This is a genomic window from Rhodococcus sp. 05-340-2, assembly GCF_002258915.1.
In the GTDB taxonomy this organism is placed as follows: domain Bacteria; phylum Actinomycetota; class Actinomycetes; order Mycobacteriales; family Mycobacteriaceae; genus Rhodococcoides.
Window position 1 is genome coordinate 111,659 of record NZ_NOYU01000032.1, and the last position, 57,671, is coordinate 169,329.

Sequence of the window (57,671 nt, forward strand, 5' to 3'; positions counted from 1 at the left end):
CGGCGCGACCTGATCATGTTGTGCTGCAAACGTTTACGCTCATTCGAGTCGATCTACGCTAGGACGAAGCTCGCTGTACGAATTCGACGATGTACCCGTCGGGATCTCGGACCGTCGATAGCACCAAACCGCCGAGGTGTTCGAGGGCACGGGGAGCCATCACCACTGTGCCGCCGCATTCGACGGATGCTGTGGTCGTGCCCTCCACATCGTCGACCGACATCACGAGTTTCGCGAATCCGGAGCCAGGTTCGATCGCGGCGGCGGGATCACGTTCACGAATCAGTTCGACGCCGCCGCCTGCACCATTGCGCTGACCGACGATGATGGCATCGAACGTGTCCGTGGAAATATCGTGCACGCGGAACAGTCCACACCCGTCGACATAGAACGCCACGGACCTGGCGAGATCGAACACTCGAAGTGCCGTCAATGCGATTTCAGGTGCCCGAAGTGCGGGTGACCGGCTGTCGTCGGGCGACGCGCTCATCGGGTGTGGGTCCCGCCGTTGAAATCGATGGTCTGCCCAGTCAAACCACCGGATTCATGAGATGCGAGATAGACGCATGCCGCACCAACTTCCTCCGCATCGCCCAGACGACCGATGGGAATGGTGGCGACTATCCGCTCGATCATGTCGGCAGGCATGACATCGGCCAAGTTGCTCTGCTGGCCGAGCGCGAGCACGTTCGCGGTGACACCGTACTGGCCGCATTCTGCCGCCAGATGACGGACGAACCCCTCGATCCCGCTCTTGCCCGTCGCGTACATCGAAACGTTGATGTTCTGTCCGGTTCTGGCCGAACCTGACGAAATCTGAACCACGCGACCCCACCCGTTGTCGCACATACCGTCGATGACTGCTTTCGTGCAGTTCAACGATCCGTAGATGTTGAGATCGATTGGCAACCGCCACAATTCAGGGGTGAGTTCGCGAAACGGGAGGTTCCATTTGCCTTCGGCAACACCCGCGTTGTTGACGAGGATGTCGACGTGCCCGCCCAGTTCGGCTTCGGCGGACCGGACGTGATCGACGGTCGACTGGTAGTCGGTGACGTCCCACGCCGACGCAACGGCGGTGTGCCCTTCCGCAGCGATAGCTGCTGCAACCCTCTCGGCCCTGTCGGGGTGTAGGTCGTTGACGATCACCGACGCGCCTTGACGCGCGAGGACTGTGGCTATTCCCGCTCCCACGCTCTGTCCTGCACCCGTGACCAGTGCGATATGACCTTGTAAGTCGAACACTTGACTCCTCCTGCTCTCGTTTGGGATCACCGAGCGGATCCCGTTTCCCCGTCAGTGGACTTGAACGATGACCGTGTTGTCAACATTTTGCATAATTTCCTGGATCCAATAGTTAGACTCAATGCATGGAACCCACAACTACAGTCACAGCGGCTGCGCGAACGCGCTTTGCCTCAGGCACTGCCGTCATCACCGGTGCTGGAGCCGGAATCGGCGAAGGGCTGGCCCGTCACCTGGCGACCCTCGGAATGCACGTCGTCGTCGCCGATATCGATACCGCGGCCGCCGAACGCGTCGCCGACGACATCGTAGGCGCAGGAGGCTCCGCAACGGCGCACACGGTCGACGTCACCGATGCAGCCGGCGTCGACGCTCTCGCTGCGGAAATCTACAGCCGATTCGGCAGCGTGGAACTTCTGATCAACAACGCAGGTCTCGAGAACGCCGGCCTGCTCTGGGAGGTCGATCCCGTGCGGTGGCGAAAAGTCATGTCGGTCAACGTCGATGGCGTCTTTCACGGCATCCGCGCATTCGTGCCGAGAATGATCGCAGCAGGAAAGCCCTCCGTGATTGCGAACCTGTCCTCAGTGGCCGCATTCTCCGTCACCCCCGTACAGGCTCCGTACACCGTGAGCAAACACGCCGTCCTCTCGCTCACCGAATGTCTGCATCAGGAGATCGCTTTGGTCGAGGCACCGATCCAGGTCTCCGCGGTACTTCCCTATTCGATCAAGAGTTCCATCTTCAACGCCGCACGCACACAAGCACCTACATCGAATGCAGTCGCCAACGCGGTCTTCGATGTCATGCAATCGGCAAATGTTGCTGCCGGTTTGGATGCCGTCGCCGCCGCCGAGCACATGGTGGAGGCGATCGCACGTGGTGACTTCTGGATCTTCTCAGACGACGCAGTGTGTTCCGCCATGGCAGCTGCCCGAGGTCACCACCTCACTGAACTCACGAATCCGCAAGACCCACGAGAGCAACTGACACTGATGGGAGTCGAGATTTCCGCATGAGCACCGAATACGACCAGAGAAGCAACGCTGTTCCAGCAACCGACCCGAGGATCACCGCGGCCCTGGAGGAATCTCGTCGACGCGGGGAAACAGGGATCCAAGTCGCGGCCTACCTCAACGGTGAGCTAATTGTCAACGCCGCCGCCGGCAACGCCGCCGCCGGAACAGCGACAACGATCGACACTCTCTTCCCCGTTTTCTCCGTCACCAAGGCCATCACCTCCGTCGCTCTGCATTTGCAAGCGGAGAAGGGCCTGATCGACTACAATGCGCCCGTCGCTCAGTACTGGCCGGAGTTCGGAAAACAGGGCAAAGAGACGATGACCGTCCGTCAGCTTCTCAGTCACCGCGGCGGTATTCCTTGGATGCCCGACGGTGTCACCCCGGCCAAACAAGCCGATTGGTCATGGATGATCGATCGGATCGAAAATGCAAAGCCCGCTTTCGAGCCCGGCACCACCAATTGCTACCACGCATTGGTGTGGGGCTGGGTCGTTGCGGAAATCGTCCTGCGGACTGATGGCGGCGGGCGCGATTTCGCGCAGTTTCTGCAACAAGAAATCTTCACGCCAATGCGGATCGATGGTGTCCATCTCGGAGTGCCAGCGGCACTCGACGACCGAGTCGCCGTACTGAACGGTGGCGACGTACCAGAAGGGGTCGGAGAGCAGTATCTTCTCGGAATGCCCGAAGCGGTCTTTCCGGGCTCGAGGGTATACAACACCGAACTGTCGCGCCGCACTGTCAACCCCGGTGCCGGTGTCATCGCCACGGCTGAAGGAATAGCAAGATTCTTCGCCCTCCTCGCCGGCCTCGGCGAGTTGGACGGAGTTCGTTTGTTGTCGGAGGACCGTGTCCGGGCGTTCACGGAGACCCGCGACCACGTCGAAGACACGGACCTGTACATGGGCAAGCCGGCTCAGGTCAGCGCACACGGGTTTTGGCTCGGTGGCCCTCAACCGGCGGGGTATCCGGTGCTGGGTGACAACCCGAACGTTGTGCACCATCCTGGGGCGGGCGGCGCGCTCGGATGGGCCGAGCTAGACACCGGCCTGGCTGTGTCGATCAACCACAACGCAATGCATGACCAGGCGCTACCCACCGAGCTTCATCCCTTCACACCGATCGCAGAGGCTGTACGCGAAGTTGCGGCCGAACGGGCTGGAGTCACATCGTGATCACTTCGCATGATTGCGGCACTGTTTGCGACGAGCACGCATTGACAAAGCTAATGATGGAATTCGCTGCCGCGGCAGATGATGCCGCCAGCGTGGACGAGGTAGTCGCGTTGTTCGTCGACGACGCAGTGTTCGACATGGGGGGAGAACTCCACCAGGGCACATCCGCGATTGCTCGTTACCTGCAGGGTGCACGCGACGCCGGGTTTGCCGGGCCCGCAGCCGGCACTCGTCACATCGTCACCAATTGCCTCGTCACCGTCGAATCGAACGAGACGGCGAGTGGGCAGAGCGAGTGGATGCTGATCCGTTCAGCAGCAGACGAGGCATTCCCCATCGTGCTCTCCGCCGGTCGGTACCGCGATCGATATCGGCGCGTGGACGGTGTGTGGCGCATTGCGCACCGTGCGGTCGAGTACTGATGATCCCTAGGTAGGGAACCCGAAAGTGGGAAGGAGCCCCAGGGGACCCCTTCCCACTTTCGGCGCAGCGTGTGCGTTCACATCACCTCACGGTGAACGAAGCGGCGTCGGGTGCCCGCAGCATGGTCCAGAAGTCCACCATCCTCCACGGGCTCGGCAACGTAACCCGACCTGCCTTGTTGCGGTAGTACGTGTTCGCGCCGGTCTGGGTCGTCCATACCGAATTTTCCAGCTGATCGGTAACGCGCTGGTTGTAGGCTTCGGTGGCTTCGGTGGTCACCTCGATAGCCGAAGCATCGTTCTCCACCATCAACTGCAAGCACTCGAAAATGTAGTGCAGCACCGCCTCCACTGTGAAGTTGTGTCCGCCTCCGTGGCCGGGACTGGTGTTGGGACCGGAGGTGACGAACAGATTCGGGAACCCGGGGACCGTACCGCCCAGGTAGGCAAACGGGTCATCGCCCTTCCACACTTCGTTCAACGTCCGTCCCTCGCGCCCGACGATATCGATAGGTGCCAAATAGTCGAGCGTGAAACCGGTAGCGTGAACGATCACGTCGAGCTCGTGCGTGCGCCCATCGGCGGTGACGATACCCTCCGGGACGATGCGCTCAATGCGCTCGGTCACCACTTCGACATTCGGCTTCTTCAATGTCGAATAGAAGTTGCCGGGATCTCGTACCAAACGCTTGCCCGCCGGGGCATAGTCCGGCGTCATTGCTTTCACGAGATCGGGTCGATCAGCAAATGATTTCGCAATGTGGTTCAGGCAGTACTGCATGACCGCGTCGTTTGCTGGGGAGATGGACAGGTGATCCTTCATCCACTCCGGCTCCGCGCGGACTACGTCGTACATGTTGTCACTGGCACCCCAGTACGTCTTGAGGCGGAACCACTGATTGTAGAAGGGTAAGTGAGCGAGCAACCAGCGCTCCCCTTCTGGTACGTCCGGCGAACCTGCATTCTTCGGCATTACCCAATGTGGTTGTCGCTGAAAGAAACTCATTTCCTGGACCTGGCCGCCGATAGCTCCGACGACCTGGACGGACGTCGCTCCGGCTCCGATCACCGCGACTCGCTTGCCCGTGACATCGAGATCCTCGGGCCAGTCGGCCGTATGAACGGTGGTACCGCCGAACGATTCTCGGCCGGGAACGTCCGCAAATTTCGGACGATTGAGATACCCGAATGCCGTGATCACGGCGGAGAATCTGGACTTGATTTGCGTACCTCCAGAGTCGGTGCTGGTAACCTCCCATTCCTGATCCACCTCGATCCACTGCAGGCCCGTGACTTCAGTTTCGAATCGAATGTGCGACTTGATATCGAATGCGTCGACAACGCGCCGTAGGTACTCCTGGTATTCGGTTCCGATCGGGAAATACCGGCTCCATTGCGCGTTCAGATCGAATGAATACGAGTAGTACAGGCTAGGGGTGTCCACGGCGACACCAGGGTAGGTATTGGTCCGCCATGTGCCGCCGATGTCGTTGCTGCGCTCGAAGATCTCGTAATCGAAACCGTTCTGATCGGCGTAGACGCCGGCTGCGATACCAGCCATTCCAGCACCCAATACGGCAATCCGGTGGGCGGGAGACGGCCGCCGGGTACGAGGCACGACTGGCTGAGTGGGGACAAAACCGCTCTGCTCCAACAGAAGTGAGGCGAATTCCCCTGCGACGGGTTCACCCACGGCGAGAGACGCCATGGCCAAAAACGCCTGTTGGTCGTCCACCACGAGGTGTGGAGTCACCGGCTTCGTGCACAAGGCATCGGCCAGCACCTCCTTCAGCTCTGATCGAAGGTGGTCGTCCATTGTCACCACGGGCAGTGTGGCGGCAGGGCCCGACGGAATGGACCGGTGAATTGCCCCGCCGAATCGATCCAACAGGCTGGAGTCACCGGTGGCGTGAACGGCGCACAGCACCATGATCGCCGGGTCCGCTTCGCCGAGGTTCGCCAGCAGCTGCCCGCGATCGAGTTGAATGGGCTCGCGCTCGAACCGTCTGGTGATCGGCACGTCGAAGGAATCTGTCATGGGGTCTCCGCATTCATATTCTAAAGTGGCTGCATAATTGGATCCAAACCGAGGATAGCCGAGGTAGCGTCCGCTGGATACCGCTTTCGCCGACGTCGCTCCAGGTCAGGTTGCGAGGTGGACGCCGCCAGCGCGAAGCATCACGCTGGTGCCGGACTCCCCTCCTTTGCGATGCTCGACCATCAGTGTCACCAGTTGCTCGTTGTCGTGCTCACATAGGGCGTCGATCATCGCCTCGTGCTCCGCAAGAATTCGGACACGAGCTTCGGGGTCGTACAGGTGTACTGCGTGGTACGGCATGGCCAGAGTCCACAGCCGTCGCAGTTCGTGGACAACCAGCTTCATCGGTGATCGGTCGAACATAGCGAAATGGAAAGCTTGGTTGGACAGTCGCATGGACAGTATATCCACCCGCTTCGATGCTGCGGCCACCTCGTCCGCACGTTCGCGCACTTCGGCGAGAGCCTTGTCGTCGAGCGGTGGGAGAACTTTGAGGACTTCATTCTCCAGTGCCGCGCGCATGAGATAGATCTGGTCGAACTCGAACTGTTCGAGCCGTGATACGGCATATCCGACGTTGTGCTCGTGCCGGACCAATCCGTCGGCGGTGAGTTGGCGAAGGCCCTCGCGGACCGGTAGTCGGCTTACTCCGAGTCGTTCGGCCATCAATTCCTGCCGCACCTGCTGACCTGGTAGCAGCTCGCCACTGATAATCATGCGCTGTATCTCGTCCACGACACGCGATGCAGCTCGATCGGAGGCTGTTGTGGGTGCGGGTTGCTTGGTGTCAGTCACCGCTGTCGACTTCCTTGGCATCGGACACCTCCTGATACTCGTCGAGTGGTCACTGCGTCTAACGACAACTTTCTTCAACAATGGATACACTATTGTCATCTCTCAGCGTCGCACGGGATCAGTCGATACCGCTGGATTTGTTCATCCGAGCGTTGTCCGTGACGGAGAAGCCCATTGCCGACAACGAGTTTCTGTATATGAGGACCTGGTGCGACGGGTTCGTATCGCCGAGCGGCTGAACTCGATAGGTGCCAAAGTCTGCGGCAGTTTCGGTCTCGACAAGCTCGCGGCACAATGCACTGACACCGTGGACATTGAACCGTGGCCCACCCCTGGGTCTCTCCAAGTCGGGTCCTTCGACCTCCAGAACGTCGGCACCGTGGTCCGAAAGCATCTGAGAGGTGCACGGACCGGCCAGAACTCTGCTCAGGTCGAGGACTCGGGTCCGGAACAACGCACCACCCGAATGGGTCTTCGGCCATGCAGCGCAGCCGTGGATCCAAATTCGGTCGTCGGTCCCGTCATCGGAGCCTTCAGACGTGGCAACCATCGACGTCGTCAACGGGGCACGCTTGAGACGTGACCGGTACCGTCAGACACGACGTCCCAGACATCAACGTCATCGTCGAGCACGATCGACGCCAACGTTCGGGCCCATTCGTCGTCGCTGCCCCACCTGTTTCGCCAGCTCTGCATGGACCCCGTGTGTCTGCCGAGTGAATGTTCGCTGGTGAATCCGATGGCACCGTGAAGCTGGTGACCGCCCGCTGCAATAGCGGCGACCGCCCCCGACACGATCACTTTTGCTGAGGCAACGGACACTTCAGCGTCGGGAAGACCGGCGGCAACCGCGTCGGTCGCCGCCTCCACCGCACGTTCCATTGCCACCGCCGTCATCGCGAGCTGGGCGATGCGTTGCTGAACGGCTTGAAATTTAGATAGCGGTCGCCCGAACTGGCTGCGGTCGGAGGTATGCAGGACCGTTGCATCGACGACCGCTCGTGCGGCGGCCGTCATCGCCGCCGCGTACAGAAGTGCGCCGCGCTGGCGGACGTGGTCGATCGAGGTCTCGTTGTGGCCGACGTTCTGTGAGAGGGCATTGGCCAGCACGACATCACAGAGGGGGGCACCTACGATGTCCGATCCGTCTTGGACGTCAACCGCATCGTCGCGAAGGTTCACCGTCGCCACCTCGACCAGCGAACTGGAGGTTGGCGGCAAAATAATAGTCAGCCAGTCGGCTGCGGAGGCCCAGGGGACGGCATCGAGTCTGCCCGACAAGCGGACCTCGCCGTCGGATCGCTCGACGGCGAGGGACGTACCGAGCGCAATGGTTCCCGTACCCGCGAGCCTCTCGGCTCCGGTTTCACTGGCTAGCCAGCCTGCGAGCATGTGTTCGATCAAGGGTGTGCACACTCCCCGCCGTACAACCGTCGACACCACGTCGACGACGTCGGCTACTTCACCACCCGCCCCACCCTGATCTTCTGGCACTCCGAGGTCCGCGAATCCTGACTCCCGAAGATTCGACCAGGCTTGGGAGTCCCACGATGTGATCGGAGCACCCGCGGATGGGTCAGACGCTGCAACAATTTGTTCTACAGCGAGACGGATGTCGCTTCTGTGGCTGTTCATCGCAATCCCATTCCGCGGCCGATGATGGACCGCAAGATCTCGTTCGTACCGCCCCGTAGGGTGAAGGCGGGCATATGCAGGACGCTCTGTGCCAGCAGCTCCGCAAAAGGGTCGGCACCGATCCTGGGTTCGGTGCGGCTCGAGCGGCGCACCCCTTCGACCAGGTCCCCCTCGAAAGTGGATCCGAGGTCTTTGACCATGGCCGCGAGGCTGTCCGGCCTGCGCCCGGCGGCAAGTTCGTGTGCAACCTGGTGCGACATCTGACGCAGGGTCCACGCCCTTGCGGTCAGCGTTCCCAAAGTCTGTCGTTGTTCGGCGGTGGAACCGTTTATGCGAAGTATCTCGCCCCATGCCCTCAGCAGAGGCATGGTGGACAGGTACCGTTCCGGGCCGGAGCGCTCGTACGCGAGCTCGCTCATGACCTGACTCCATCCCGCGCCCCGTTCGCCCAGCAGCGCCGAAGATGAGAGTGCTGCATCGTGAAAAACAACTTCGTTGAAATGGGCCTGGCCGTCGATGCTGTGTATTGGTCGAATTTCGACATTCGGGTGCGGCAGATCCACGACGAACTGAGACAGACCCTTCTGCCGATCGTGTACGTCGCCGTCGGTCCGGGCCAGCACCACCATGGCGTGTGCGAGGTGGGCACCGGTAGTCCACAGTTTCGTTCCGGTCAAACGCCAGCCGTTTCCGTCCTTGATCGCGCGTGTACGCACGGCGGCCAAATCGGATCCTGCCTCCGGTTCGCTCATCCCGATCGCGAAAAATGTTCGCCCGAGCGCTATGCCCGGGAGGTACATTTCCTTTTGTTCGGGTGTTCCGAAATTGAGCAGGCTCGGGGCCATCTGCCGATCGGCTATCCAATGAGCCGCGACCGGAGCACCGTTGGCAAGCAGCTCCTCGGCGATCGTAACGCGCTCAAGCTGACCTCCACCGTGGCCGCCGTATGAAACAGGAATCGTGATGCCCAGCCATCCGCGGTCTCCGAGCTTGGCGCTGAACTCGGGCTCGAATCCTGACATCCAGCTGTCGCAGGTCGGAATGAACCCACCCGCCGCAATCTCGGACCGCAAGAATCCTCGTACCTCGCTGCGGAGCGTACGAAGGGAGTCGTTCTCACGCGCACTTGGTTTCGGACTGTCAACGATAGTTGTAGACACAGGGTCCCCTTTCCGAAGTCCTGCTAGCATCGAATCATCCGATTCAAAATTGGATACTATTTCATCATACAGTTTGGGTGCACTCCGAAGGGGCTGTATCCGAGTAGTGGAGGTCCAACGGACGTGCAACCGCAATCAAGCAACTCGGCGTCGTACACATACGACTCAGACGTCCAGGCCTTGCTCGACGCCATGCGCAACCACAACGTGCCACCCATGCATCGAATGGGCGTCGAGGCGGCACGGTCGATGATGGAATCGATAGCTCGCCCGCCCGGCCCGGACATGCGTTCCGTCACCGCGGTCGACATCAACGGCCCGCACGGTTCGATTCCGGTGCGGGTGTACAGGCCGCATTCCGCTTCATCCGGTGCTGCATCTGCACTTGTGTGGTTTCACGGAGGAGGAATGATGATGGGGTCACTCGACTCCTTCGACAGCCTTGCCCGTGAACTGGCGGATGGCACCGGTTCTGTGGTCGTCAATGTCGGCTACCGATTGGCGCCGGAGTATCGCTTCCCGATTGCCAACGATGAGGCTTACGCTGCCACGCAATGGATGGTTCGGAACGCTGACCAGTGGGGAGTTTCACCGCTGGCCGTCGGTGTAGGTGGCGACAGTGCGGGCGGAGGACTCGCCGCCGCAACGGCGTTGCGGGCGCGCAATGAGTCAGGCCCGCAGCTCATACAGCAAGTGCTCATATATCCGGGTCTGGAAAGGCGACGCGACCGGCCGTCGATGCGGGAATTCGGCGATAGCCCACTGCTGCTCGCGGAAGACATCGATTGGATGAAAAACACATACCTAGGTGACGACCCCATCGCCGACAACGAGTATGCGACACCTGCCATTGCCCGCGACCTGACGGGCCTGCCTCCCGCGATCGTTGTCTCCGCGCATGGTGACCCCCTCCGCGACGGGGTAGAAGAGTACGGACGCCGACTTCAGGATGCGCAGGTACCCACGGCAATAATCCGATACCCCGGGGTTGCTCACGGTTTCTTCATGCAGACTGCGACCATCGCCCGCGCCCGCGCGGCCATGGCGGACGTATGCGCGCTTGCGGCAGCACGTTTTGCTATGGCAACGTCCGGCCGTCGGTTGTGACCTGGTCCGCAACGTCGGGGATTGCGTACGAGGGGTATTTGCATCGGTAACGTCTTGATGGTGACGGATCGACCACCTCAACGCAGCACGACTCTCGGCGAAGCATTGATCGAGTTGGTCGATCTCATTGCCTTCTCCGCCAACTCGAACGCGGCGCGCCGGAGATTCGAGTCAGCGACGCGCATCTCGCTCGGTCGTATGGCGTTGGCCTTGCTCGACAGCTTGACCGTGGGACCAGCGACGGTCAGCGATCTCGCTGCCGCACTTGAGGTCGACATGACGCGTGCAAGCAGGCAGATAGCGGCGATGGTCCGGATCGGACTAGTGGTCAAGACCAGGGAATCGTTTCCAGGCGATCGACGACAGGTGCGGATCGCGCTTACCGACCGCGGAATCGATGCCATGAATCGATGGGGCGACTCATGGCGCGAGCAGGTGCGCCGGCCGCTCGAACTGTGGGTGGAAGCCGATATTGACGACTTCGAAAAGTTGCTGAACACGTTTGGACGAAGGCTCGCACCGTACGCGACCGTCCGGATACGCCCTGAGAACGACTGCGAACCCTCCGCAGGTGCAAAGATTCCCCACCTTGAGCCCGAATCTCGTAGCACTTTAGAACGCTGCCTGGAAAACGTAGTCACTCTCGTACGCCTTATCGGCTCGACGCATTTCGATGCAGCCCTGGAATCAGCAGGGGTACACCTGAACGAACTCGAGTACCTTCTACTGCGGGACGTCGAGAAGATGGGACCGACCACCGTCGGCAATATCACCACCCGACTCGATGTCCCGCAGGCTGTGGTATCACGTGCTGTACGAACAGTTCGGACAATGGGTCTGATCTACGGCGAAGCGGGACCGGACCGACGCCGCATGTGGTTGCACCTCACAGTTGACGGAATGAAGACTGCCAATCTCATCACACAATCGCGTCTGCGCGACCTTGAAGAGCTGTTCAGTGACCTAACTCCTGAGGACAGGGAGCGATACACGGAATTGACCAATGCCTATGTAGAGCAATTGCTGTCCATCGCTGATCCCGCAGCCAGTCGCTACCTATAACGCGAGTCGACTCCCGGCCACGGCTGCACTCGCACGTCACTTGTCTCGCGTCGCAAATCGCCGTCTCCGGCATCAGTGGTGCACCTGTCATCGACATTGGGACACTCGGCAGCTTTTCTCTCGACGGGGATAGTCGATACAACGGTCACCGGTCATCACTCAGGGCCACGAGTGTCGGGGAGTCCCAATCACAACAGTGGACTTCGCAGCCGAACGAGAGTTCAGCTAAAAACTCTCATCGCCAGCAACCGAGTGCCTGAGGAGCGGTCACAGTTGCTGTACTTTTGCGCCAGCCATCCGCGAACATACTTGGCGCTCGAGGCGTGTCCGAAGTCGAGAGCAGAACTACCAAATTTCCATCAAGAGGGAGTCGACCTCGTCGCGTGTGATGGTTCGAGCCAAATTTGTGAAGAACCAGTCATAGGTGAGCCTGTCGGCGATCGAGGAGAGATCGCTCTGGCCCACTCCTACGTCTCTGAGCCTGCGCCGACCTGCCGGCTCAAGTAGCGTCCGAACAGCGTCTGTTGCAGTCTGACGTTGGCTCCCGGCACCGGCGGTTGGTGCACCCAAAGCTCGGGCGATCGCGCGGTAGCCAAATTCGGCGTTGGAAGGTGCGAATCGCATCGCTGCAGGAAGTGCGATGGCCTCGATTTCCCCGTTCGCCACAGACGATTGCGGTCCAATAGTGTGGCCCAGCACTTGGGCAATCCCGCCGTGCGTGTGATCGCTCCCCTGCCCACTCAACAACGCAGCCAACACCAACCGCATCCGCGCCTCCGGATCTTCAGGGTCGGATCGAAGCCGAGGCCACCAATGGCCTATCGCTTGCACTGCTCCCTCCAGTTGAGATGATGCGATTGGATCATCGACGCCGGAGAGTAATCCGGCAATTGCCATCGATAGGGCGTTGGAGACAGAGGAATCGATCAACGCAACCGGAGCGGTAAGCGTGACATCAGGATCTACGAAGATTCCTTGTGCACGCGATTTGGGATCGAACAGCGTCAGCCGCTCGTTTGTGCTCACATCCAGGATTGCGCTGCCCGCCTTGGCAAAGGCGGTAGTAGGTGTCGACGGGACCACCCACTGGGGTATTTTCGGTGCGCGCAACCGCGGGCTGACCATTGTGCCGTCAGGCCGTTTGCTGGTGCACAACTCACGCAGTCCGAGGTCCTCGGCTAGCAGCACAGTTGCAGCCCGGGCTGTCACGATGGCAGATCCGCCACCGACTACGACGACCGAGTCTGCTTTCGCATCTGCCAGTGCCGCACATGCTCTTTCGACCACGTCGGTCGGACTGTGCTTCCGTACACCGTCGAATCGACCGACCATGCGTGCGCCGATTGCTGCCTCGACTTTCGCGAGCGCCGCGTGACTGCGCATAGACGGTGAGCACACGACGACCACCCGACGGCATCCCGTACGGCCTAGCTCATTGTCGATCGAAGCGAGAGCGCTGCTACCGACGTACGTGCGAAATGGCGGACTAAGGTGCTTCATTCTCAGTTGGTTCATTCCGAGCACTTTTCCAACACAAGTATCGGTATCGTCCGTGTTGTCGCAGCGCGGTAGTCGTTGTACTCCGGATATACCGTCACCGCACGGTCCCACCACAGATCGCGTTCGTTGCCTGCCATCTCTCGTGCAATGTACTGTTCGACATTATCCCGATCGCGCAATTCGACAAGCGGATCGGCCTTGACATTCCAGTACCAGGCGGGGTTCGTCGGTGCGCCACCCTGTGACGCCACCACCGCGTACGCCCCAAGATGCTCGATGCGCATCAGTGGAGTCTTACGTAAGTTCCCTGATTTTCGACCGACCGTGGTGAGGATAACGACGGGCCTCCCGAACAGTTCGTTCGCCTCTGCACCGTTGCTTGCCTCATACTCTGCCACCTGATTCCTGACCCACTCGTTTGTGCTGGGTACATAGATGCCGTCCAATGCCACTTGTGTTCCCTCCGTCGGATAGGCACTTGCCTCCACAATGATAGCCAATTTTGGATTCAATATTTCTGTTACGACGAATCGAGGCGAAAACATTGATGAGGATGCGCTATTTGCGCTCGGTTCCCTGTTGCTGGGTACAGGCTCTGGCCAGGTCTACGCTGAACCGGCCGCCGTTTCGTCCGCGCGATCAACAAGTCGAATCGCTCGAGTTCGGCAGTGCGCCCGACGAGCTCGGGTGGTCGAGTGCCAGACCCGGGTGTGAAGGGATTCAGTCCGTACTCCATGCACCCACACTATAGGACTGTATCCAATACTATAAGACTGAACCTTATAGTATTGGATACAATCTGATAGAGATGCGGCTCGGCGTAGATCTGCGCGCATACAGTCAACAGGATACGGCGGCCGAATGATGGATGTCGGAGGGCGCTGGAGTACCACCTCTCGGAGGGCTTGATGTCGTCAGGTTCAGAAAAGCGCGATTGCCGCATCGTCAAGAATTGTTGACAGTGCGTCGAGACCGAGCCCTGTAGCAGTAGAAGGCTGGTCGCCGTCATGAGTTCACGTGCTCGGCGCGAGGTGTGGCAGCGTGGGTGGATTTCCAATCCTGCGTCGACGAGTTACACGTCGGTGGGTCTCGGTGCGCAGCTCTCGCGATGGAGCGGCTTCCTCGCGGCCCGGCAACTGGTGCCGTCGACCGCGTCGATGACCTGATACCCGACCATCTGGCCATGCAACAGGTGCGGCCGGGTAGTCGGGAATCAAGTGATCAAAGGTCAGCGGTCGGTCGCCAGGCTCATGTTCCGTCTCTCTCCGTACGTCGTTGAGCGAGCAGGGTTTCCAGGGCGGTGGTCGGCGAATCTTGGGCGAGTTCGAGCAAGTCGCGAGTGTTCGTGCGGACCTTGTCGGCGATCCAATCGAAGACCCATTGCTTACGTGCTTGCGCTGGTAGGTCGAAAGGAACGACTCGAGTGACAGCGAGGGCGGCGGATCCGGCGCCGCCGATGTTGGCGATGACGCCGGGTATCAGGAGTGTTCCGGCTCGTGCAGCTTCGTCTCGACTGTCGGGGGTCGACGCGAGGTTCGCGCCCTCGACAACGAATCGCGCACGCAGTCGGTTGACGTTATCGGCGGTCAGGGCGTGTTTCTGCGCCGCCAAGATCAGCAGGTCGGCATTGATGTCGAGCCATGCGTCCGGCTCCGAGGACAAGGTCGCTGTGCTCGATAGCTGCTCGCCGACACGGAGTCGGAGTTCTTCACTTCACGGCTCCCTGCCCGGGAGGGTGCCCTTCGTGAGGTATTGGCTCAATGGGGCCGGGACACCCCTGAGGCGCTGTCGAGGTTCGGCGCGATGCCGTTGGACGCGGCTGTCGTCGCATGCAGTGCATCCCATTACCTCCATTCGGCGGACGGTGATCATGCTGTCTGCAGGGAATTGTCCGAATCCGTCGGTTACCCCGTTGCGTCATCGGCGCTGGCCACCACGCTGTATCTGCATGCCCACAACTGTGCGTCGATCACGTTGGTAAGTCCGTACGAACCGTGGTTGACCGAACTGTCGCGGGCGTACTGGCAGGCCAGTGGCATCGCGGTCAGCGCAGTTATCTCGGTGCGGCGAGCCGCCGACTACGACCCCTACGTGGTCACTCACGACGACCTCGTGGACGCGGTGACATCAGCTCCTACCGGTTCCGATCCAGTGCTGTTCACCGGTACCGGGATGGGCACCCTGCGCGTGATTGATTCTCTTCGAGGTACCGGAGTGCCGATGGTCTCGTCCAACATGGCATCGACGTGGTGGTTGAGATCGCAGTCAGCGAGCGGTGACGGATCCGCGAAACCGTGACTCGGGTATGGCCAGCCCGAGACGGCTGCGCAGGGTGCCTGGCGGTGTCACCGTGGGCCGTTGACCTCGGTCTTGCAGTATCGGAACCAACGCTGTCGTGATGCGGCTCAGGTCGGTCGGAAGCACCGCCGGTCGTAGTCGGAAGCCGTCGATCCCGAAGGCGTGCCAGGCGGCGATGATATCGGCGAGTTCTTCTGCTGTGCCGCTGAAGATTCGGCTGTCCGAGGTCCACGTGTCCGGATGGTCGGCATCGAGCGCGGCGCGGCGTTCGGCTGCCGAGGCTTTGTCGTCGGCGAGCACAACCGTGATGTCGACGTAGATCGCGAGGGGTAGATATCGGCTCGGCCGGTCGAGGGTTTCGATTGCCCTGACCTCTCGAACGGTGTCGATGACGGCTGCGTCCGAGTGAGGCGTGATGAAGACGATGTCGGCCTCGCGGGCGGCGAGCCGGTACGGGATGGGGGCATGGCCCAGCGCAACGACAATCGGCTGGCCTTGCGGAGAGCGAGGTGTGATCGACGGGCCGAGTGGCCTGAACCTGTTCGCTTCCAGCGTCAAGCGGTGCAGTCGATCTCGGTCGATGTAGCGGAACGTCGACGCGTCACGAACGACGGCATCGTCGTCCCAGCTGTCCCACAGGTCGCGCACCGACGCTAGGTAGTGCGCGGCATCGTCGAACAGATCGGTGAGACGGGTGCTGATTTTGACCGGGTCGGTGATGTCGTCGTCGGTGAGCTGGGGCGTCGCCCTCCGTCCGATATTGCGGGAATCGTCAGCGCGGAACGTGATCTGGGGCCGCAGACCGGCGCGGCCATGGCTGGCCCAGTCCAGCGAGGCGATCTGCGAACTGACGTGAAACGGTTCCGAATGCGTGACGTTGACGGTGGGAATCAGTCCGATCTCGGACGTTCGCGGTGCCAGGGCCGCCAAGGTGAGGACTGCATCGAGCTGCCCTCGCAGTTCGTCGGTGCGATCATCGGCGCGATCGAGTGTCGAGCTCTGAAGTGCAAGACCGTCTTCGAGGGTGACGAAGTCGACGCCGCCTGCTTCGGCGAGCTGCACGATTTCTGTCCAGTAGGCGATGTCGATGATTCTGTCGGGCCGGGCGGCAGTGTCCCGCCAACTTGCCGGGTGCCATCCGGTTCCTGTCAGGGCAACTGCGAGATGCATGGGGTGCGTCCTTGATCGTCGGGAAAGAGGCTCTCACGCAATGTCTCCCCGCGGTAGCGGTCGGGGTACACACCGAAATCTTGCAGTTCGGGCACTACCCGGTCGACGAAGTCGGCCACCGAGTCGGGAACGATGGCGGGATCGACGATGATGCCGTCCGCAACCTCGGTGCGGACGTATTCGGCGATCTGGTGTGCAACCTGCTGCGGTGTACCGACGAACGTGTGCGGGCCGGCGAAGCGGCGCATGAGATCGACGATGCTTCCGGGATCGCTCTCGTGTAGACGGTGGAGGCGCAGGACGGTATCGGCTCGTCCGCTCGTTTTGATCGCGGTGTGACCTTGCGCCGCGACCTGGCGGTAGCTGCTGTCGAGGGGTGGCGGCGGCCCGAAAGGGTCGTGGTCGGACAGGTCCAGGCCCAGGATTCCGCCCAATGTCTCCAGAGCGGACGCTGGCGAAATCTGTTGCTGCCGCAGGGAGGTGGACCTGGCTTGTGCATCGTCTGTGCTGTCGCCGAGCACCACGCTCGCGCGAGTGAAGACCAACAGGCTCTCGCGAGTGCGGTCGAACCGGGCGAGGCGATTTTTGATGTCCTGGTACAAGATGCGCCCGGGTGTCGGGGCGGTGTGTTTGCTGAACACGATGTCGGCAGTTTCGGCCGCGAGTTCGCGGCCTTCCTCGGAGTCGCCGGCCTGAATGATCACCGGCGACGTCTGAGGCGAAGTGGGGACATTGAAGCGGCCCGCAATATCGAAGTGCCGCCCGCGGTGGGCGTAGGCGCCGCTACTGGAGTCGGTGAACCACCCGCGGCTCGGGTCCGGTGCCAGCGGGCTCGACGACCAGCTGCGCCACAGATCGTGTGTGAGAGCGAGGAACTCATGGGCCCGTTCGTATCTTTCATCGTCGGGAAGGAAGCTTCCTCGGGTGAAATTCGCACCGGTGTACGCGTCGTTGGTGGTGACCACGTTCCACGCTGCCCGGCCGCCGCTGACGTGATCGAGCGTCGCGAGCTTGCGCGCGAGGTCGTACGGTTCGTTGAACGTGGTGTTGACGGTTGCGGCCAGTCCGAGTCGAGAGGTGACGGCCGAGATCGCTGCGAGGTACACCAGCGAGTCCGGCCGCCCCACCACGTCGTTTTCGTAGATCTTGCCGTTGAATTCGCGGAGACGAAGACCTTCGGCCAGGAACAGGAAGTCGAAGAGGCCACGTTCCGCGGATCGGGCCAGGGTCTCGAATGTCTCGAATTCGGTTTGGCTGCGGGACCGCGGGTCCGCCCACACCACGGTGCTGTCGACACCCGGAAGATGTGCGGCCAGATGAACTCTCGTACTTCTGCTCATCACGCGTGGATTTCGTCGACGTCCAGCTTGTTGCCTGCATCGGTGAGTTTCGGCGCGGCGGCGAATCCGTGGCGCTTGGCCAGCACGATCACCAGCAACGTCGGTGCAAGGAGCACGAGTGCCGCCCATGCGAAGGAGTTCGGCCCCACACCACTGAGGAGCAGTCCCCCGATGACACCTCCGACGGCCATGGCAACGTTCCACAATGTGACCAGCATGGCCTGTGCTTCGTCGGCCACCGTGCCGCCGGCTACGCCGACTGCGGTTTGCAGAAGGGTCGGTGCCCCTCCCCATGCCAGACCCCAGAGGAACAACGCGGCATACAACACGATCGGGGTATCGCCGGCCAGTCCGAGAGCGGTCACCGCAATGGCAAACAGGACGGTGGCGGTGATGGCGAGCAGGCGCAGGGTCCGGTCGATCTTGGCACCGACGACCCAGATGCTGATCAAGCATGCGATGCCGAACACGAGAAGTGCTACATCAACCTGATCTCCTGCTCCTACGCTGTCGAGGAACGAGGCGATGTAGGCGTAGAAGATGGTGTGCGCCAGGACGAACGTGAGCGTCACGAACAGAACTGCGCCTACGCCAGGGGTGGTGATGGTGCGGTTGAACGATGCGCGGTTTCCGCGTTCCTGTCCGGGGAAGTCGGGGACGAAGGCTGCGATCCAGGCCACGAGAATCACGGCGATCACGGTCATTGCCCAGAAGGCCACGCGCCACCCGAACTCTTTGCCGACGAATGTTCCGAGGGGCACACCTGCGGCGAGGGCCACAGGAATCCCGGCCATCGCTACGGCGATCGCGCGTCCCTGCAAGTGTTCGGGGACAAGCTGTCTGGCGTAGCCGGCAAGTAGCGCCCAAGCCACTCCGGCGGCCATACCTGCGACGAATCGTGCCACCATCGTCAACTCGTAGTTCGACGACACGGCAGTCACCGAGTTCGCGACCAAGAATCCGATGATGGACAGCAGGAGAAGTCGCTTACGACGCCACCCTGCTGTGATCACCGTGAGCGGAATGGTGGTCAGAGCAGTCCCGATCGCATAGATTGTGATCGTCTGCCCCGCGGCGGACTCGCTGACGGACAGGCTCTGGCTGATTGCGGGAAGTAGTCCCGCAGGCAGAGTTTCGGTCAGGCTGGTGACGAAGACGGCGGTTGCCAGCGCCAGAAGCGATAGCAATGGGAGCCGTTCTGTCCGAGATTCGGGTTCTGAATTTCTGGTCATGCAAGTATGGTTAAACCCTGACATAGATGTGAGGGTCAAGGGCGAAGGTTATGGCCTACATCACATTCACTCGATGAGTCCAGGAGGCACGATGCGTATCGGCGAATTGGCTTCCGCGACAAATACATCGGTACGACTGCTCCGATACTACGAAGAGCGACAGCTCATCGTCTCCACCCGCGAACCGAACGGGTACCGCGCTTACGACGATCGATTCGTCGATCGCGTCCTGCAGATCCGAGGATTGCTCGATGCCGGTCTACCCACCAGAATAATCAAGCAGATCCTCCCCTGCCTTGACAAGCCCCGCGTCATCCACTTCGCCGACGCGACACCGGACATGATTGCTCTGCTCACACACGAGCGCGATCGGATGGAAGAACGCGCCCTGAACTTGATGAAGAACCGAGACGCCATCGCGTCGTACCTGGACGAGGTGATCGACATCGCCAACGAGGGATCGACCGCAACACCGCAATCTCTCCCCACTCGAACCGACGACGACAACACCGCACCCAGCCCGATTGCATCCTGACCGTCGAATTCCATTCGAAGTCTGGATCATTCGACATATCGCACCCGCGCCGACCTACGGTAACCGTGTCACAACCGCAGAAGTCAGGGACAACCGTCCGCCGAGTGGGCCAACGACAGCTCCGAGAGCCACGCCTCGAGCAGGGCCCCGACCAGCAGCGGCTGATCTAAGTGCACATTGTGTCCGGCACCGTCGAGCGCCACGTACGTGTGGCGATCGTAGTAATCGACAAGCGCCAATTGATCGCGCCACCCCACCACCGAATCCTGCTTGCCGGTGATCACTACGTTGATTCCGCCCAGAGGCGATGTCAGTGATTCCTCCGGGACCGGTTCCACGTTGTAGTGGAGCAGGAGTTCCTGCGCGGCGTCGCGGTCATGCGCTCGATAGCCGGGCACGACATGGTGGTGATACTCGGACCACGACGCACGGGTGTGACGAGGGCTGATTGCCCTGAACGAGTCCAAGAAGACGCGATCGGACTCATCGACATCGAGCTCGAAGTTGTCGCGCTCGACCACTGCGACATCGGCGCTTAAAGTCCTGTGTTCAGCAGATCTGACCGCCGGCGCGATGAGGAACGACCCGAGCACACGCGACCGATATCGAACGTGCAGTGCCCGGGCGAGAAATCCGCCGTACGACGCCCCGACCAGGGCAAAATCTTGGTCGCCGAAATAGGTGTCGATGTACTTCGAGACAGTCTCGACGATTCCTCCGGAACTCATCGTCTTCAATCTGGGTGAACGACCGGACCCGGGCAGGTCGAGGTAATGGCGTTCCGATTCTCGGTCGGAGAAGTGCCGGTCCAGCGGCAACATCATGCGGTGATCGATCGTGAACCCGTGCAGCAGCAGAACCGGCGTACCTGTACCGCGTACACGCGCGTACGAAGATATACGCCCTACGCGCTCGTCGTTCGAGAGCATGACACGATCCAAGAACCTTCACACCAGTGGCAGGGTCAAGACGTCCACCGTGAGTTGTGACGGCAATCACCAATATCGACTACTGCGTGACCAGATTGTTTACCGCTGACACAGCAGCGACCTACCGGTCATCGATCGTCGCGGACGTGCCGTATGAACAGTCTTTAACCGAGTGAAAGCCGTCGACGGCAACCACTCGTCAGTAGACGCCCGTGTGCCTGGTCGGGTGCGTGTTCAGTACTGAGTAATTCGTCGATGATGCGTACAGAATGGCGCAAGGAGGGCAATCCCGATGGATCTGGCCCCTCTGGGAACCTTGGCAGCGGCTGCCCGCGCACGCCCGGCGTCGGGCGTCGGGCGTCGGGCGTCGGGCGTCGGGCAATACGACCAATTCTGATATGCAGGGTTACCGGTAAACTGCTGTATATGCTGTGGCTCAACCGGTTTCAGGATCAGCAAGATCGCAGTGACGACTACGGACTCTAGAACTTGTGGTGTCGACAGGCGTCAAAAAGTGGTGCGTCCGCTTTCGTCGGAGACCAGCCGTGCCGGCAGTCAACGATCGAGGAACGCTCGAATCTCAACTAGCTCACCATCGTTCTCCGGTCAGTCGAGGCGGCTGAACCAGCTACCACCGCGCAGGCCCGCACCACCGAGGCCCTGAGAGGGCGGCGGTGCGGTCCACAGGCGTTCGACCTGTTCGGATGTTTCGATAATTTGATTGCCGTCGATGGTGACGGTCGCTTCCGGTACGCCGAGTCGGGGAATCGCAGTCACGATGCGGACGGGCCCGGAAGGCGGAACGGGGCCGAGAAAGATAGTGCCGTGCAGCGACCCAAGGTTGCCGTTGGAGCTCCCGACTTCCAGAACGACTCCTCGCGGGGCGCGTCGATCGATCGCCAGCTTTGTTCCGTCTCCCAGCTCGACTCCGAACAGAATCGACGCATAGAGCGCGGAGTCCACGTGCTCTTCGGCACCGAGAATCAGCCCTAGATCCGACTGCCTGGTCAACGCGGACACCGAGAACATCACTCCGAACGAGTAGATCTCGACGCTGGATAGCCATACGACCGCGCTACCTGTCTTGTTCAGCCCCGGAGGGGGGGGCTTGGTAGAGGGATCGGTCGCTCACTCCGAAACCCTTCGGTCAAGGACGAGTAATCGAACCGCATTCCCACTCATACTCTCGTCGTAAACAGATATGGAATACGCGCCCCACCGGAGAGGGGGTCTGCTCACTCTCGAGGCTATCGGCAATGACTGCGCCAGTGCGGGATCAACGTAGACCGAGGGCAGGGACCATCTTGTCGATAGGATGACGATGTCTGAACAACGTGTCGGTCAATGGTCAGCGGCACGTTTATCGTCCTGCCCGACCATGGCCGAGCATCCGTCCGCCCTGCCAAGCCACATCGTCATTACGGAATTTTGACAGCAGCTGCTCCCGCCTGCACGGAGCGCGGAGCGATACGACCATTCTTGATATGCAGGGTTACCAGCAGAGCCCCGCTGAAAGCGCAAAGGGCTAGCCATGCTGCTGCTTCCCAAATGCGGACGCTTGGTGTATGAAGATCGAATAAGTTCGATTTCGTCCTGGCCGTCGACAAAGGTCGCACCCGGAGGGTGACATGACAGACGAAGGTTCGACGAAGAGTGGCCCCGCGGTCGTGGCGAAAGGATCGGTGCCGCATCTGGCGAGCGAACAGATGAAGCTGCGAAATCTCTGGATAGCTCCATTGCTCGGTGTCTGGTGGTTGACATCGATTCTCGGGGTCTTGGCGTCACGTATAGACATCAGAGAGGCGTTCGCAACAACCTCCGAAGGACGAACCATCGGCTATTGCGGCGACATCAACCCGAGAGCTGTCGAGAACGCGCCGGACGTCGCATATCAGTACTGCACGAGTACAGAGGTGATCGGCCCCTCATACCCCGATGACGTGCAGTGGGTCAGTGGAAGTCGAATATTTCCGCCAACAAGGGATGCTGCAATTGATGTTGTCTGGAATGCTATGGCGACATACGACCTCTGGTTCGCCCTGGGAATTGGCACCGCCGCAATCATTGCGTTCTTCGTACTTTCGACCGCTACAGGAACTTTACGGGCAGGACTGGCAGCAGCGCTAACGTTCGTATTCCTGGGTATCGTGTTGTTTCCGAGCGAATTCACTGCACGAATACCAGCCGACGTACGGACCGAAATCATCACGTCATTTCGATGGATAATTTTGTTCTATTTCGGTTCGGAAGCTGCTGTTCAAGCTTGGAAGGTAGCAAAACCAGAGGGCGCAAATGTTACCGGTGACATTTCTGCAGCCACAGAGACAACCGCACCTACGCCTGGGCCTGGCTAGGAAGCATCGAAGCTTAAAGACTGTAGGGCCGAGTGTTGTCGTGTAGCGCTCCTGAGCGCTATTGGGGTCCGTTATCAGCGCCCCGCTGTGAGTTCCTTCGCGATCAGGCATCCGAGGCGGAGACTCGGTATGAGGACGCTCTTGACCTGATCAGACCGCAGTGGTGTCAGGAACGGATTTACCGGCTATCCTTTTGCACTCACCACCCGGCCGTGAGCCCACCTCAACGGTGTAGGTCACCAGCCGACCGGCAAAGCGTGCACGCCTTGCATCGTTCCACCAAGCCGGTAAGGAATGTCTTCGGGATCAACTGTCAAGTGCAAGTTCGGCAATCGAGAAAACAGCACCGTGTAAGCAACCTCCAGTTCCATACGAGCGAAGTTCTGGCCCAGACATTGATGCGGCCCGTAACCGAAGGTGAGGTGGCGCCGTGCGGATGTTGCGTGGTCACCGAGCGGCGCGAACTCGTACGGCGATGTCCAGACTGATTCGTCGCGGTTGATCATCGATGACGAGAAGACCATGCCCTCCCCCGACTTGATGATGACGTCGCCGAGGCTGATATCCGATGGTGCTACACGAACGCCGGCTACATCGGTCACAGAGACCATACGAAGCAGTTCGTCGACGACGCCCGGCATTTCGTCTGGATGTTGTTGTACACGGGCCAGCTCCGTCGGATGTTCGAGCAGCGTGATCACGCCCAGCGTGATCATCTGCGCAGTGGTGTCGTGACCACCCAGCAACAACGCCAACGCGATTCGCATCGCGTCGTCGCGGGTGACATCGGCACCGTCGATTGCCGCGACAAGGTCTCCGATCAAGCCATTGCCTGTTTGCTCGGACACCTCTATTGCAATGAGCCGTTCCAAATAGTTCATCAGTTCGAGTCCAGCCTGCTTGGCATGCTCTGCATCAGGTGCCTGCAACAATGCCGCGGAGGTGGTCTCGAAGAAGTCGTGATCTAGGTATGGCACACCTAGAATGTCCGACACCACTTTCGATGGAATCGGCAGGGCGTATTTGCTCAGGAGGTTTGCAGGCGATCCGTCACTTTCCATCTTGTCGATCAACTCGTGAGCCATTCGCTCGACGGCGGGTCGGTTGAGCCTGGCCTGCTTGAGGTTGAAGTAGGGTGCCACCAACTTGCGATGAACATCGTGTCGCGGGGCGTCGGAACCAATCAGCGCCAAGGGCTTGAAGATGTCGGCGTTGGCTGCCGCCCAACGCTCTGGTGATATCCGACCCGACCTGACACCGACCGAACTATTCGATCTTCTCAGTGCGGCTGCGTGGTTGCGCGAGCGCTCCGACCGGGAACAGTCAGACCGAATTCTCGGCCTGGTCCTCGAGGGATTGACCCGGAGGTAGTTGGGCTGCAGCAGCGCTCACGAGCTAGGCCCAGAGCTACGACTACGCCACGCGTGAAGTAGGTTGCGAACCTCCGTCCAGGATTGCAGCCTGAATCTGTCGCATAGACTCGCGGGGCTCGAGGCCCAGTTCTTCGCGGAGCACTCGGCGGGCCGTTTGGAACTCGGCCAATGCTTCGGCTCGTCTTCCTGACCGGTAGAGGGCGATCATCAGCTGCTCCCGCAGCGACTCGTGCAGCGGGTACTCCTCGATCCATTGGGCCAGTTGCCCGACCAGTTCGCGATGTCGACCGATCTGCAGCGAACCGTGCGCGATCGCCTCCAGGCATTCCAGCCTTAGTTCGTCGGCCCCATGCGCAAACCCTCCGACGATGCCACCATCGGTCACGCCGTCGGCCACTGGTCCGCGAAACATGTCGGCGGCTCGGGAGAATTCAGCGAATGCACCCGCAGGGTCATCGGCAAGTAGCGCCTGACCCTGCGCGTAATGTCGTTGTGCGGCAGTTACGTCGATGTGGTCCGGGTTGATCTGGAGTAGGTAACTTGTCCCTCGTGTCAACAAGGCGACCTCGGTACCGCCGTTGCCAACTACGTCGTGCTCGGCAAGCAACTTACGTATCTGCGACACATAGACATGAAGAGCCGCCCTCGCGCGTCGTGGCGGTGCCTGGCCCCACAACTCTGAAATCAGTTCATCGACTCGGACGGCCCGATTGGCGCGAATGAGCAACGTCAAGAGCAACTTTTCTATCTTGGGCGCAGAAATCGTCAACGTGTTGTCGCCTGCGTCGATCTGCAACGGGCCGAGAATCATAAAGCGCATCTGGTTCTCCGATTCCACTAACGGCTGTTCGAGGCCATCAGTGTGATTCAGGGTTGATCGGCAACGCATCAGCGAAGATACGTACATCCATGCTTATTGCCTACGTATGGTGTGCGTACGAAATTCAGACATCCGCGACGTGCCTGCTGTTCCTCTGCAGCCCACAGCGCTGGACGGTCTCCCCGGCCCGCTGCCAAATCTTAACTAATGTGCGTTAACTCACACATCAGTTTTCGATAAAACTCATGCAGGCCTCGGTCCATCGCTCGCCCGCCACGACGCCGACAGGCCACAAATTTTCGATTGCTGCGATTTCGCGATCCGACAGAGTCAGGAAAGACGCATCGATGTTCTCGTCGAGGTGTGCTGTCGAACGACTCCCGGGAATTGGGATGACATCGGGGCCCTGACTGTGAAGCCAGGCGAGAGCCCATTGCGCAGGGGTGGCACCGGCAGCCTCGGCAAGAACCCCGAATCTATCGACGCGAGCGAGATTGGTTGCGAAGTTCTCGGGTAGGTATCGCGGCAGTAGCAGGCGAATATCCCCTTCCCCGAATTGCCCGCGTGACCGGATGCGACCGCTGAGAAACCCTCGGCCCAACGGCGCGTAAGGCACAACTGCGATCCCCAACTGGCGACACACAGGGACGATCTCCGCCTCGATGCCACGCGACCACAACGACCATTCGGTCTGAAGCGTTGCGATCGGTGCGACCGACTGAGCCAGCCGCAGGGTATCTGCGCTGACCTCCGACAAGCCGATTTCGCGTACTTTTCCTTCTTCGATTAGGTCCGCGACGGAGCCCACGGTCTCCTCGATCCCCACTTCGGGATCAATCCGAGTCAATGTGAACACGTCGAGGTGTTCCAACCCGAGCCTGCGCAGCGAGTCTTCACAGCTAGACCGAACCGTCGCCGCGTCGCCGCGAATACCGGTCCCGACTCCAGCCCCGAGACGTACCACTCCGAATTTCGTCGACACTACTGCCGAATCACGCCGATCAGCGATGGCTTTGCCGATCAATTCTTCACCGGCACCATGTCCGTACACGTCCGACGTGTCGAGAAGGTTTGCGCCGAGATCCAACGCTCGTTGAACGGTGTAGATCGACTGCGACTCATCTGGCCGCCCATAAAACTCTGACATTCCCAGACAACCCAGACCCTGAACCCCCACGCGAAGTGACCGTACGGTCCGCTGGGCCAGTCTCGTGACGCTCATTCGACTACCCGGTAGACCACGATCACCGACTCGTAGCTGCGGTGCTCCTGTCCGACAATAGGCCGAAACGCGCGGTATCCGATCGCACCTCGTAATGGCCCATCGGTCACCACTGCCGGAAACGTAGCCCACTCCCCGGCCGTCAGGCGACCGTCGTCGACCAGTCCGCCCGCACGGATGACGTTGCCATCGAAAAGGGTGAATATCGTGGTGCTTGTTTCGCTTTTTTACGCGGAGCGAGCCGGTGATCGTGGCTATTTTACGGCCGGATTGTCTGCGAGACGCCCCAATCGCCTGCCCCAGAGCACGATTCGCGCATGGGGACTATGTCTTACGGCTGTCTCCGATACACGTGCGTGCCCGCGCCACGTTTGCGCTGTTCGGCCCGGCCCCTGACAAGGCGCAGGGGCATTACTGCCCTGTTTCATCTGCGGTATCGGAAGGCAGACAGTTTCCACCCGTTCGGGGTGGTGATGACGGTGGTCCGCCACGATTCGATGGGACGCTGTGTCGAGGAGCCGTCGGCGTGAAGGACTTGTTGTCGGCATTCGAGGTCGACGATGACCGTTCGCATATCGGCGGGTGGGGCGATGGCTCCTTCGATGGGCCGGCACGTTGCAGTGGTACTCATCCACTCAAATGACAGACGTGTAATTCGTTCTGATACCAACGGCGTGTCACAGGGCGGTGAAGATGATTCTGGTTCAGGATAGACACCGGTTGGGATCGCGGACGTAGACGAAGGAGGCCGTGCCATGCCGATGCCCAGTAAGGGTGACCGGACGTCGCTGACTGTCCGACTGCCGTCGGAGCTGATTGACACGCTCAAGGCGCAGCGGAGCTCGGCTGGCGCGACATCTCTGAGTCAATACGTCGCCGATCTGATCGCGATCGCCAGCGACCGCGAAGATCTTGCGCGCGAACTTAATCACGCGCGCGAACAGGGGGTACTGCCGCTGACTGCGTAGCCGTCTCGACCTGAATCGACATTCGGGTCATACATCCAACTAAATCTACGCAGCACCTTGAGATGACAAAAACCCCCGGCGTGCGGGCCGAGGGCTTCTGAAGTCAGAGAAGCGAGTGACTAGCTCGCAACTCGTTCTGTGGTGCTCTTCCCCGAAGGGACTGTCTTGGCGGACATGTCTCAGGGTACATCGTGCCCTGAAGTAGGTACAAGATTGAACGCTCGTGTCGTCCACTCGGATGCGACTGCGGACCGGCTGTGGCATCGATTCGCGCCGGTCATTGCTGCGCGCCGGTCGATGCGACTCTACGACCCGACGACGCGTAAATACGTCTCAGCGGGGCCATTGACGGTCAAACGGCCGGCATTACCGTCGGCCGTACCGCTGTTCTCACGCGGTAGCGCCGGCATCGTTGCCCTGGACTTCGACACCAAACACCACGGCCAGGCCTCCGTTGTTGCCGACGTGACGCGGCTGCTCGCCTGGTTGACCGAATGCGGTGGCCGTGCGGTAGTCGACCAATCGACCAGCGGCGGCCGTCACGTACTGATACCGCTGGCACCGGGAAAGACGGTCACCGTCGACGAAATCCGACCGTTGTTGCGCCTTCTCGCAGCGCGACTCCCCACGTTGGACATCACACCGATGACCAACGACAAAACCGGCTGCATCACCGTGCCGGGCTCGCAGTGCAAAGAAGGTGGCTACCGCACCCTCGTCGACCTGGACCCGCCTGCAGCGTCCGACATCCTGACCGTCGGGTCCGATGCCGGCACACTGCCGCGGCTCGAAGCCCTGCTCGGAGGAACGGGCCGATCGATCAGCAATCCGATCGACGCCCACATCCGCGCCGAGACGTCCGCCGAGCGTGTCCTCGGCAGCAGCGATGACGCCCGGTTGCATCCGCGTTTCTGCCGCTCCGCCCCGCCGCCGCGTTGCGTCCTCGACTTCGCGAGCACCGGCCGCATCGACACCAGCCGGTGGCCCTCGCGCTCGGAAGCGCGCCAGTCCGTCATCACCCACGCAGTTCTCTCAGGTGCCAGCGCCGCCGACATCCTCACCCGCGTCACCGAACCCGCCTGGGCGGGCGTGCGTGCCGCGTACGCCCGCTACGCCGAACCTGAACGCGCCATCCGCCGCGACACTGCCCGCGCCCTCGACTGGGCCGCATCAACCTTGCCCGACCCAGTCCGGGATATCGGGCACAAGATAAAGCACACAGGGGGTACTTACGATCCGGTAATTCGTTTATGGCTTACCCACGCTCAAACCTGGGTCGCTACCGAGTTCGTTCATCGAAAAGATCGATGGACTACTCATGCAGTCGTTCAAGCACTGGCGTGGGCTGCTGCAGTCTCAGGGCAGATAGTCGAAGGTGTTCCTACTGTGGGTGTCGGTGGCCGGTCGCTATCCATTGCGGCCGGCATGCTCCCGGAATCGACGGTGTGGTCCGTTCTGGAGCGGCTGAGGGATATGGAGGGCTCACCGCTGTTGCTGATCGAACGCGGCGTGGGTCAGAACCCCGACCGGTACGCGCTGGTGTCCACACACGCGGGTCGAGCGGCGGCTATGGACACCGTTGCAGAGGCAGCAGAGGTGGAGTCCGTACACCCGGCGTGGAGCGTCATCGGATGGCGTCACCGCGTCCTTTACGACGCAGTGGTCGCCGCAGCAGAACCCCTCACCCCGGATGAGTTGTTCACAGCTATCGGGGTCGGCCGGACCAGCGGGTACGAGGCGTTGCTGGATCTGCGCGTCGCCGGTCTGCTCACGGTCGAGAACGCCCGGATCTGTGTCGGGCCGATCGAACTGGACGACATCGGCCATCGTCATGGCCTCACATCGGCTGTCCGTGCCCGCATCGTGCGCCACCGCGCCGAGCGCATAGTCTGGCGAGAATGGCTCGCAGCCCGGGAGGAGGTACGCACCCCGCCGGAGCCGGATCGGTCGTTGTTCGCAATCGCCGACGATCACCCGGCCGATCCGCCCGACCGCGATTACATCCTGGCGGTGATGAACACCGGCCCACCTGACCCGTTCTGACGCACTGTGTACCGGTCACCCGTCTAGGGCAGACGTGGGCGCGCCTGGCCGTGTTCGCGTTGCTCGCTCTCGCCCGCCCACCGCGCGGTTACACGCTGCAATAGTGGGCCGAACTAGCTTCCTACACCGACGTCGCTGTGTGATGCCGGTGCTGCGCGATCCGTCTACGTGCTCCACTTCGGCCCAGGTGACGTTCTGTATGAGATCAGATGACCGGTGCGTTGGGTTGACGGCGGATGAAGTCCGCCATTCCGGGGACAGTGAAGGCAACCAAGCCGCGGGCGGGAGACCAGATGAGTCCTTTGCGTATGCAGGAGTCACGGTGCGGTGCCATCGATTGTGGGTTCGATCCGAGGGCTTCGGCGAGGGTTGCCGTCCGCGGAGTGTCGGTTCCGCTGCGTGCGATGGCAACTAGATACCGTTTCTCTGCTTCGGTGGCCCGTAGCCACCTCGAGCTGTAGAAGCCGGAATCGAGTGAGGCGTGGCCGGTGTCGACGGCGTCCTCGGCGTCGGCGAGCGTGAACGGGGATTGCTGGGCTGCCTGCCAGAGCTCGTGCCCGAACACCTGAAGGAAGTACGGGTATCCATCGCTCGCCGCGACGATGTAGTCGGTCGCTTCGACAGAGATGTCTTGGTTCAGCCTGGTGATGGGTGTGACGAGCGCATCGCGGGCCTGATCGTCGGCCAGCGGACCGATGGTCCTGTAATCGAACTGGCGCTCGGCGTACGACCGCGCGTCCGCCAATGCTTGCGCCAGGTTCGGCAGGCCTGCACCACACACGAAGAACGGCCATTCACGCTGGGCCGCGCGGTGCTGGGTCGCCAGGATCACTTGCAGGAGAGCCGGCTCGAGTTCCTGCATTTCGTCGATGAACAGCCCCAGCGCGGTGCCGTCCTTGCGGAGTTCCTCGGTGAGATCTTCGACGAGGTCCTCGAATTCGACCCCCAGAGTCGGATTCTCGGTACCGGCTGAGCGAGCGAGCTCGACTCCGACACCGAACGCGGTGGCGGACACGGAGAACTCTTCGGTCAACTGCCGGATTTTGTTCGCGACCGGGCCGGCGAACTGGCGACGGCGTACAGCGCGGGAGATATCTTTGGCGATGCGCCGCCGCAGGGCTTCGGCACCTTCTACGCTGGTCTGAGCTTCGACCTCGATCACCACCCAGTTGTGGCGGCGAGCTTGGTCCGCCATGGTCGCCAGGAGTGTGGTCTTGCCTACCCCTCGGAGTCCCTGCAGCATGAGCCCACGGTCGTAGCGCCGCCGTTTCGCCCGCGCGACCAACAAGTCGAATCGCTCGAGTTCGGCGGTGCGTCCGACGAGCTCGGGTGGTCGGGTGCCAGACCCTGGGGTGAAGGGGTTCAGTCCATACTCCATGGCCTCAGGCTATCGGATTATATCTAGTTGTATCGGACATAGTCTTATATATGCGGATACAACCTGATAGGTAAAGTGACTCGGCGTAGATCCGTATGCATTGAGTCGACAAGCTGCACCTGGGTCCACCGGAGGAGTGCGGTGTCGATGTTGGCTGATGGGTGGGAAGTGGCTACCTCGTAGTCATGAAATGTTGACAGGGGTGCCGGGACTGAGCCCGTAGGCCACACGCCATTTGTCGCGGTTTTGCGTTGAGGTGTTGGGTCCCGTTTGGGGCAACGAGTTGGTGTCCGATCGCTGTGCTCGATGAGGTGTACGACGGCGGGGGTCTCCGTGCGCCGGATCTCGGTCCCGATGTGTCAGGTGCCACCACCGCTGTCGGATGAGTCGAGGAGTTGCAGGGTGCGTTCGAGGAGCTGTTCGATGCGGTCCTCGACGTCGTCGACCATGTCCGGTACGTCGGCCAGCGCCGTGTGGGCGCGGCGACGTGCCTCGACGCCCGCGCGGTAATACGCGGAGTCGAGGTCTGCAGATACCGGCTCCGGCGCGGCGATCGGGTCGCTCCGATCGGCACTGTCGTTGGGTCTGATGATGGGTCGGCGTGGAGTGTGCAGTGGAGGATCGCCGGTGCGGTGCCCCGCAATCACCGCTCCGACCTCGGCCGCGGTCATCGCCGTGACCGGCAGGGGCAGGTGGCCCCACCGGTCGATCGGCACCGCGACCGGACCGAGACGCTCCGGTAACCCGGCCATATCGGGAAAAGTGTTGCGCTGCAAGTGTTCTGCCAGCAAAGCTGTCGAGGGGTAGCGCTCGGAGAACTGCAGGACCGTGTGCCACCGGTGCCACATCGCGGCCGGCACGAAATCGGTGGCGTCGTTGGGAGCGATGCGAATTCGGTGACGGCCGCCGATCCACACACTGTCGCCGTCGGTGGTGATGTCTGTGCGGTCGAGAGCTGCAATAGCCCTGTGGGACAGGCCCACTCCAGCAAGAAGGAGAAGGACGGCGTCGCGGCGGCCGAACAGTGCTGCCGTCGATCCGGAGGTCGGCAGTCCAGCCGCGATCACCTGGTATTGCGTGCCGCGCCGGATCGTTCTGTCGCTACGTGCCGAGTCCAGTGCGATCCGGATCGAGGTGACGCGTCCGGGAGCGGGCAGGCCGGCGTCGAGATGAGCGCGGTTGATCGCGGAGACCCGGCGCAGCTGAACCGCGTCGCCGGCGGGGTTCTCGGCGAGGAACTCGGCCAGCGTGATCGGCGACGCGGGTAGCGCATCGACGTCGGCCGCGGCGCACCAGTCGACGAACAGCGACCATTGGTAGCTGTAACTGCTCACCGTGCTCATTCTCGGTGTCACAGGTGCGACGGTACCGGGACGGCCGACCGGTCTGGCCCAGTGAACGCGAAAACCCCAGAGCGGTCCTTGGCAACACCCGTTGACGAGCAACTTCCGCGACCGCGTCTTTGTAGAGCCGACCAACCTCCAGTTGGTAATCCAAGGGTCGGCCAGCGGCAGCTACAGGCTATAGCGGAGATGGGCAGGCCACTGGTTGTTGTCGGCATCGTGTGGGTCTTCGCGTTTCGAGAAGCCTATTTACCGTCGAAAGGGTATCGCCGACCTGTCGACTCGAAATCGGTAAGGTCCTGTTCCTTTTTGATTCATTGTCATGTGGGTAGCCCCGTAGGTTTTCAGCGAGGCCTCCTGAAGGTCCGCGTACGCGTTGGGGCCCACCATGACTGCCTTTACGAGGTTGCGCGGGATCGGAATGGCCCTTCGAGGGACGAGGCCAAATCTTCCGGGTGTGGTGATCGCGTCGCCTGAGCTGATTAGTGCTCTGACCTCGCGTTCTTCCGTGAACGCATCGCTTTTCAGGAAGATGGCATATGCAGCAATGCGCATTGCCCAGCTCATATTATGTCCAGAACGATAGGATCCATGGGATTCGGTTTCGTTGAGCGGGATACATTCTCGCGCGGTGGTTTTGACCAACTCTTTCAGTTCTTCGTAACCGGTATCGCCGTAGTGGACGGGCCTAATGTCGGCGGCCAAGGCGTGGTCGGCGCTTGTTCCGGTCTGCGGGACAAATTTCAGATGTTCCAGTAGATCGGACGTGTCAAATTCCAAGCAATATCCGTCGGCTGCATACGCGCGCCATTGGCTTAGCTGATCACGTGCTTCGGAAAAGCAGCTGACGGAGTACTGGACGGCTGTGGGTTCGTAGTCACCGCGAATTTGTCGGGAGATGCCCCAGATGTCTTTCAGTGCGTCTACCATCCCGTAATCGCTGCTGCCATCTACTGGGACGGACTTTGAACTATATTGCGCGATGCAGTCTGCGAACGCTCTGTCCAGTAGTTCTTCCCCGTGTTTCTGCTCGCTGAGGTCGTTGAGGAATCTCAGATCGGTAGCCCACAGGACCTGATTGTCGAGAATGCCGAACAGGCCGTGGATGTCGGTGTAGTGATAGAGCGAGGGAGAGCGCTGGGCAAGGGTGTTATGGGTCATAGAGCCAGGATGCCTGAGTTAATCGCATCCGCTGTCGGCGAGATCGAGCACATGCTGGCCATGGTCGACCGTTCGGTCGGTGTCTTCCTGATGCGGCCTGGCGTCGCCAACTTTCACCACCAAGGCCGTCGGGTGGGTTTTCGGACTGTTCAAGGGGCGTCCGCGACAGATACCGCACCGTCAAAGGAGCGGACACAGCAATTTGCACCGCGAATGCCCGCGAAAACGAGGAATGCGCCTAAGTCGAGGAGAACGTTCGCACTGAGCCTCCGAGGCTCGACGTCGTCGCTGGTTACAGTAGTCAGATGCGCTTACAGAACCCAGAACTCCCGGGTCGGATCATCAGCTGCCGTTCCGCAACGGCTTGGTCGATTGGCCTAGTTCTCAGTGTAGGCGCGGCCCTAGTCGGATCGCCTGCCACGGCGGCACCCACCGACACCTATGCTGTGACCGGCATGCTCGACGCCCCAGGTCTAGCCGAAGGAATCGCATTTTCGCCAGATGCATTACGCGCGTATGTAACTCACGGTCCTGACGGTGAACCGGGCTTCCTCGGAATTTTCGACACCCGTACGAGAGCGTTACTCGCCGATGTTCAAGTCGGGACATTCCCAGTCGGAATCGCCCCCACCTCTGACGGCACACGGGTGTACGTCGCCAACAACGTCGACGACACAGTTTCTGTCGTTGATCTGAGAATGAACGCCGTCATCCGCACGATCCCAGTAGGAGATGGTCCCCTTGGAATCGCCGCAACACCAGACGGTCGCAAGATTTACACCTCAAGCCAGTACGACGGCTCTGTAAGTGTCATTGATGGGTCGTCACTGGACGTGGTGAAAACGATATCGCTCGGCGAGGCGGGCGCGCCCTTCATCGACCTCAGTCCGGACGGTCGGTACGCCTACGTCACAGTCGGTGGAGGTGTCGCGAAACTTGATACAAGCTCAGATGAAATCGTCGACCGAATCGACGGACTCGGCGGCAGTCCACTTGATTCCTCGATCACCGCCGACGGCGATACGCTGTTCGCAGCCGTCGAAGACACTCTGTACGCGATTGACCTCAATGATCCCACTAGGCGCACAGCAACAGTGCTACCAGTCGCGGACAGTGCTTGGGGAGGTTTGGGGAGTGTGGGGGTCACTCCGGACGGCACGACCGCCTTCGTGGAGGCCTCGGGATTCCCCAGCGAGTTGATCGCCGTCGACGTCGCATCCGGGTCTGTAGAGGCGCGATTCGAGATTCCTGGAAGCGCCCAACTGGTTGCAGTCTCCCCGAACGGCAGTGATGCCTACGTTACTAGCCAAGACAACAACGTGACCATTGTTACCAAGAATCCGCAAACTGGTCCGCCCGTTGTACCGCCTCCGCCTTTTGGTTCGGTGGATCTCCCGAGCACCGGATCGGCATTTTAGGAATTGGTCGTTTACGTGTCTACCGATGAGACGAGCCAGTAGAAGTCGACCTACACCTGCAGCTCGCGATGACAATTCACCGAATCCAACGGATAAGAACCCCGTGATTCGATGTCGACCATCCCAAGCCAGCGGTGCGCGATCGACAGGTTACCGCACCGTGATGCTGAGTTGACAGAGCAACCGCAAAATGCGCTATTCAGCTGGGAGGGGAGAAGATCATGTGTTGGCTGTACCGGGTGGTTACCCAATACACGGCGATGACGCGTTGGCGCGGGTCATCGCCCGAACGACCCGGTGGGCAAGCACGCTGAACCGAAGCAACCCGGATCAGTCGCCGGGGGGACCTCAGGCACCTGAGGCTCGCCGACAATCTCGGGAATGTTGAGAAGCGTCTGCGGCGTATCGCCACCGAACCTAAGGGTCTGCTCAAGGACCGAGTAGTTCTCTCTCAAGCATGAAAAGTCAACCACGTACGTGCCATCCGCAACAGAGGGATCGACCACCGTAATCACCTGTGGGCCCGACTCACGGCGAGCATCGGCATAGACCTCGATCGAAGTACCGGCATCCTGCGCCGCGAAGTCGAGTATCACGCAGTAGCCCAGGTTTTCGCTGTCGTCTAGCGCGGTGAAGGTGGCCGTCAAAGTGTTTGTTCCGTCTCCATTCGGCGTCGAAATGAAACTTTGACTGACTTGGCCTGTCTCCGCAGACGCGGGAGCGGCTGCGGCGAACAACAAACAAGTAGTGGCTGAACCGGTCAGAACGGTGGCGACAAGCTTACGCATGAAATCGTCTTCTTCTCTGTAGGAATCCCCGACCTACCGGTCTGATACTTCCCACACCTCGCGTCCGCGAAACCTAGGTCAGTACCTACCTGTGGCAGCACTCGATTGGTAGCCGTTGCGGTTCGTCATCCTTGACGCATCGATTCAAAGTAAACCGACGTACTCAACGACGACGAATGAGACCAATTCGTGCTGATTCGTAGGTGCGTGACGGAGTTACGGGCGGGCGAACTTTCTAGCTGCACGCTCGGCGCGTACGCGCTGGCCCTTCATCTGCATCTGTGCAAACTGTTCGCTGACACCGTAGCGAGCGGCGACGCGGGAATTGTCCCACCCGTCGAATGCCATGCGTTCGGCGGCTTGGAGTGGGATGAGAAGTTCGCCGGCCATGAATGTCGCTTGCTTCTCCTGCTGTTCGTCGAATACCCGCTTGTGGTCTTCGCCGAGGACGACTTGATCGAACTTGTGCTCGAGCAGGTGGTGACCGAGTTCATGCGCGATGTTCGAGCGCCTGCGAACCGGTGCGTGCTTGTCATTTTCGACGATGATGCGGGCCGTTCCAAGGGGTACAAGCATCGCTGACCACGAGCTGGTATTTCGTTCGGTGAAGCGTCCGAACACCTCAGGCGGCAGGCCGTAGTCGACACAGTCGGTCAAGCTGTATATGGGGATGCCGTGGGCTTCAGCAAGGTCATACGGGTCCAGCGGGTCCAACGGACCAAGAGTGAGCTCGGAGCGCTCGTCCTCGGCGACCTCACGCATGATCTTCTGTGTCCAACGCACGACGTCGACAGCTCCTTCAGCTCTTCCGCTCGGCCTTGAAGCGTCTGGCTGCGGCCCCGATGACCTCCTGTAGGTATTCCACGTCGGTTTCCGATAGGTCGCGCCGCGCTCGCAGCAGCGGGGTGAGTGAAGCAACAAGCTCGGGTTCGGGGGTATTTGGGTCGCCCGGGGTATTGGTGATGTAGAACGCTTCCGCCGGCATTCGCAACCAGGTGGTCATGGCGGCAAAAACTGCTACATCCGGCTTTAACCCCTGAGCCATACGGGACACGGTGGACGCGCTTACACCGAGCTCCTTCGCGAGTTGGCGCCACGACAGGTCGGCCTCGACGCGCGCGGCGTCTAGCGCGTCATGGAGTGCCTTTACGTTTACCGCTGGTGGCGGGGTCAAGATTGCGTTCTTCCTGCATTGCTCGACATGTCGATCACACGTGATACTGTAGCACTTGCTCGACATATCGAGCACTGATCGACAAAGCGCGCATCACTTGGGATGTCGCAGACCAGGAAGGACCCAGCAATATGTCCGATAAGGAACCCGAGAAGGCCGGTCACCGCACCGTCACCTTGGTAATCAACACACGCCGGCACCAGTGGGACGAAAACAAGATCAGCTACGAGCAAATAGTCGAGCTCGCGCATCCTGGACAGGCAATCGAGCCGAACACGGACATCACGGTCCGCTACTCACGCGGACACGATGGCCACGGCAGTGGCACCCTCACAGCTGGCCGGAGCGTCGCAGTCAAGGACGGAATGGTGTTCGATGTCCACCGCACCACTCGCTCATGACGCGGACCTTGCGCGCCTACTGGACGACGGCTACGACGTCGTCATTCAGCAGGGACACCTCATCGTTCGGCATATCCCCTATGTCACGACCGGGCGGACCATCGCGTACGGGTTTCTCACCTACCCGGTCACTGTGTCCGGGGATACCGTTGTCTCAGGAACTGACCACCGTATCTGGCTTGGCGCGTCCACCCCGTGCGATGAACACGGGGTCCCGCTGACCATTGCACAACCTGAGGTCCATCAGATGACCGCCACCGAGGTGGCGAACTTCATGCTCTCGTCCAAGCCGGCACCAGATGGATACCCGGACGAGTATTCGAAGATTACGACCTACGTTCGGATAGTCGCTCAGCACGCGCAGGCGCTCGATCCCACCGCAACCGCCACCCCTGGTGCCGCGTGGCAGGAAGTAGAGGATGACAGCGTGTTCCACTACCGCGACACTGCATCATCGCGAGCAGGGCTCGCGGCACTCAACGCTCGCTATCGCGGTCAGCGGGTTGTCGTCGTCGGGCTTGGAGGCACCGGCAGCTTTATCGCCGACCAGATGGCCAAGATCGAAATCGATGCATTGACGCTCGTCGATGGCGACAGCTTCGACAACCACAATGCCTTCCGTGCGCCGGGCGCACCGGACCTGGCCATGCTGCGGACGCGACCCAACAAAGCGAAATACTTCGCCGACATCTATTCCCGCATGCACCGTCATGTCAGTGCAGTTCCAGAATTTCTCGACGTTGACAACGTGGACCGGATTCTAGAGGGAGCGACGTTCGTGTTTCTCGCGTCCGACGATGCCTCGAGTAAGAAGCCCGTCATCGACTGGCTCGAAGAGCACGACGTCCCGTTCATCGATGTCGGCATGGGAATAGAAGAGGTCGACGGCCACCTCACGGGACTGCTCCGGGTTACTACGAGTGTCCCAGGCCACCGTGATCATGTCCGGGACCGCGGACTCATCCCGGCCGCCGCTCCCGGGCTGGACGACTACGGCCGCAATATCCAAACCTCAGACCTGAACTGTCTCAACGGAATGCTGGCCGTCATCCGGTTCAAGCGGTACCTCGGCTACTACGCCGATCTGACCGACGAGGGATTCTCGACATACGCCCTGTCGACCAACGAGATCGCGAACGAGGAGCGACGGTGACCGCTGTCCTGGCTCTGACGCCGGAGTTCATCGACACCTTTCCATCGCCGATGCGGTCTGGTGTGTTGTACGTGTCGATTACATATCGGACGACCGGGCATATGTGCTGCTGCGGGTGCGGCGAGGAGGTCATAGCCCCACTCGCGCCAGCGCAGTGGTCGCTCGTGTTCGACGGCGAGACGGTATCGATGTACCCATCGATTGGGAATTGGTCACTGAAGTGCCGTTCTCATTACGTGATACGACGCAATCAGGTGATGCAGCGACGCCAGTTCACGGCTAAAGAGATCGCTGACAACCGAGCCGAAGACCGCGCCGCGATCGAGAAATACGACCGAGCTCAGCTGAACTGCGACACCCCTCACGCTGCGTCTGGAGAACCATGGTCACCGCGCGCCTGGGTTCGCGGGGTCCGTCGTTGGTTTGCATAAGTTCGCGTGTATCAATCACCGGGTCCGTATGGGCCGGATGAAGAGCGTTGCGTACCTACTAGAGCCCAATGTCTGTCACAGCGTTTCCGATCAGGGGCGCGTGTTCGCGGCGGTACACCTCGACGGAGTCAAGGCTGGCATGTCCAGTCTGGCGTGCAATAGCCGATCCGTCGGCACCGTTGCGGGTGCCCTGCGTAACGAACCCGGCGCGGAGCGAGTGCCCGCCGAGCTTGGCGAGAGCAGTCGGGTTGAAGCCCGCGTGGTCAGCGCGGCGGCGGATGGTCTGGTGGATCGCGGCCCCGGACAGCGCGGTCGCACTGAGATTCCCATTCTTGGCGACGGCGCGGAGTAGTGGTGCGCGGGCGGCAGTGCGGGGTACTCCCCCGCGGCACACGTGGCCGATGAACGGCTCGGGCTTCCGGAGCAAGCGGATTACCGACGGACGGCCGCCGGCATCGAACGCGGCCACAACCTGGACCCATCGGACGTACGCACACGGCGGGCAGGTCTCGTGAGAGTCGGTGTACGGCAGCGCCTTGACCGCTCCCCCGCCCTCCTGGTCGGTCTTCGACTTCCGTAGCCGCACGTGCAGTCCGTCGTGTCGATGCACAGCGATGTCTGCACAGACTATCTCCGATAACTCGCTGCGGCGGAATGCGCCTGCGAAGCCGAGCAGCAGGATAGCCGAATCCCGGCGCTCCAGAACTTCGTCCGCCCAACCCCGGCAACGTTCGCGGGCCGTCCCGACAAGGAGCTTGATGTCGTCGACCAGCAGCGGATCTCGTGGGGTGCGGGGGCGGTCCCCCGCGGCGGCGTACTCCCGCCGAATCCCGGACAGGGTTGCGGCGACGAGTTCGTGTGCCGTCGGGGACAGATGTCCGGTAGTGCGGTGTTGGTGGTTGATCGCGGCGATCCAGGTGCCGAAGGTGGCGACGGCGTAAACCCGCTCCCCTGTTTCGTTTCGGGTGTCTGCGGCGTCGACGAGATAGGCCGCGACGGTGATCGGGTGCGCCGGTAGCGTCACGTGACCATTCGTCTCGCACCAAGTGGTGAAGCGTCTCCACGCCGCGGCGTACGTCTTGCGTGTTCCTTCGGAACGAGAGGACTGCACAGCGGTCGCGATTCGCTTCGCGACGGCCGGCGGGATCTCCGGCTTGACGGCCACCGACCGGGAACCGTCAGGGAGATCAACGGCAGTGATCGCCGCAGGCGTTCGGCTCGGTCGGAAGTCCATATCGGCAGCCTAGCGTAGGTCACCGACACGTTCGCAGTGTAAAACTAGTCTGAACTGGTGGTTTGTCCAAGATGGTGCGGAAAATGCAATTTACAGATTCAATATCTATAAAACCGTGGGTTACTTTTCTCAGCTCGAAACGGCCCAAACATTCGGTGATCCTGGTCCGAGAGCTACTACCAGATGCAAGTGGCTTTACCTGCAGGTTTCCTAACGAGCCAGCAGAGTTTCCCCAGTCTGTGTCAGTAGCAACGAGATGCTGTGTGAGGCTTGAGGGCGGTATCTTAAGTTTCCGGCGCAAAATGTCCGTGAAACTGACTCAGTGCCGCACTACCTGTGGTGGTGGCTGGGGTGCATCTGAGCCGTGATGGGTTCGATCTTGCTGCGAAGCCCAGCACCGCGCGCCACGGGACCCCTGCACCAAGTCCCTCGCGCCGCACAGGCGTAGCGTCCGGATGCCGGATGCCGGATGCTGCTGCAGTCGATCGTGTCAGCGAACAGGCGATTACGGAGTCACGCCGCACCTACGGAAAGAGGCGCGTGGCTGACCGATCACCGTTGGAATCTCATGACCCCATGACGTTAAGGTGAGCGGCGGCCAATATCGGTGAGATTACGACGGCTCTCGTGGTGGTGTTCAGAGAATTTCCGTGAAGGCATGGGTGCAGAAAGGAGTTGGGCGACGACACGCACAATTCGTCACTGTGACGTTGCGTCACCTTCGCCCCGCTCCCCCGTCGCAGGCGCGTCAATCCACACCGCAGACGCCGCTTGCTGCCACTTGCCCCACATGTTCGCCAAACGCCGTCGCAAAGTGCAGAAGACCATACGCACGGCCATACAACGTGCCATACGTATGGCCACAAGTCGGGCTGTAGATATGTCCATGAGTTCTTCCGCTGAGTGTGCTTGTTGCAGTGAAAGAACGCTCCGATGGGGGTCGTGATGGTCACGCCTAACTACGCGCTCTTAAGGCCCGGACAGACCCATGCTTATTGCCAGGCGTACAACGGTGGCGCATCTAGAGCTCTTGAGATTAGGTCACGTAGACAGCGCTGGTTCTGCGCAGCGCTCGCCTCCCCATCGAACGACGCTTTGTTGGCTACCGTTCTGGTCGTCTCGGCCGAGCCGCTGCGGTTCAGAGCTGTGTCGTCCAATTTTCACGCATTCGGCAGCGGTCGGCGTCGAGGGTGTAGCTCATTTCGCCTATCTCATCACCGAGGGTCGTGGTCTCCGTCGTACGCCTGATGTCCAGCTCGTTCCGGTCAAGGGCGGTACTTGGTTCCGCGTCTCCGTCGCTGGGACTCCGAATAGTGAAGGTCTCGACGGGTGGCGTGCCAACATAGGCCCTCTCTGCCCGCTCGTGCCGCTGAGCAGTGACATCCACAGGGTGGGGGGCCCGAGACTTCCGCATAGGGTCTAGTTGAGCTTCAATGGCCGCAGTGTCACGGGTGCACAGAACCGACGTTCACCGACCTCATCGGTGCTATGATATGGACGATATAGCGCACACGACCTGCATGTTTGCCTGCTGCCGTACATATGGCCATACGCAAGCCCATACATAAGACCATATGTATCGCCGCGTCTATGCTCATACCGACGAGCGGAAGAATGGACGCGCAGCAGGTACTGTAACTGAACATTCATACGGTCATGTGTTTGTACGTTGGAATGTTCAGTTACAAGCCCATGCAAGCGTCTATATGAGGGTCCGTATCTAAAACCGTAGATACAGACATCCGTCGGGTCGGAACCATGACCTGCGAATAGGTCTGTGATATGTACGTTTTAAAGCGCTTATGAATAGCCGCTTTGCTGTCAGCATCAAAGTTCTTACGTACAGCGACACCTCAGGAATGTGCCAAGACTGTGCAACCAAGCGTGCTAAAGACCACTGGTCTGGAAGTGTGCAAGGATATTGAAACGGCTGTTTTTGAAGCAGCACCTATTGACATTGGTCGGGCTGCAACCACAACCGATAGCAAGTACCTTGACAAATACTGAAAACAAGTCGTTTCAGCGTTCACATACTCGGTCGGCAGACTGACCTTACAGCCAGCAATGTCAACGACCCGATCAACAGCCTCAAATGCGTCCCCACAAGGAGTCGTTTTACAGCGCGTGTCGCAGTACCCATGGACTGCAGCTCTCCGGTACCTTCATACGGGTGACGACAACCGGAATCTCTCGGACAGTGCTGGTCGCGAACCAGAAAGGCGGTGTCGGTAAGAGTTCAATTGTCTCCGCCGTGGCGGGCATGGTCGCCGCCGCAGGGCGGCGCGTACTTGTCGTAGACGCGGACCAGCAGGCCAATGTCTCGGCATCCGACCTGGGAGTCGAAGGAGACGGTGGACGCGGTCTCAGCATGGCGCTGCAATTTGCGCAGGCACTCACCCCTGTTCGAGATGTCCGCCCAAACCTGGATGTCATCGCTGGTGGGCCTGCACTGGCGGTTGTCGCATCTGTCGCAGCGACCGCCGCGCAAACGGGAATCGACCTGCGCCGCAATCTGACTCAAACGCTCAATAATCTGAACGACGCTGAAAAGTACGATCTGGTGCTTATTGATTCCGGGCCGGGTGATGCCCCACTCCTTGAAGCCCTGCTAGGTACAGCCCGCTACCTCGTCGTCCCCACAAAGGACGATGACGCCAGCTTGTCTGGCGTCGAACTGTTGGCGATGCGCTACCTCAGAGCACGGAAAGCCGGGTCGTCTATTCAGCTGCTGGGCGTGGTCCTTTTCGACACAAACCCCCGCGCGACTGCACGAAACCGTGAGGTTTTCGAACAGGTCAACGAGCTCCTCGAAGGTAGCGGCGCGGACCCGTTCGAGACATTCATTCGATCTGACCGTGCTGCCGCGGTTGACCTTCGGACCCGCCATCTCACTCCGTTGGAGCTCGTGGACGTCGCCGAATCGGACCAGAAAAATCGATTGCAGAGGCTACGTCAGAAGAACAAGTCCACTGACCGGTTGTGGTCGCGAGATCCATCCGGCCTTGCGTCGGATTATCAAGGGCTCACCCGCGAGATTTTAGGTCGTGTTGCAAACGTTGAACGTGACGCGGTTGCGGGCGGCGTCGCATGAGCACAAGGAAGCGTCGTGCCGCCGCGTTCGATCCGAACGCTCTTAACGATCTCGACGATCTACTTCCCCCTCTCAACCTGGTACGTGATGCCGCAGCGGCTGGCGGGAGTAACGCTCCGCAATTGGTTGAGAGTGCAGACGCCGACCCTCAGAAGAAAAGCACGGGTGGAAACACAGCTGATAGGCCCGTAGCGTTCGATCCGCTCCGCGAGGAGCGACCCCAGGCGCTGGCAATCGTGGGGGCGGACGATGCTTCTGTGACGGGAGAAGGCGCTTCGGTTGGCTTCGAAGACGGACCCGCGGCAAACGACGAACCTGCCCCGAATCCGCAGGACGCCACTCCCTCTGCAGTCGGGGAAGCCGCTTTAGAGGTTGCTGCACCTCAGGACACCGACGAGAAACAAACCGTCGCCCCACGTCGTACTGATGCGCGACGGCGAAACTCAAAACGAGACTCGACGACGAACGCAGGTCGTGTAGCTCCACCTGAAGTGGCACTTCCACACGAGGTCTATAGCGCTCTCCGAACGCTCACGTTAGAAGAGCGGGGCGCAAACCCCACAACAGCGCGTTCTTACGGACAGGTCGTTCTGGATGCCGTCGAAAAGCACGCCGACGACCTGAAGGCGCACTGGGCAGACGCAGCCGCGACAGCGGGCACAGGCATGTTTAGACGCGCGGAGGTGGGAAGGCCCACCCGCAGGCGGCACAGCGCACCGCTGTCTCGGGTTCCGCTCGCGGGCGTGATCAATTCGGACGCGGCGATCCTCGACCAGTTAGCTGGCGATTGGGGCGCTGGCAGTCGAAGCGCTCTCGTCGAGCAGGCGTTACGTCTGTACCTGCGAGTCAACTGAAGTTGCAAACTGGCGCGGCGGGCTTTCCGCTGTACTACGACGATTCCAACTGCTGCAAGCGGTTAGACGCTCAGCAAACAATCGTGAACAGTCCTACAGGGCATCGACGCCCGCAGTCGCCAACAGAAGGAGCCTTGAATGGACGCGCGCAAGCAGCTAAGCGTCGCGGTCGACCAGTCAGCAGAGCCAACAGTCCAACCGCGGGTGCTTTTTGCCGCGTTGATGACAGGTATCGCATTGACCGTGGGGATCGCCGCGTCCTCGTTCTGGCTGTCGTTTGCGGCGCTACGAGAGTTAGCGGTTATGGCCGGAACCGATCCACGGCTCGCTTGGGCTTTGCCCGCTGTCCTTGACGGCGCGATCGTCGCAACGACGGTAATTGCACTGGCCCTTTCTCACCACACCGACCCGAAAACGGTTCGCGGTCGCAGGTTCATACTTACCGTCCTAGCCGTCGCCGCCGGCGCGTCGATTTTCGGCAACGGCTACCACGCAACATTGACCCCAGATTCGGTCCCGGCCGTTGTGGCATCCGGAATCGCTACTGTCGCTCCAGTCTTTCTCCTCGCGATGACGGAGGTGCTTGCGGTCATTCTGCGTGCGCCAAGAGCGCATCGTCCATTCGCGGCCGACGGCGAGCAGCAGCTGGGTTCGGATTGGTCCAACGCCGTATCTTCGGCCTTTCCAGCGCGCGTGAGCGGGGGACTCGATCCCGATGTTTGGGCAACTGTACTCGTGTACCTCCAACACCCTGATTGGAGCTACAATGATGTTGCCGCCGAACTCGACGTCCAGACGGCCACTGTGAGCGTGCATCTCGCCGCTTGGTTTGACCTGCAGATGACAACAGCGAAGCAGTGCGGCTCGCAACAAACGATTGCCGCACTGAACGAAAAACCCGCAGTCGGGCATCCAGAGAGCCTGCCTGCGCTTGTCTAGCAGTGCCGTTCGCGCACACTTAGGGTCGAGCGTAGGAAGTGGTTGAAGCTCCCATCTCCGAACATGCGGCCAACAAGTCAAGACTCGTTCGATAGAGGCAAATCCGTTGAACGGCAATACATCTACGAGAGCGTACATCTCGACTGGCAGCATTGTGCGCGCTTGTATTTCTAAATACGCTGCGGAAGAATAGAATTTAACCTAGCGGTACGCGTCCAAATCGGGCGGAATGTTAGAACGCAAATTGCATTTTCCGCAGCGTTTACAGCAAAACGCCACCTCAGCACAGTTCTTCTCTGCAGACCTGTCCGTGACCTGCGCTAGGCTTGGAGCTATGGCCTTCCGACCAGGCCGAACGCCTGCGGTGAGCGCAACGGCAGCCTCTGCCGAGCTTGCGTCGACGGCAACGGAGCCCGAGATCCCACCGGCCGTGGCCACGCGGATCGCCAAATTAGTCGAATCGTCACGGTCCGAGGGCACCCGGCGCACCTACGCCGCCGGGTGGCGACGCTTCGCCGGCTGGTGCGAGCGCGAAGGGTACGCCGCGTTGCCGGCGCGCCCGGTCACGGTCGCCGCCTATCTCGTCGACGCGGCCGACACCCGCACCGAAGCGGGGGAGCGGGCCTACGCCGTCGCCACCTTCGGCACCTGGATCGCCGCGATCAACCACCAGCACCGCACAACAGGGCGCCTATCCCCATCCGCACACGAACTCGTGACCGCGACGATGTCGGGGATCCGTCGGGAGTACGCCTCAGCGGGCGACCGGCCCCGCACCCCCCCCCGGGACCCGCTTCTGGTCGACGACATCAAGATCCTTGTCGGTACTGCCAGACAAAGGTGCCGGGCGTGGGCCGACGAGGTGCTCGAGCGCCGCGACTCAGCCAGTCTGCTGCTCGGGTTCGCCGGCGCGCGTTCCGCCGCAGCGAGCTCTCCGAGCTGCTGTGGGGCGACCACCGTGCACCGGCACGACGGTCTACACGTGCGAATACGGAAGTCGAAGACCGATCAGGAGGGCAGGGGAGCGGTGAACCCCTGCCCTACACAGGGTCTTACGAAACCTGTCCACCCTGCGCCTGCGTTCGCTGGATGCAGGTCCTCGCCGCCTTCGACACCGGCGGCCGACCGTCCGTCATCCGCCTGCTGCGTAAGCTGAAACCGTTCGACGCTCATGTGTGTCGCGGGGGAGTGCCGCGCACCGCCCGAGCACCGCTGCTGCGGGCTGTCGCGAAGAACGGCAACCTCGGCCTCACGCCGCTGTCCGGGGCTGCCATCCACCAGACCATTCGCCGCCGCGCCGCACACGCCGGTTACGACCCCACGGCCATCGCCAAACTCGGTGGGCATTCACTTCGCGCCCGGTTCGTTACTCAAAGCACCCGCAACGGCGCGCCGACGGATCCGCCATCGCACGTCAAACTGGTCACGCCAGACTCGACTCCGTCGAGGTGTACCGCCGGGAGCATGCCCCTCTGGTCGGAAACGCCGTGACCGACATCGGCCTGTGAGGTAAGAGATGTCACGCCGCATCCTGGGTGCTATCGAGCGCGTTTGGCGGATGGTGCACGATAGTGCCGTGGGAACCGTTGCTTCCAGCTACAACACCTCAGTAGGAACCCTCGTGAGCATTGGCTACGAAGGTAAGACAGTCAGCGATCTAGTAAACCAGCTGCTTGGGCAGAACGTGACCGTTCTGGTCGACGTGCGCCTAACCCCTCTCAGTCGCAAGCCGGGGCTGTCGAAGACGAAATTGGGCGAAGCCCTTCGCGCTGCCGGTATCGACTATGTTCATCACAGAGCCCTAGGCAACCCCAAGGACAATCGAGCCGGATTCCGCGCTGGCGAAGCTAAGTCGCTGATTCGCTACCACCAGGTGCTCGATACGGCAGCAGCAACCGACGCACTTGCCCACGTGTGTGAGCTCATGGACGGTGGTGCAGTGGCGCTTCTGTGCTTCGAAGACAACCATTCCGAGTGCCATCGCAACATCGTGGTAGACCGACTTCTCAGGACGCGTCCGAACGCTGAAGTGGTGCACGTCTAGAACAACGTGTCCTCCACCTTTGGATACCACACCCCGAGGACCGAAAATGAGCGTCGGCGACGATTCTGATTACCAACGAAGAAGTGGACGTCGTTGCCTGAAGACAACAGGTCATCGCGCCACTTCTTCAGCATCGCCTCTTTGACCCCGTCAACGCCGTACTCGCGCAGCCAACGTCGCCCTGCCTGGCCTACCTCCCAGTCCAGAACTTTCTGGTCGTGCTTGTGACCTCTGCACTTCCGAGCCTCGCAGCGGTACTTGTACCGCACCGCAAACGGGGCAGTTTCCAGAGGCTGAACGGACGTTCCGAAAAGGTCTGGAGCCGAGGCCTTGTCGATTTTTGCCTGTTCGTTGACCGTCCAACGATCTCCCTCGACCACGCTGGTCTCAATGTCGCTCGGTTTGATCAAACCCAGCGACGGAGATGGTTTTCCCATGCCACCCAGAGGGTTTCGATCGAGCAGATCACACATCGTCGTGCTACCAATCAAACCGTCGAGATTTTGTCGCCGCCGATACCAGTTACTGCTCGTGTCCAGCTGCTCAACGTGTATTAGTTCGTCTTGACGAGGACGGAAAGACTCGGGACGATTGTCCCGGGCCTGATGGTAGGTACCGTTGACTCGAATGATCTCGTATTTCCTGAAGCGACTGTCGAAGTCTGCGTTCCGAAACTTTACCGGGTACAACCGAATCCACTCAGGACGCCCGCGGTCGAGTCGGACACCCGCCACACAGACCGTCTCCCCATATGTCTCGCTCGGGTTCGGATAAGTCTTGACGGTGACCATCAATTCGGCCGTTTCCTCTCCGGGCCGAGGCGCTTTGAGCATCACCAACTCCCTGATCTTGTCCATCGACGCAGCGTATCGGTTCGATCAGGCGGCTTCTCAGCGAAGTAAGCTGCGCGGCACCAATGCCCGCTCCGCTCTTAGTGGCGTACCCCGTCAGTGCCGGGGCAGCCAGCATCTTCAAGCCAACTGTGCCCATAGGAGCGGGCCGCAACCATGCACCCTCTTACGATCAAGTAGACACGGAAGCGAGCATGCCCGAGTGTCATTGTTTCGCTTGTTCTTGTACGGCATCGGAGATGGTGGTGGAGACGTCGACGACTGCCCGCCGCACAACGTTCTGCCGGACAAGCCAGGTGTGCATGACCAAAGATGGGTTCACCAGGCGTCTCCACGTCCATCCGGGGAGTAATCTGTCGGCGCTGACTTGGGCCATGATCGCCGCTGTGGCGCCGGTGGCACGCATACAGGCATGAGCGTTTTCGGTGTAGTTCGCGTAATGCCATCGTGGATTCGCACCGACTTGGTGAGCGGCGGCGACGAGTTGGTCGTGGCCGATGGGAACTTGTTCGCGCGAATGAACCAGTACATCGAGAGCATCGAGTTCCCGAAGTTCGAATGTGTCGTCGGTGCCCGTAGTCAGAGGGTCGCCGGCCATCACCACTCCGAAATCGTCTTCGAGGACGAGCTGCTGGTACAGATCCTGCGGCGGTGGTTCATGCAAGAACGCTATATCCAGGTGGCCGGAGCGGATCCTGTGAAGGTGAGTATTGCTGCTGGAGTCGGACAGCGATAGATACACCTCTGGATGCCGAAGATGAACGGCGTTGATCCAATTGTCCAGCCACGGCAACGCCAGCCCAGGTGCCAACCCGATCTCGACTGTCTCCCGCACGGGCCCGGCTTCGCGTGCCGCATCTCGTGCGGAGTCTGCGTATCTCAGCATTGTGACCACGTGCTGATACAGCGCTGTCCCGGATCGGGTAGGTAGCAATCCGGTGGGCACTCGTTCGAACAACGCCACACCACACTCACGCTCGAGCAGCTGAAGTTGCCGGGTCAGAGCAGGCTGCGAAACGACCAACGATTTGGCGGCGGCCGACAACGAACCGCGGTCGAACGCCTCCACAAAATAGCGAAGCTGACGTAGTTCCATGTTGCTGACTCTCCTCTTCCGAACCACTCTATAACTTTGCCTGATACCCCCAAGTGGACATCGGCATTGGATCGGCGCCGAAATCTGAGTTTTCATTGTGGCGGGCGCCACATCGAATCGTGAGTTCATGCGGAGCTCTCAATGAATCGAAAGGAACATCACAATGGCTGCAGTAACCCCCGTCGCATCCGACCCCAGGTATCGCTGGGTCGTGCTGACGCTGTGCTGGGCGGCTTTCACTATGACATCGGTGGACCGGGCGACATGGGGACCCGCAGCCGGCTCGGTCGGCGAAGATCTCGGAGTGGCGGTCGCCGGTCTCGGAATATTTGCCACCACCTACTACATCGGTTATGTCATCTCGACGGCTGTCGGAGGATTCATCGCCGACTGGTTCGGAAGCCGCCGAACGGTCGGACTGTCGATCTTGATGTCCGGTGGTTTCATGCTCGCGTTCGGCGAAGCCGAGAGTCAAGCCCTGGGGCTGCTGTTTCAGGCCCTGATCGGACTGTGTGCCGGCGCAGAAGTCGGCGCCGGCGTCAAACTGATCACCAGCTGGTTCGTACCCGAACGTCGCGGCTTCGCGATGGGTATCTTCATGACCGCTACCTCCCTCGGACTCGTCATCGCCAACGCCGTTGTTCCCTCGTTGATCGGGTCGCACAGCTGGCGCACCTCTTACCACCTATTCGGGTTCATCTCGATCGCTCTCGGCGTCGTCTGCCTGCTCGGTTTGCGTCAGGGTCCGCTGATCCTTCGCCGGGATGGCGAATCGAACAAACCGAACCTGCGCCCGCTCTTTCGCAACCGCAGCCTGCTGATGCTCGGTCTCGCCGGGTTCGGTGCCCTCTGGGGTACCTACGGATTCGTGACGTGGTCGAACTTGCTGATGGTCAAAGGCGCCGGAATCGATCCGGTCCGAGCCGGAACGGTCGTGGTGATCTTCGGAGCAGTCGCAGTGTTCTCCAAACCCGTCATCGGCTACATCGGTGACGCACTCGGGTTGAGCCGCAGAAATCTTGCCATCGCCATCCTCGTTGCTTTCGCCACATGCCTCATCGTCTTCAGCTTCGCCACGACCGCAACCCAATTCCTCTGGATCGCACCGTTCTTGGGGATCGCGGCCTACGTCTACAGTCCCGTGCTCATGGCGATGATTCCATCACTGTCCGGAGGACAACTTGCGGGATCCGCCACGGGCGGGGTCAACGCATTCTGGCAGCTCGGCAGCACCATCGTGCCCACTGTTGTCGGCTTGGTCTACGGAGCGACGAGCTCGTTCCAGACGGTCTTCGTCGTCCTCGCTGCCGGACCGCTGCTGGCCGTCCTTCCGCTGCTGTTCCTGCGAAGCAGCGACATCCACGAAGTCATCCCCGCAGCCACAACCTCCACCAAGCCCGTCTCCGCACACTGAGAAACCTGAACACGGAAAGTTGACATATATCTCATGATATCGACCAGCAACGACAATCATTACGACGTCATCGTCGCTGGCGGCGGCTCTGGCGGAGTAGCTGCAGCAATCGGCGCCCGAAGGGCAGGGGCTCGCACACTGCTCATCGAGCGCGGACCGTGCCTCGGTGGGGCAGCTACCCTGCGCAATGTCGTCACTTACGCGGGTCTCTACACGCGTGACGACCTCACGCAAATGGTCTTCGGGGTCGCCGACGAAGTCGTCGCCGCACTCGAAGCACGCGGCGCCGTCAGCGCACCGCGCAAGTACAACGCCGTCACCGTCGTCTTCGACCCGGAAAACGTCAAAGTGGTCCTGGACCAACTCTGCAGCGACGCAGGTGTGGACGTGCGCCTGCACAGCTTGCTCATCGGCGCCCACACCGATGGAGACCGCATCACCTCCATCGACGTCGCCGACCACGAAGGTCTTCACCAGTTCACCGCCGACGCCTTCGTCGACGCCACCGGTGACGCCGATCTGGCCCATCACGCTGCCGCCGACGTTCGCTACGGAACCGACGGCTGGGTCCAAAACGGCAGCCTCGGAGTCCGATTCGGCGGCATCGACGCGGACGCCGACGTCACCGTCGCCACCCTCGGTGCGGCCGTCCGCGATGCCAAAGCATCAGGAAAGACGAACTTGCTAGCCGAGTCCGGCCTGGTTGCCAGAATGCCGATCTCGGGGGACGTGATTGCCTACCTCGTCGACGAGGGTTACGACGCGCGGTCCGCCCGAGACACCAGCCGCGCCGAGAGTCACGCCCGTGTACAAGCCCAGGCCTACCTCGATGCGCTGCGTACGATCCCCGGCGCCGAGAACGCGTACATCGTCACCACCGGACCCGAACTCGGCACACGCGAATCCAGGCACATCATCGCCAGGGACAAACTCACTGAAAACGACATCCTCCACCCCACCACCACGGAGAACGCTGTTGCCATCGGCGCCTGGCCCATGGAATACCACCCAGGAGCCGGCAGACCCTCGACATGGACATTCATCGGAGAACCCGGATACTTCCCGATCACGCTCGGCTGCTTGCAAAGCACAAACCGCTCCAACCTCTACGCCGCCGGGCGCACCCTCGACGGAGACCGTCAAGCAGGGGCATCGGTCCGAGTGATGGGGACAGCATTCGCCACCGGCCAGGCATCAGGAGTCGCCGCCGCCCAACAAGCCCTGACAACGCAGTGCACTACCGAATCGGTGCGCGGCGAACTCCAACGCCAAGGCGCCCGGCTCCCGGAACACGTTCACGCCTGATCACTGCCCGTCTCGCCGCCCGTACAGCAAGTCCTATCGCAACAACGAAAACAGGAGTCGAATCCCATGGTCGCCAAGATCGCACTGGAGGAGCACTTCGGTGCCACCGATCCGAACATCGTCGAGCAATCGGCTACACACTTCACCGCCGATGCATGGCCGGCACACCGTGACATGCTGCTCGACATTCACGAGTCGCGACTACACCTGATGGACGAATGCGACATCGAAAAAGCTGTCCTCTCACTACTCTCACCAGGAATCCAATCCCTCCACGACACCGCACACGCTGTCGACTGGGCCTTACGTTTGAACGATTACGCAGCCAAGCAGGTCGCGCAGCGCCCCGACAGATTTGCGTCCTTCGCAGCGCTGCCCATGCAAGACCCCGACGCAGCAACTCGTGAAATCCGACGAGCAGTAACCGAATTGGGATTGGTTGGGGCGCTGGTCAACGGATTCTCTCAGATCGGGGACGAGAACACCGTCGTCTACCTCGACGACGAGCGGTACGCAGAATTCTGGGCCACCGTCGCAGAGCTCGACGTCCCCGTCTACCTACACCCACGCGACCCGCTCGAAGCAACGAGCCCTCAGTACAACGGGCATCCCTGGCTCTACGGCTCAGCGTGGGCGTTCTCTGTCGAAACCGGAACCCACGCACTACGCCTGATGGGCAGCGGGCTCTTCGACCGGCACCCGAACCTATCGATCATTCTCGGCCATCTCGGTGAGCTTCTGCCGTACAACATCTGGCGAACCGACCACCGAGTGGCGGTGGCACCGAGAGGTATAAAGATCGAACGATCCTTCGGACACTATCTACGCAACAACTTCTACCTCACAACCAGCGGAAACTTTCGGTCGCCGGCACTGCTCAACACCATCCAAGAAGTCGGAACCGACCGGCTGCTCTTCTCCGCCGACTATCCCTTCGAAGACATGCGCGAAGCCGCAACATGGTTCGACCGGCTCGAACTCAACGAAAACGACCACATCAAGATTGCCCGTACCAATGCACAGCGGCTGTTGAAAATCTAGCTAACTGGCACGACGTGGACGACGCACGGATCGCGCTCTGCAAAAGTCCGCCATAGCGCACATTGAGCCGTAGACGACCCGGTCCGTGCGTCGCCCCCCGCAGAGGGGTCGGACTGATCGTCGACAAACCTCGACTGGAACCCACACCATGTGCGACCGCTGCTCGTCGGCACCCGATCGTCGCACACCCCATGGCAACCAACGCCGCACCACAGCCGCCAGAGCATCGCGTATGGGTGGTGAGCAATAAGCCATTACGCCTTCCTGCAACCTCAGCTTTATGGAGTCCCACAATGACCACAGCAGAAGCCCGCAGCGACACCGTCGCGACTCCGACCGCGGCCGGGTCCGGTAGCGCTGCAACCGACAAGTTCAAGAACGAGCGTGTCTCCGCGGACACTCCGCCCGAGCGTGTCGCCGCCATCGCGAAAGATGCTCTAGCAGCGCTCAATCAAGTAATCATCGATCACGAGGTGACCTACCCGGAGTACCGAGTGCTCAAGCAGTGGCTCATCGACGTCGGCGAGGGCGGGGAGTGGCCGCTGTTCCTCGACGTGTTCATCGAGCACTCCGTCGAAGAGGTTCTTGCGAAGAGCCGCAAGGGCACCAAGGGCAGCATCGAAGGTCCGTACTACATCGCAGGTGCTCCCGAGCTCGGATCCGTTGCGACGCTGCCGATGCGTGACGAGGATCGTAAGGTCATCCCGCTCGTCTTCTCCGGCCAGGTCAAAGATCTGGACGGCAACGGCCTTGCCGGTGCACACGTGGAACGATTCAGCCTGCGCCGTACCAGATTCCGACGGACGGCCCGACCGGCGCATTCGTCGCGGCACAGGCGGCGCATCCGTGGCGTCCGGCGCACCTACACCTGATCGTCTCGGCCCCCGGTAAAGCGTCGGTGACCACTCAGCTGTACTTCCGCGGTGGCGAGTACGTGGACGACGATGTCGCGACGGCCACCAAGCCCGAGCTGATCCTCGACCCGGTTCCGGGAGGCGGCGGCAAGGACTACGTCAGCTACGACTTCGTCCTCGACCCGGCCTGACCGTCGCCGGCGCCGAAATCGAAGCTATCTCCACCTCTGGAAAGAAGGCCGATGTCCGATCTGACGATCGAATCCGTCACCACCACCATCCTCGACGTTCCTCTTGTCCGGCCACACAAGTTCGCCACAACGTCGATGACGGCGCAGCCGCTCCTGTTGGTGGCCGTCCGAACCAGAGGCGGGGCAGTGGGGTACGGCGAAGGTGTCGTGCCAGGAGGCCCATGGTGGGGCGGTGAGTCGGTCGAGACGATGCAGGCGATCGTCGAGAAGTACATCGTGCCTGTGCTTGTCGGTCGTCGTGTCGACGACATCACCGGAATCCAGCGGGACATCGAGCGGGTCGTTACCAACGCGCGTTTCGCCAAGGCGTCGGTCGACGTCGCCTTGCACGACGCGTGGGCGCGATCGCTCGATGTCCCGGTGCATACGCTCCTCGGCGGAGCGTTTCGCCGTAGTGTCGACGTGACATGGGCACTCGGTGCGGCATCGGCCGACGAGATCGTCGGAGAGGCGCAGGAGAAGCTCGACGCCAACCTCAATTTCAGCTTCAAACTGAAAATGGGGGCACTCGATCCGGCCGAGGACATAGCACGTGTTGTTCGCATTGCACAGGCGCTAGAGGGCAAGGCGGGGGTGCGCGTTGACATGAATGCTCGGTGGGATCGTCTCACCGCTCTGAAATACTTGCCGAGACTGGCCGCGGGTGGCGTCGAGATGATCGAACAGCCTACCCCCGCAGACCAATTCGAGGTCCTCGCCGAGCTCAACGCGCTTTTGCCGGTGCCGGTGATGGCGGACGAGAGTGTCCGGACTCCTCACGACGCGCTCGAGATCGTGCAGCGGCGCGCGGCCGACATCATCGCGATCAAGACGACCAAGAGCGGTGGGCTGAAGAAGAGTGCGGAGATCGCAGCAATAGCGAAGGCTGCCGGTGTTGCCTGCCACGGCGCCACGTCGATCGAGGGCCCTATCGGTACGGCGGCATCGATCCAGTTCGCATGCTCCGAGCCGGCCATCGACTTCGGCACCGAGTTGTTCGGGCCGTTGTTGTTCGATGAGGAACTTCTTCAGGTTCCGCTTCGATACGAGAACGGACAAGTTCACCTCTGCCGGAAGGTCCAGGTCTCGGAGTGGAACTCAACCTGGATGCCGTCAAGACGTGGACTCGAAACTAAGGAACAAGGGGATTGACCCATGGCATTCTTTCACGTCCGGATGGACGTAGCTATCCCGCACGACCTGGACCCGGCGGTAAGGGCCGACACGGTCGCACGGGAGAAGGAATACTCTCAGCAGCTACAGCGTGACGGCAAATGGCCCGAGATTTGGCGAATCGTAGGGCAGTTCAGTAACTTCAGCATCTTCGACGTCCGTGACGCCGACGAGCTACACGAGATTCTGTGGAACCTGCCGCTTTTTCCGTACATGACCATCGAGGTCCTGCCCCTCACACGCCACGCATCCGACGTCAAGTAGCCGATCCGTTCGGGCGAGAACCCGACTTGCCGCTCCACTTATCGGAGAGCTGAAAACTAGCCGATGCGTTCAGATACGGCAGCTGGGCGTCGTCCAACGCCGACGCACACGGTTGGAGTCCGAACCACGAGAGTGAAGAGGTCACTGTCACCGATGGTGTCCCGAGCCTCAACGATGTGCGCAACGTCCCGCAAAGTCAGTCGCCTGAATCGCGGTGGTGGGAATGGCCCGATGACGATGGCGACAACATACCTGATCACTGGGAGCGAAATGGTGTCTGGGTCGGCGACGACTACCTCGACCTGCCAGCGGCCGGCGCCGTGAATCTCGTCCTGACCTCTTCGTCTACGTCGACTACGAACAGGGACAGCACTTTCGAACGAAGTCCTCGAGAACGTACGAACCTCGTTCGACGAGTCTCCACTCGACATTGCGATGCACTTCCTACCCGGTCGTCCCATCTCGTCTGACGTCGCGGCTCGTGTGGGGTGGAGATCCCTCGGTAATACCTTCGAGGCTCTAGTCACCCCTTGCGGCGTTTGGCCAGGCTGTCAATTTCTGAAGTGGGGTCTTCTGAAACTGACGCAAGTGATGGTGACTTACTCCAGGCTCCAGACAGACCCTTGGAAGCGTCCACCGGAATATTGCATTTCCCCCTAGCCTCCCACTGGAACTATTACGCTCGGGTCGACGAGAATGCGCGCCAGATGTGCGTGACGAGCAGCAACACCCGACGGGATATCGCATTCAAGATCGGGTTTCTCTGCTTGATCGGCATCGCCCGTGATCGGGTCTACCTCGACAAGTCAATCGGCGAGAGAAGGAACGTTTCTGACTTGTACGCGATCACCGATAGTTGCGAAAGTGACGAATTGCGAGCAATCGAACTCTTCCAATGTCCCGGATCGGGTGACGAACTCCCGCAACCCCCGCACGGGCCGCCGCTTGTGGGTACAAGATGGTGATACTACGGTGCCGGAGGCGTTTGGCGAGGGGGGCGGATGTGTGATGGGTAGACGATCTTTGCTTCGTCTGGTGTTGACGGCCTGTCTTGTGATTTCAAACCTGATCGGCGCGGTCATCGCGTTCGTGCTCTTGCGGTGGGTTGTGCCTGGTGCAGATCTACGAGGTAGAGAGTTCTTCTGGATAACGATTCTGGTCATGCCCATCTATATGCTAATGGCATTATCGGTAGGTATCCCTGTGGGCATCGCAACTGCCTTGCGCAGAGTGGATTGGACCTTCAAAGATGACTTCGAGCCGACATTAATTCAGCGTGAACGGGCGTTGTCGGTTCCCTCGGTACTCACGCGCATCCAGATGGCGTACTGGTTAGGTGCATGCACTCTGCTTACCGTCCTGTGCGGAGCTATCGATGTGCGAGCAATCTTGCAGGTTGGAATCACTCTTCTTTTTGCGGGGACTGTAGTCTGTGCCGTCAACTATTACACCAGTGTCTTCCTGCTACGGGCTACGGCAGTCAGAGCCTTGGCGGGGGCACCCCCCAGCGCGGGCTTTGTATCGCAGAAGTTGATGCACCACACGGTTTTTTCTTGGGTTCTGGGTACCGGACTTCCGGTTGTCGGTCTGATGCTCATAGCGCTGTTCGTCTATGTTCGGGACATCGCGTGGCGCGGCGTGGAAGCCGTGCCCGACGGCGGCCAGACGGTGCTGGCTATTTCGATACTGAGTCTGGGTTCAGTCGTGTTGGTTTTCGGTCTTCTGCTCGCCGTGCTCGGTCAATTAGCGGTTCGATCGTCGATCCGCAGAGTACGAAGCGCGATGAGATTTGTCGAAGATAGTCACACTCGCCAACTTACGCGGGTGGAGATATCCGAGCGGAACGAAATTGGGGATCTGCAGGTCGGCTTCAACACGATGGCGGAAAGCCTAGAGGAACGTGCACGGATTTATGATCTCTTTGGCAAACATGTTGGATCAGAGGTCGTCAAAGAGGCAGTGAAAAGCGGATACAGTCTCACAAGGCAATCCTGTTTTGTATCAGTTCTTTTCGTCGACATAGTCGGGTCCACGTCGCTCACATTGGAGCGCTCACCCACTGAGGTTGTCGAGATACTCAATGATTTCTTCGGAGTGGTTGCCGAAGCCGTATCCCTACATAACGGATTCATCAACAAGTTTGAGGGAGATGCGGCGAGAGTGGTTTTCGGAGTCTCCGGGAGTTCGTCATCGAACCACGCAGCACAGGCCCTGCGCTGTGCCCTAGCGCTGAGGGCTCGGCTGCGGGTCGAACTCCCGGCCTGTCGAGTGTCGATCGGAGTCGCTACAGGGGATGCGATAGCAGCGAACATCGGGACAGCCCAACGGCACGAGTACACAATCTTCGGTCAGCCGGTGGCAGCAGCGATCGAGTTGTCCACGATAGCCAAGTCGTTCCCGGGGGGAATACTCGCTTCCTCTGGCACTATCGATGCTGCCGAGAACGAGACAGCCGCGCAATGGCACGTCCTAGATCTGCCCGAACAACCACACGGGGTGTCGCTAGGTCCGACAGTAGCCGTACCCCTCGCCGGGTCGGCCGGATGAACACACCTGCAAAATACGCAGCACGCCGAGCCGTCATACCGC

At 60.7% G+C, this 57,671-nt stretch carries 54 protein-coding genes and 3 pseudogenes; 28 read left to right on the forward strand and 29 right to left on the reverse strand.

Annotated elements, in window-relative coordinates; genetic code table 11:
* Window positions 1-58 precede the first annotated feature (58 nt).
* Together CH271_RS20195 and CH271_RS20200 are read right to left on the reverse strand one after the other, a co-directional pair.
* Window positions 59-490, reverse strand: coding sequence for a VOC family protein (locus CH271_RS20195; RefSeq protein WP_052049199.1), 432 nt, complete (start codon window positions 488-490; stop codon window positions 59-61).
* Window positions 487-1,245 (reverse strand): SDR family NAD(P)-dependent oxidoreductase, encoded by a 759-nt coding sequence (locus CH271_RS20200; RefSeq protein ID WP_032393625.1) that lies wholly within the window; start codon window positions 1,243-1,245, stop codon window positions 487-489. The genes CH271_RS20195 and CH271_RS20200 overlap by 4 nt, the downstream gene beginning before the upstream one ends.
* A 125-nt stretch (window positions 1,246-1,370) precedes the next feature.
* Between CH271_RS20200 and CH271_RS20205 the strand changes: the two genes are divergently transcribed.
* From CH271_RS20205 to CH271_RS20215, 3 genes are read left to right on the forward strand one after another with little or no spacing between them, the layout of a single operon-like run.
* The gene (locus CH271_RS20205) at window positions 1,371-2,264 is read left to right on the forward strand and encodes an SDR family NAD(P)-dependent oxidoreductase (RefSeq protein WP_032393626.1); all 894 of its coding nucleotides are present in this window, start codon (window positions 1,371-1,373) and stop codon (window positions 2,262-2,264) included.
* The gene (locus CH271_RS20210) at window positions 2,261-3,442 is read left to right on the forward strand and encodes a serine hydrolase domain-containing protein (protein WP_032393627.1); all 1,182 of its coding nucleotides are present in this window, start codon (window positions 2,261-2,263) and stop codon (window positions 3,440-3,442) included. The genes CH271_RS20205 and CH271_RS20210 overlap by 4 nt, the downstream gene beginning before the upstream one ends.
* Window positions 3,439-3,864: a nuclear transport factor 2 family protein gene (locus CH271_RS20215; protein ID WP_254925542.1), complete on the forward strand. Its 426-nt coding sequence runs from the start codon at window positions 3,439-3,441 to the stop codon at window positions 3,862-3,864. The genes CH271_RS20210 and CH271_RS20215 overlap by 4 nt, the downstream gene beginning before the upstream one ends.
* Before the next feature lie 82 nt (window positions 3,865-3,946).
* On the opposite strand, the gene CH271_RS20220 is transcribed toward CH271_RS20215, so the two are convergent.
* The 4 genes from CH271_RS20220 to CH271_RS20235 form a co-directional block, all read right to left on the reverse strand.
* Entirely contained in the window at window positions 3,947-5,884 is a 1,938-nt protein-coding gene (locus tag CH271_RS20220; protein WP_179274794.1) for a flavin-containing monooxygenase, read from the reverse strand.
* A gap of 123 nt (window positions 5,885-6,007) precedes the next feature.
* Window positions 6,008-6,697: a GntR family transcriptional regulator gene (locus CH271_RS20225; protein WP_254925543.1), complete on the reverse strand. Its 690-nt coding sequence runs from the start codon at window positions 6,695-6,697 to the stop codon at window positions 6,008-6,010.
* A gap of 118 nt (window positions 6,698-6,815) precedes the next feature.
* On the reverse strand, window positions 6,816-7,247 hold the full coding sequence (locus CH271_RS20230; protein WP_032393629.1) for a CoA transferase: 432 nt from the start codon (window positions 7,245-7,247) through the stop codon (window positions 6,816-6,818).
* 8 nt (window positions 7,248-7,255) lie between these two features.
* Window positions 7,256-8,089 carry an acyl-CoA dehydrogenase family protein gene (locus tag CH271_RS20235; protein ID WP_052049202.1) on the reverse strand — a complete coding sequence of 278 codons (834 nt, stop codon included), beginning with the start codon at window positions 8,087-8,089 and terminating at the stop codon, window positions 7,256-7,258.
* Here CH271_RS20235 and CH271_RS29360 point away from each other — a divergent pair, their 5' ends adjacent.
* Window positions 8,090-8,212, forward strand: a complete 123-nt coding sequence (locus tag CH271_RS29360) for a hypothetical protein (protein ID WP_256986476.1) — start codon at window positions 8,090-8,092, stop codon at window positions 8,210-8,212.
* Between the two features lie 116 nt (window positions 8,213-8,328).
* Here CH271_RS29360 and CH271_RS20240 read toward each other — a convergent pair whose 3' ends face one another.
* Complete coding sequence (locus CH271_RS20240) at window positions 8,329-9,522, reverse strand: acyl-CoA dehydrogenase family protein (protein WP_082322339.1); 1,194 nt, start codon at window positions 9,520-9,522, stop codon at window positions 8,329-8,331.
* 162 nt (window positions 9,523-9,684) lie between these two features.
* Here CH271_RS20240 and CH271_RS20245 point away from each other — a divergent pair, with 162 nt between their 5' ends.
* Complete coding sequence (locus tag CH271_RS20245) at window positions 9,685-10,599, forward strand: alpha/beta hydrolase (protein ID WP_052049224.1); 915 nt, start codon at window positions 9,685-9,687, stop codon at window positions 10,597-10,599.
* A gap of 60 nt (window positions 10,600-10,659) precedes the next feature.
* The gene (locus CH271_RS20250; RefSeq protein ID WP_179274793.1) at window positions 10,660-11,661 is read left to right on the forward strand and encodes a MarR family transcriptional regulator; all 1,002 of its coding nucleotides are present in this window, start codon (window positions 10,660-10,662) and stop codon (window positions 11,659-11,661) included.
* Window positions 11,662-12,006: 345 nt separating this feature from the next.
* Here CH271_RS20250 and CH271_RS20255 read toward each other — a convergent pair whose 3' ends face one another.
* Both CH271_RS20255 and CH271_RS20260 read right to left on the reverse strand, forming a co-directional pair.
* Window positions 12,007-13,176 (reverse strand): iron-containing alcohol dehydrogenase family protein, encoded by a 1,170-nt coding sequence (locus CH271_RS20255; protein ID WP_032393633.1) that lies wholly within the window; start codon window positions 13,174-13,176, stop codon window positions 12,007-12,009.
* The gene (locus CH271_RS20260; protein WP_032393634.1) at window positions 13,173-13,613 is read right to left on the reverse strand and encodes a nitroreductase family deazaflavin-dependent oxidoreductase; all 441 of its coding nucleotides are present in this window, start codon (window positions 13,611-13,613) and stop codon (window positions 13,173-13,175) included. The genes CH271_RS20255 and CH271_RS20260 overlap by 4 nt, the downstream gene beginning before the upstream one ends.
* A gap of 555 nt (window positions 13,614-14,168) precedes the next feature.
* Here CH271_RS20260 and CH271_RS28935 point away from each other — a divergent pair.
* A complete protein-coding gene (locus CH271_RS28935; RefSeq protein ID WP_155290779.1) occupies window positions 14,169-14,327 on the forward strand; it encodes a hypothetical protein in 159 nt (52 codons plus the stop codon).
* A gap of 82 nt (window positions 14,328-14,409) precedes the next feature.
* On the opposite strand, the gene CH271_RS20265 is transcribed toward CH271_RS28935, so the two are convergent.
* Window positions 14,410-14,823: a hypothetical protein gene (locus CH271_RS20265; RefSeq protein ID WP_052049203.1), complete on the reverse strand. Its 414-nt coding sequence runs from the start codon at window positions 14,821-14,823 to the stop codon at window positions 14,410-14,412.
* A 141-nt stretch (window positions 14,824-14,964) separates the two neighbouring features.
* Between CH271_RS20265 and CH271_RS20270 the strand changes: the two genes are divergently transcribed.
* A complete protein-coding gene (locus CH271_RS20270; protein ID WP_052049204.1) occupies window positions 14,965-15,459 on the forward strand; it encodes a hypothetical protein in 495 nt (164 codons plus the stop codon).
* On the opposite strand, the gene CH271_RS20275 is transcribed toward CH271_RS20270, so the two are convergent.
* From CH271_RS20275 to CH271_RS20285, 3 genes are read right to left on the reverse strand one after another with little or no spacing between them, the layout of a single operon-like run.
* Window positions 15,427-16,629 (reverse strand): LLM class flavin-dependent oxidoreductase, encoded by a 1,203-nt coding sequence (locus tag CH271_RS20275; protein WP_094618282.1) that lies wholly within the window; start codon window positions 16,627-16,629, stop codon window positions 15,427-15,429. The genes CH271_RS20270 and CH271_RS20275 overlap by 33 nt on opposite strands.
* On the reverse strand, window positions 16,608-17,969 hold the full coding sequence (locus CH271_RS20280) for an NtaA/DmoA family FMN-dependent monooxygenase (protein ID WP_032393637.1): 1,362 nt from the start codon (window positions 17,967-17,969) through the stop codon (window positions 16,608-16,610). Before CH271_RS20280 ends, CH271_RS20275 begins: the two co-directional genes overlap by 22 nt.
* Window positions 17,969-19,201, reverse strand: coding sequence for an MFS transporter (locus CH271_RS20285; RefSeq protein ID WP_052049205.1), 1,233 nt, complete (start codon window positions 19,199-19,201; stop codon window positions 17,969-17,971). Before CH271_RS20285 ends, CH271_RS20280 begins: the two co-directional genes overlap by 1 nt.
* 91 nt (window positions 19,202-19,292) lie before the next feature.
* Between CH271_RS20285 and CH271_RS20290 the strand changes: the two genes are divergently transcribed.
* Window positions 19,293-19,736: a MerR family transcriptional regulator gene (locus CH271_RS20290; RefSeq protein ID WP_052049206.1), complete on the forward strand. Its 444-nt coding sequence runs from the start codon at window positions 19,293-19,295 to the stop codon at window positions 19,734-19,736.
* Between the two features lie 83 nt (window positions 19,737-19,819).
* Here the strand turns inward: CH271_RS20290 and CH271_RS20295 are convergent, their stop codons facing one another.
* Entirely contained in the window at window positions 19,820-20,665 is an 846-nt protein-coding gene (locus tag CH271_RS20295) for an alpha/beta fold hydrolase (RefSeq protein ID WP_052049207.1), read from the reverse strand.
* A 606-nt stretch (window positions 20,666-21,271) separates the two neighbouring features.
* Window positions 21,272-21,685, reverse strand: a complete 414-nt coding sequence (locus CH271_RS20300; RefSeq protein ID WP_143546086.1) for a hypothetical protein — start codon at window positions 21,683-21,685, stop codon at window positions 21,272-21,274.
* Between the two features lie 608 nt (window positions 21,686-22,293).
* On the opposite strand from CH271_RS20300, the gene CH271_RS28485 reads away from it, so the two are divergent.
* Entirely contained in the window at window positions 22,294-23,019 is a 726-nt protein-coding gene (locus CH271_RS28485; protein ID WP_141216008.1) for a hypothetical protein, read from the forward strand.
* A gap of 236 nt (window positions 23,020-23,255) precedes the next feature.
* Here CH271_RS28485 and CH271_RS20305 read toward each other — a convergent pair whose 3' ends face one another.
* Entirely contained in the window at window positions 23,256-24,212 is a 957-nt protein-coding gene (locus CH271_RS20305) for a cytochrome P450 (protein ID WP_052049208.1), read from the reverse strand.
* Window positions 24,213-24,222: 10 nt separating this feature from the next.
* On the opposite strand from CH271_RS20305, the gene CH271_RS29605 reads away from it, so the two are divergent.
* Complete coding sequence (locus CH271_RS29605) at window positions 24,223-24,390, forward strand: SbtR family transcriptional regulator (RefSeq protein ID WP_369679411.1); 168 nt, start codon at window positions 24,223-24,225, stop codon at window positions 24,388-24,390.
* Window positions 24,391-24,432: 42 nt separating this feature from the next.
* On the opposite strand, the gene CH271_RS20310 is transcribed toward CH271_RS29605, so the two are convergent.
* The 4 genes from CH271_RS20310 to CH271_RS20325 form a co-directional block, all read right to left on the reverse strand.
* Window positions 24,433-25,299: an AfsR/SARP family transcriptional regulator gene (locus CH271_RS20310; RefSeq protein WP_217901726.1), complete on the reverse strand. Its 867-nt coding sequence runs from the start codon at window positions 25,297-25,299 to the stop codon at window positions 24,433-24,435.
* A gap of 139 nt (window positions 25,300-25,438) precedes the next feature.
* Entirely contained in the window at window positions 25,439-26,434 is a 996-nt protein-coding gene (locus tag CH271_RS29610; protein WP_032393639.1) for an aldo/keto reductase, read from the reverse strand.
* Entirely contained in the window at window positions 26,431-26,640 is a 210-nt protein-coding gene (locus CH271_RS29615; RefSeq protein WP_176457434.1) for an allene oxide cyclase barrel-like domain-containing protein, read from the reverse strand. Before CH271_RS29615 ends, CH271_RS29610 begins: the two co-directional genes overlap by 4 nt.
* A 218-nt stretch (window positions 26,641-26,858) precedes the next feature.
* Window positions 26,859-27,065, reverse strand: coding sequence for a hypothetical protein (locus tag CH271_RS20325; RefSeq protein WP_176457422.1), 207 nt, complete (start codon window positions 27,063-27,065; stop codon window positions 26,859-26,861).
* A gap of 124 nt (window positions 27,066-27,189) precedes the next feature.
* On the opposite strand from CH271_RS20325, the gene CH271_RS20330 reads away from it, so the two are divergent.
* Complete coding sequence (locus CH271_RS20330; protein WP_032393640.1) at window positions 27,190-27,402, forward strand: hypothetical protein; 213 nt, start codon at window positions 27,190-27,192, stop codon at window positions 27,400-27,402.
* 213 nt (window positions 27,403-27,615) lie between these two features.
* Window positions 27,616-29,445 (forward strand): hypothetical protein, encoded by a 1,830-nt coding sequence (locus tag CH271_RS20335; protein ID WP_141216009.1) that lies wholly within the window; start codon window positions 27,616-27,618, stop codon window positions 29,443-29,445.
* Window positions 29,446-29,650: 205 nt separating this feature from the next.
* On the opposite strand, the gene CH271_RS20340 is transcribed toward CH271_RS20335, so the two are convergent.
* The 3 genes from CH271_RS20340 to CH271_RS20350 form a co-directional block, all read right to left on the reverse strand.
* Window positions 29,651-30,823, reverse strand: coding sequence for an ATP-binding protein (locus CH271_RS20340; RefSeq protein ID WP_032393642.1), 1,173 nt, complete (start codon window positions 30,821-30,823; stop codon window positions 29,651-29,653).
* Window positions 30,824-31,182: 359 nt separating this feature from the next.
* Window positions 31,183-32,178, reverse strand: a complete 996-nt coding sequence (locus CH271_RS20345) for a hypothetical protein (protein WP_230596596.1) — start codon at window positions 32,176-32,178, stop codon at window positions 31,183-31,185.
* Window positions 32,179-32,415: 237 nt separating this feature from the next.
* Window positions 32,416-33,327, reverse strand: a complete 912-nt coding sequence (locus CH271_RS20350; protein ID WP_032393644.1) for a DUF2971 domain-containing protein — start codon at window positions 33,325-33,327, stop codon at window positions 32,416-32,418.
* Window positions 33,328-33,782: 455 nt separating this feature from the next.
* On the opposite strand from CH271_RS20350, the gene CH271_RS20355 reads away from it, so the two are divergent.
* A complete protein-coding gene (locus CH271_RS20355; protein WP_230596604.1) occupies window positions 33,783-34,745 on the forward strand; it encodes a YVTN family beta-propeller repeat protein in 963 nt (320 codons plus the stop codon).
* Window positions 34,746-35,023: 278 nt separating this feature from the next.
* Here CH271_RS20355 and CH271_RS20360 read toward each other — a convergent pair whose 3' ends face one another.
* The 3 genes from CH271_RS20360 to CH271_RS20370 all read right to left on the reverse strand — a co-directional run bounded on the left by CH271_RS20360 (window position 35,024) and on the right by CH271_RS20370 (window position 36,773).
* Entirely contained in the window at window positions 35,024-35,533 is a 510-nt protein-coding gene (locus CH271_RS20360) for a hypothetical protein (RefSeq protein ID WP_141216010.1), read from the reverse strand.
* Between the two features lie 216 nt (window positions 35,534-35,749).
* The gene (locus tag CH271_RS20365) at window positions 35,750-36,295 is read right to left on the reverse strand and encodes an ImmA/IrrE family metallo-endopeptidase (protein ID WP_032393646.1); all 546 of its coding nucleotides are present in this window, start codon (window positions 36,293-36,295) and stop codon (window positions 35,750-35,752) included.
* 37 nt (window positions 36,296-36,332) lie between these two features.
* A complete protein-coding gene (locus tag CH271_RS20370; protein ID WP_082322353.1) occupies window positions 36,333-36,773 on the reverse strand; it encodes a helix-turn-helix domain-containing protein in 441 nt (146 codons plus the stop codon).
* A 65-nt stretch (window positions 36,774-36,838) separates the two neighbouring features.
* Between CH271_RS20370 and CH271_RS20375 the strand changes: the two genes are divergently transcribed.
* The 3 genes from CH271_RS20375 (at window position 36,839) to CH271_RS29620 (ending at window position 38,692) form a co-directional block, all read left to right on the forward strand.
* The gene (locus CH271_RS20375) at window positions 36,839-37,108 is read left to right on the forward strand and encodes a multiubiquitin domain-containing protein (RefSeq protein ID WP_032393647.1); all 270 of its coding nucleotides are present in this window, start codon (window positions 36,839-36,841) and stop codon (window positions 37,106-37,108) included.
* Window positions 37,083-38,261 (forward strand): ThiF family adenylyltransferase, encoded by a 1,179-nt coding sequence (locus CH271_RS20380; protein WP_032393648.1) that lies wholly within the window; start codon window positions 37,083-37,085, stop codon window positions 38,259-38,261. Before CH271_RS20375 ends, CH271_RS20380 begins: the two co-directional genes overlap by 26 nt.
* A gap of 101 nt (window positions 38,262-38,362) precedes the next feature.
* A complete protein-coding gene (locus CH271_RS29620) occupies window positions 38,363-38,692 on the forward strand; it encodes a DUF6527 family protein (RefSeq protein WP_369679412.1) in 330 nt (109 codons plus the stop codon).
* 58 nt (window positions 38,693-38,750) lie between these two features.
* Here CH271_RS29620 and CH271_RS20390 read toward each other — a convergent pair whose 3' ends face one another.
* Complete coding sequence (locus CH271_RS20390) at window positions 38,751-39,926, reverse strand: tyrosine-type recombinase/integrase (protein ID WP_032393649.1); 1,176 nt, start codon at window positions 39,924-39,926, stop codon at window positions 38,751-38,753.
* Between the two features lie 2,170 nt (window positions 39,927-42,096).
* Between CH271_RS20390 and CH271_RS20400 the strand changes: the two genes are divergently transcribed.
* From CH271_RS20400 to CH271_RS20420, 4 genes and pseudogenes are all read left to right on the forward strand, one after another.
* On the forward strand, window positions 42,097-43,017 hold the full coding sequence (locus CH271_RS20400; protein WP_230596598.1) for a ParA family protein: 921 nt from the start codon (window positions 42,097-42,099) through the stop codon (window positions 43,015-43,017).
* A 992-nt stretch (window positions 43,018-44,009) separates the two neighbouring features.
* Window positions 44,010-44,810 (forward strand): DUF2637 domain-containing protein, encoded by an 801-nt coding sequence (locus CH271_RS20410; protein ID WP_052049211.1) that lies wholly within the window; start codon window positions 44,010-44,012, stop codon window positions 44,808-44,810.
* A 334-nt stretch (window positions 44,811-45,144) separates the two neighbouring features.
* Window positions 45,145-46,318, forward strand: a pseudogene (locus tag CH271_RS20415) (integrase).
* A gap of 113 nt (window positions 46,319-46,431) precedes the next feature.
* Window positions 46,432-46,854: a DUF488 domain-containing protein gene (locus tag CH271_RS20420; protein ID WP_254925545.1), complete on the forward strand. Its 423-nt coding sequence runs from the start codon at window positions 46,432-46,434 to the stop codon at window positions 46,852-46,854.
* Here the strand turns inward: CH271_RS20420 and CH271_RS20425 are convergent.
* Both CH271_RS20425 and CH271_RS20430 read right to left on the reverse strand, forming a co-directional pair.
* A complete protein-coding gene (locus CH271_RS20425) occupies window positions 46,851-47,711 on the reverse strand; it encodes a hypothetical protein (protein ID WP_230596599.1) in 861 nt (286 codons plus the stop codon). The genes CH271_RS20420 and CH271_RS20425 overlap by 4 nt on opposite strands.
* Window positions 47,712-47,910: 199 nt before the next feature.
* Window positions 47,911-48,801, reverse strand: coding sequence for a LysR family transcriptional regulator (locus CH271_RS20430; protein ID WP_032393651.1), 891 nt, complete (start codon window positions 48,799-48,801; stop codon window positions 47,911-47,913).
* A gap of 163 nt (window positions 48,802-48,964) precedes the next feature.
* On the opposite strand from CH271_RS20430, the gene CH271_RS20435 reads away from it, so the two are divergent.
* The 7 genes and pseudogenes from CH271_RS20435 (at window position 48,965) to CH271_RS20465 (ending at window position 57,629) form a co-directional block, all read left to right on the forward strand.
* Window positions 48,965-50,215: an MFS transporter gene (locus CH271_RS20435; protein ID WP_052049213.1), complete on the forward strand. Its 1,251-nt coding sequence runs from the start codon at window positions 48,965-48,967 to the stop codon at window positions 50,213-50,215.
* A 33-nt stretch (window positions 50,216-50,248) separates the two neighbouring features.
* A complete protein-coding gene (locus tag CH271_RS20440; RefSeq protein ID WP_032393652.1) occupies window positions 50,249-51,520 on the forward strand; it encodes an FAD-dependent oxidoreductase in 1,272 nt (423 codons plus the stop codon).
* A gap of 66 nt (window positions 51,521-51,586) precedes the next feature.
* The gene (locus CH271_RS20445) at window positions 51,587-52,561 is read left to right on the forward strand and encodes an amidohydrolase family protein (RefSeq protein WP_032393653.1); all 975 of its coding nucleotides are present in this window, start codon (window positions 51,587-51,589) and stop codon (window positions 52,559-52,561) included.
* 293 nt (window positions 52,562-52,854) lie between these two features.
* Window positions 52,855-53,606 (forward strand): annotated as a pseudogene (locus CH271_RS20450) (dioxygenase family protein).
* Window positions 53,607-53,657: 51 nt separating this feature from the next.
* Window positions 53,658-54,781, forward strand: a pseudogene (locus tag CH271_RS20455) (muconate/chloromuconate family cycloisomerase).
* A 19-nt stretch (window positions 54,782-54,800) separates the two neighbouring features.
* Window positions 54,801-55,082 (forward strand): muconolactone Delta-isomerase, encoded by a 282-nt coding sequence (gene catC, locus CH271_RS20460; protein ID WP_032393654.1) that lies wholly within the window; start codon window positions 54,801-54,803, stop codon window positions 55,080-55,082.
* Window positions 55,083-56,135: 1,053 nt separating this feature from the next.
* Entirely contained in the window at window positions 56,136-57,629 is a 1,494-nt protein-coding gene (locus CH271_RS20465) for an adenylate/guanylate cyclase domain-containing protein (protein ID WP_176457424.1), read from the forward strand.
* Window positions 57,630-57,671 lie beyond the last annotated feature (42 nt).

Bases quoted from the DNA above. Each gene is read 5' to 3' on its own strand.
- CH271_RS20350 (WP_032393644.1), bottom strand. From the start codon at position 33,327: ATGACCCATAACACCCTTGCCCAGCGCTCTCCCTCGCTCTATCACTAC.
- CH271_RS20330 (WP_032393640.1), top strand. From the start codon at position 27,190: ATGCCGATGCCCAGTAAGGGTGACCGGACGTCGCTGACTGTCCGACTG.
- CH271_RS20375 (WP_032393647.1), top strand. From the start codon at position 36,839: ATGTCCGATAAGGAACCCGAGAAGGCCGGTCACCGCACCGTCACCTTG.
- CH271_RS20295 (WP_052049207.1), bottom strand. From the start codon at position 20,665: ATGCTCTCGAACGACGAGCGCGTAGGGCGTATATCTTCGTACGCGCGT.
- CH271_RS20445 (WP_032393653.1), top strand. From the start codon at position 51,587: ATGGTCGCCAAGATCGCACTGGAGGAGCACTTCGGTGCCACCGATCCG.
- CH271_RS20325 (WP_176457422.1), bottom strand. From the start codon at position 27,065: ATGAGTACCACTGCAACGTGCCGGCCCATCGAAGGAGCCATCGCCCCA.
- CH271_RS20255 (WP_032393633.1), bottom strand. From the start codon at position 13,176: ATGAACCAACTGAGAATGAAGCACCTTAGTCCGCCATTTCGCACGTAC.
- CH271_RS29605 (WP_369679411.1), top strand. From the start codon at position 24,223: ATGTCGGCGTTGGCTGCCGCCCAACGCTCTGGTGATATCCGACCCGAC.
- CH271_RS20235 (WP_052049202.1), bottom strand. From the start codon at position 8,089: ATGCTCGCAGGCTGGCTAGCCAGTGAAACCGGAGCCGAGAGGCTCGCG.
- CH271_RS20380 (WP_032393648.1), top strand. From the start codon at position 37,083: ATGTCCACCGCACCACTCGCTCATGACGCGGACCTTGCGCGCCTACTG.
- CH271_RS20210 (WP_032393627.1), top strand. From the start codon at position 2,261: ATGAGCACCGAATACGACCAGAGAAGCAACGCTGTTCCAGCAACCGAC.
- catC (WP_032393654.1), top strand. From the start codon at position 54,801: ATGGCATTCTTTCACGTCCGGATGGACGTAGCTATCCCGCACGACCTG.
- CH271_RS20370 (WP_082322353.1), bottom strand. From the start codon at position 36,773: ATGTCGAGCAAGTGCTACAGTATCACGTGTGATCGACATGTCGAGCAA.
- CH271_RS29610 (WP_032393639.1), bottom strand. From the start codon at position 26,434: ATGAGCGTCACGAGACTGGCCCAGCGGACCGTACGGTCACTTCGCGTG.
- CH271_RS20410 (WP_052049211.1), top strand. From the start codon at position 44,010: ATGGACGCGCGCAAGCAGCTAAGCGTCGCGGTCGACCAGTCAGCAGAG.
- CH271_RS20230 (WP_032393629.1), bottom strand. From the start codon at position 7,247: ATGGTTGCCACGTCTGAAGGCTCCGATGACGGGACCGACGACCGAATT.
- CH271_RS20435 (WP_052049213.1), top strand. From the start codon at position 48,965: ATGGCTGCAGTAACCCCCGTCGCATCCGACCCCAGGTATCGCTGGGTC.
- CH271_RS20270 (WP_052049204.1), top strand. From the start codon at position 14,965: ATGCCGTTGGACGCGGCTGTCGTCGCATGCAGTGCATCCCATTACCTC.
- CH271_RS20390 (WP_032393649.1), bottom strand. From the start codon at position 39,926: ATGGACTTCCGACCGAGCCGAACGCCTGCGGCGATCACTGCCGTTGAT.
- CH271_RS28485 (WP_141216008.1), top strand. From the start codon at position 22,294: ATGACAGACGAAGGTTCGACGAAGAGTGGCCCCGCGGTCGTGGCGAAA.
- CH271_RS29620 (WP_369679412.1), top strand. From the start codon at position 38,363: ATGTGCTGCTGCGGGTGCGGCGAGGAGGTCATAGCCCCACTCGCGCCA.
- CH271_RS20275 (WP_094618282.1), bottom strand. From the start codon at position 16,629: ATGCATCTCGCAGTTGCCCTGACAGGAACCGGATGGCACCCGGCAAGT.
- CH271_RS20440 (WP_032393652.1), top strand. From the start codon at position 50,249: ATGATATCGACCAGCAACGACAATCATTACGACGTCATCGTCGCTGGC.
- CH271_RS20280 (WP_032393637.1), bottom strand. From the start codon at position 17,969: ATGAGCAGAAGTACGAGAGTTCATCTGGCCGCACATCTTCCGGGTGTC.
- CH271_RS28935 (WP_155290779.1), top strand. From the start codon at position 14,169: ATGAGTTCACGTGCTCGGCGCGAGGTGTGGCAGCGTGGGTGGATTTCC.
- CH271_RS20340 (WP_032393642.1), bottom strand. From the start codon at position 30,823: ATGGAGTATGGACTGAACCCCTTCACCCCAGGGTCTGGCACCCGACCA.
- CH271_RS20195 (WP_052049199.1), bottom strand. From the start codon at position 490: ATGAGCGCGTCGCCCGACGACAGCCGGTCACCCGCACTTCGGGCACCT.
- CH271_RS20285 (WP_052049205.1), bottom strand. From the start codon at position 19,201: ATGACCAGAAATTCAGAACCCGAATCTCGGACAGAACGGCTCCCATTG.
- CH271_RS20360 (WP_141216010.1), bottom strand. From the start codon at position 35,533: ATGCGTAAGCTTGTCGCCACCGTTCTGACCGGTTCAGCCACTACTTGT.
- CH271_RS20430 (WP_032393651.1), bottom strand. From the start codon at position 48,801: ATGGAACTACGTCAGCTTCGCTATTTTGTGGAGGCGTTCGACCGCGGT.
- CH271_RS20245 (WP_052049224.1), top strand. From the start codon at position 9,685: ATGCGCAACCACAACGTGCCACCCATGCATCGAATGGGCGTCGAGGCG.
- CH271_RS20240 (WP_082322339.1), bottom strand. From the start codon at position 9,522: ATGCTAGCAGGACTTCGGAAAGGGGACCCTGTGTCTACAACTATCGTT.
- CH271_RS20425 (WP_230596599.1), bottom strand. From the start codon at position 47,711: ATGGACAAGATCAGGGAGTTGGTGATGCTCAAAGCGCCTCGGCCCGGA.
- CH271_RS20310 (WP_217901726.1), bottom strand. From the start codon at position 25,299: ATGTACGTATCTTCGCTGATGCGTTGCCGATCAACCCTGAATCACACT.
- CH271_RS20205 (WP_032393626.1), top strand. From the start codon at position 1,371: ATGGAACCCACAACTACAGTCACAGCGGCTGCGCGAACGCGCTTTGCC.
- CH271_RS20365 (WP_032393646.1), bottom strand. From the start codon at position 36,295: ATGCGTGAGGTCGCCGAGGACGAGCGCTCCGAGCTCACTCTTGGTCCG.
- CH271_RS20355 (WP_230596604.1), top strand. From the start codon at position 33,783: ATGCTCGACGCCCCAGGTCTAGCCGAAGGAATCGCATTTTCGCCAGAT.
- CH271_RS20290 (WP_052049206.1), top strand. From the start codon at position 19,293: ATGCGTATCGGCGAATTGGCTTCCGCGACAAATACATCGGTACGACTG.